Source organism: Sphingomonas sp. TDK1 (assembly GCF_001650735.1).
In the GTDB taxonomy this organism is placed as follows: Bacteria; Pseudomonadota; Alphaproteobacteria; order Sphingomonadales; family Sphingomonadaceae; genus Sphingomonas.
In genome coordinates, this window is record NZ_LXVY01000045.1 from 1 (window position 1) to 54414 (window position 54414).

The 54414-nt window shown below is 67.8% G+C and carries 57 protein-coding genes and 1 tRNA gene (1 of these 58 only partly in view); 31 read left to right on the plus strand and 27 right to left on the minus strand.

What is annotated here, in order from left to right; translation table 11 throughout:
• Nucleotides 1-478: 478 nt before the first annotated feature.
• From A7X12_RS21565 to A7X12_RS21580, 4 genes are all read right to left on the minus strand, one after another.
• Complete coding sequence (locus tag A7X12_RS21565; RefSeq protein WP_157105681.1) at nt 479-1033, minus strand: hypothetical protein; 555 nt, start codon at nt 1031-1033, stop codon at nt 479-481.
• A gap of 4 nt (nt 1034-1037) precedes the next feature.
• Complete coding sequence (locus A7X12_RS21570) at nt 1038-1445, minus strand: hypothetical protein (protein ID WP_064313519.1); 408 nt, start codon at nt 1443-1445, stop codon at nt 1038-1040.
• Nucleotides 1446-1513: 68 nt separating this feature from the next.
• A complete protein-coding gene (locus A7X12_RS21575; RefSeq protein ID WP_232318639.1) occupies nt 1514-2854 on the minus strand; it encodes an MFS transporter in 1341 nt (446 codons plus the stop codon).
• The gene (locus A7X12_RS21580; protein ID WP_064313520.1) at nt 2851-3174 is read right to left on the minus strand and encodes an antibiotic biosynthesis monooxygenase family protein; all 324 of its coding nucleotides are present in this window, start codon (nt 3172-3174) and stop codon (nt 2851-2853) included. Before A7X12_RS21580 ends, A7X12_RS21575 begins: the two co-directional genes overlap by 4 nt.
• 64 nt (nt 3175-3238) lie before the next feature.
• On the opposite strand from A7X12_RS21580, the gene A7X12_RS21585 reads away from it, so the two are divergent.
• Nucleotides 3239-3997 (plus strand): sulfite exporter TauE/SafE family protein, encoded by a 759-nt coding sequence (locus A7X12_RS21585; RefSeq protein ID WP_064313521.1) that lies wholly within the window; start codon nt 3239-3241, stop codon nt 3995-3997.
• Between the two features lie 35 nt (nt 3998-4032).
• On the opposite strand, the gene A7X12_RS21590 is transcribed toward A7X12_RS21585, so the two are convergent.
• Complete coding sequence (locus A7X12_RS21590; protein ID WP_064313522.1) at nt 4033-4968, minus strand: ribose-phosphate pyrophosphokinase; 936 nt, start codon at nt 4966-4968, stop codon at nt 4033-4035.
• Between the two features lie 118 nt (nt 4969-5086).
• On the opposite strand from A7X12_RS21590, the gene gltX reads away from it, so the two are divergent.
• From gltX to A7X12_RS21635, 9 genes are all read left to right on the plus strand, one after another.
• A complete protein-coding gene (gene gltX / locus A7X12_RS21595) occupies nt 5087-6418 on the plus strand; it encodes a glutamate--tRNA ligase (RefSeq protein WP_064313523.1) in 1332 nt (443 codons plus the stop codon).
• 90 nt (nt 6419-6508) lie between these two features.
• Entirely contained in the window at nt 6509-7183 is a 675-nt protein-coding gene (locus A7X12_RS21600; RefSeq protein ID WP_064313524.1) for an energy transducer TonB, read from the plus strand.
• Between the two features lie 70 nt (nt 7184-7253).
• A complete protein-coding gene (locus tag A7X12_RS21605; protein ID WP_064313525.1) occupies nt 7254-7601 on the plus strand; it encodes a hypothetical protein in 348 nt (115 codons plus the stop codon).
• Nucleotides 7602-7615: 14 nt separating this feature from the next.
• Entirely contained in the window at nt 7616-8563 is a 948-nt protein-coding gene (ribD, locus tag A7X12_RS21610) for a bifunctional diaminohydroxyphosphoribosylaminopyrimidine deaminase/5-amino-6-(5-phosphoribosylamino)uracil reductase RibD (protein WP_064313526.1), read from the plus strand.
• Complete coding sequence (locus A7X12_RS21615) at nt 8563-9171, plus strand: riboflavin synthase (protein ID WP_064313527.1); 609 nt, start codon at nt 8563-8565, stop codon at nt 9169-9171. The genes ribD and A7X12_RS21615 overlap by 1 nt, the downstream gene beginning before the upstream one ends.
• Nucleotides 9158-10294 (plus strand): 3,4-dihydroxy-2-butanone-4-phosphate synthase, encoded by a 1137-nt coding sequence (gene ribB / locus A7X12_RS21620; RefSeq protein WP_064313528.1) that lies wholly within the window; start codon nt 9158-9160, stop codon nt 10292-10294. Before A7X12_RS21615 ends, ribB begins: the two co-directional genes overlap by 14 nt.
• Nucleotides 10294-10713, plus strand: coding sequence for a 6,7-dimethyl-8-ribityllumazine synthase (ribH, locus tag A7X12_RS21625; protein ID WP_064313529.1), 420 nt, complete (start codon nt 10294-10296; stop codon nt 10711-10713). The genes ribB and ribH overlap by 1 nt, the downstream gene beginning before the upstream one ends.
• On the plus strand, nt 10713-11258 hold the full coding sequence (locus A7X12_RS21630) for a GNAT family N-acetyltransferase (RefSeq protein WP_064313530.1): 546 nt from the start codon (nt 10713-10715) through the stop codon (nt 11256-11258). The genes ribH and A7X12_RS21630 overlap by 1 nt, the downstream gene beginning before the upstream one ends.
• 4 nt (nt 11259-11262) lie before the next feature.
• Nucleotides 11263-11763 (plus strand): hypothetical protein, encoded by a 501-nt coding sequence (locus A7X12_RS21635; RefSeq protein WP_232318640.1) that lies wholly within the window; start codon nt 11263-11265, stop codon nt 11761-11763.
• Here the strand turns inward: A7X12_RS21635 and A7X12_RS21640 are convergent.
• Nucleotides 11751-12866, minus strand: a complete 1116-nt coding sequence (locus A7X12_RS21640) for an alkene reductase (protein WP_064313531.1) — start codon at nt 12864-12866, stop codon at nt 11751-11753. The genes A7X12_RS21635 and A7X12_RS21640 overlap by 13 nt on opposite strands.
• Nucleotides 12867-12920: 54 nt before the next feature.
• Here A7X12_RS21640 and A7X12_RS21645 point away from each other — a divergent pair, with 54 nt between their 5' ends.
• Together A7X12_RS21645 and A7X12_RS21650 are read left to right on the plus strand one after the other, a co-directional pair.
• The gene (locus tag A7X12_RS21645; protein ID WP_064313532.1) at nt 12921-13826 is read left to right on the plus strand and encodes a DMT family transporter; all 906 of its coding nucleotides are present in this window, start codon (nt 12921-12923) and stop codon (nt 13824-13826) included.
• Nucleotides 13827-13865: 39 nt separating this feature from the next.
• Complete coding sequence (locus A7X12_RS21650) at nt 13866-14522, plus strand: COQ9 family protein (protein ID WP_064313533.1); 657 nt, start codon at nt 13866-13868, stop codon at nt 14520-14522.
• Here A7X12_RS21650 and A7X12_RS21655 read toward each other — a convergent pair.
• The 6 genes from A7X12_RS21655 to hemC are packed head-to-tail and all read right to left on the minus strand — an operon-like array spanning nt 14507 to nt 19819.
• Entirely contained in the window at nt 14507-15625 is a 1119-nt protein-coding gene (locus A7X12_RS21655; protein ID WP_064313534.1) for a CaiB/BaiF CoA transferase family protein, read from the minus strand. The genes A7X12_RS21650 and A7X12_RS21655 overlap by 16 nt on opposite strands.
• Nucleotides 15622-16140, minus strand: a complete 519-nt coding sequence (locus A7X12_RS21660; protein WP_064313535.1) for a GNAT family N-acetyltransferase — start codon at nt 16138-16140, stop codon at nt 15622-15624. The genes A7X12_RS21655 and A7X12_RS21660 overlap by 4 nt, the downstream gene beginning before the upstream one ends.
• Entirely contained in the window at nt 16140-17324 is a 1185-nt protein-coding gene (locus A7X12_RS21665; protein WP_064313536.1) for an acyl-CoA dehydrogenase, read from the minus strand. Before A7X12_RS21665 ends, A7X12_RS21660 begins: the two co-directional genes overlap by 1 nt.
• A gap of 1 nt (nt 17325) precedes the next feature.
• Entirely contained in the window at nt 17326-18222 is an 897-nt protein-coding gene (locus A7X12_RS21670; RefSeq protein WP_064313537.1) for a hypothetical protein, read from the minus strand.
• A 32-nt stretch (nt 18223-18254) separates the two neighbouring features.
• Nucleotides 18255-18917: a uroporphyrinogen-III synthase gene (locus tag A7X12_RS21675; RefSeq protein WP_064313538.1), complete on the minus strand. Its 663-nt coding sequence runs from the start codon at nt 18915-18917 to the stop codon at nt 18255-18257.
• Entirely contained in the window at nt 18914-19819 is a 906-nt protein-coding gene (gene hemC, locus A7X12_RS21680; RefSeq protein WP_064313539.1) for a hydroxymethylbilane synthase, read from the minus strand. The genes A7X12_RS21675 and hemC overlap by 4 nt, the downstream gene beginning before the upstream one ends.
• 115 nt (nt 19820-19934) lie before the next feature.
• Here hemC and tsaD point away from each other — a divergent pair, with 115 nt between their 5' ends.
• Together tsaD and A7X12_RS21690 are read left to right on the plus strand one after the other, a co-directional pair.
• On the plus strand, nt 19935-20960 hold the full coding sequence (tsaD, locus tag A7X12_RS21685) for a tRNA (adenosine(37)-N6)-threonylcarbamoyltransferase complex transferase subunit TsaD (protein ID WP_064313540.1): 1026 nt from the start codon (nt 19935-19937) through the stop codon (nt 20958-20960).
• On the plus strand, nt 20957-21934 hold the full coding sequence (locus A7X12_RS21690) for an NAD(P)H-dependent glycerol-3-phosphate dehydrogenase (RefSeq protein ID WP_064313541.1): 978 nt from the start codon (nt 20957-20959) through the stop codon (nt 21932-21934). The genes tsaD and A7X12_RS21690 overlap by 4 nt, the downstream gene beginning before the upstream one ends.
• Before the next feature lie 2 nt (nt 21935-21936).
• Here A7X12_RS21690 and A7X12_RS21695 read toward each other — a convergent pair whose 3' ends face one another.
• The 3 genes from A7X12_RS21695 to metX are packed head-to-tail and all read right to left on the minus strand — an operon-like array spanning nt 21937 to nt 24511.
• Entirely contained in the window at nt 21937-22800 is an 864-nt protein-coding gene (locus A7X12_RS21695; protein ID WP_064313542.1) for a pirin family protein, read from the minus strand.
• Nucleotides 22797-23390: a methionine biosynthesis protein MetW gene (gene metW / locus A7X12_RS21700; protein ID WP_064313543.1), complete on the minus strand. Its 594-nt coding sequence runs from the start codon at nt 23388-23390 to the stop codon at nt 22797-22799. The genes A7X12_RS21695 and metW overlap by 4 nt, the downstream gene beginning before the upstream one ends.
• Complete coding sequence (gene metX / locus A7X12_RS21705) at nt 23387-24511, minus strand: homoserine O-acetyltransferase MetX (RefSeq protein WP_064313544.1); 1125 nt, start codon at nt 24509-24511, stop codon at nt 23387-23389. Before metX ends, metW begins: the two co-directional genes overlap by 4 nt.
• Nucleotides 24512-24601: 90 nt before the next feature.
• On the opposite strand from metX, the gene hisC reads away from it, so the two are divergent.
• The gene (gene hisC, locus A7X12_RS21710; RefSeq protein WP_064313545.1) at nt 24602-25696 is read left to right on the plus strand and encodes a histidinol-phosphate transaminase; all 1095 of its coding nucleotides are present in this window, start codon (nt 24602-24604) and stop codon (nt 25694-25696) included.
• Nucleotides 25696-26604 carry a prephenate/arogenate dehydrogenase family protein gene (locus A7X12_RS21715; RefSeq protein ID WP_064313546.1) on the plus strand — a complete coding sequence of 303 codons (909 nt, stop codon included), beginning with the start codon at nt 25696-25698 and terminating at the stop codon, nt 26602-26604. Before hisC ends, A7X12_RS21715 begins: the two co-directional genes overlap by 1 nt.
• 3 nt (nt 26605-26607) lie before the next feature.
• Here A7X12_RS21715 and A7X12_RS21720 read toward each other — a convergent pair whose 3' ends face one another.
• Nucleotides 26608-26844 carry a hypothetical protein gene (locus A7X12_RS21720; protein WP_064313547.1) on the minus strand — a complete coding sequence of 79 codons (237 nt, stop codon included), beginning with the start codon at nt 26842-26844 and terminating at the stop codon, nt 26608-26610.
• Nucleotides 26845-26933: 89 nt separating this feature from the next.
• Between A7X12_RS21720 and A7X12_RS21725 the strand changes: the two genes are divergently transcribed.
• Both A7X12_RS21725 and A7X12_RS21730 read left to right on the plus strand, forming a co-directional pair.
• Nucleotides 26934-28754, plus strand: coding sequence for an ABCB family ABC transporter ATP-binding protein/permease (locus A7X12_RS21725; RefSeq protein WP_198162140.1), 1821 nt, complete (start codon nt 26934-26936; stop codon nt 28752-28754).
• A 93-nt stretch (nt 28755-28847) separates the two neighbouring features.
• Nucleotides 28848-29804, plus strand: a complete 957-nt coding sequence (locus A7X12_RS21730) for an alpha/beta fold hydrolase (RefSeq protein ID WP_064313548.1) — start codon at nt 28848-28850, stop codon at nt 29802-29804.
• A gap of 6 nt (nt 29805-29810) precedes the next feature.
• On the opposite strand, the gene A7X12_RS21735 is transcribed toward A7X12_RS21730, so the two are convergent.
• Complete coding sequence (locus tag A7X12_RS21735) at nt 29811-30263, minus strand: TlpA family protein disulfide reductase (protein WP_232318641.1); 453 nt, start codon at nt 30261-30263, stop codon at nt 29811-29813.
• 127 nt (nt 30264-30390) lie between these two features.
• Between A7X12_RS21735 and argH the strand changes: the two genes are divergently transcribed.
• From argH to A7X12_RS21760, 5 genes are read left to right on the plus strand one after another with little or no spacing between them, the layout of a single operon-like run.
• Nucleotides 30391-31767, plus strand: a complete 1377-nt coding sequence (gene argH, locus A7X12_RS21740) for an argininosuccinate lyase (protein ID WP_084445914.1) — start codon at nt 30391-30393, stop codon at nt 31765-31767.
• Nucleotides 31764-32009, plus strand: a complete 246-nt coding sequence (locus A7X12_RS21745; protein WP_064313550.1) for a hypothetical protein — start codon at nt 31764-31766, stop codon at nt 32007-32009. The genes argH and A7X12_RS21745 overlap by 4 nt, the downstream gene beginning before the upstream one ends.
• A gap of 49 nt (nt 32010-32058) precedes the next feature.
• Nucleotides 32059-33318: a diaminopimelate decarboxylase gene (gene lysA, locus A7X12_RS21750; RefSeq protein WP_064313551.1), complete on the plus strand. Its 1260-nt coding sequence runs from the start codon at nt 32059-32061 to the stop codon at nt 33316-33318.
• Nucleotides 33315-34070, plus strand: coding sequence for a precorrin-2 dehydrogenase/sirohydrochlorin ferrochelatase family protein (locus A7X12_RS21755; protein ID WP_064313552.1), 756 nt, complete (start codon nt 33315-33317; stop codon nt 34068-34070). Before lysA ends, A7X12_RS21755 begins: the two co-directional genes overlap by 4 nt.
• On the plus strand, nt 34067-35017 hold the full coding sequence (locus tag A7X12_RS21760; RefSeq protein ID WP_064313553.1) for a zinc transporter ZntB: 951 nt from the start codon (nt 34067-34069) through the stop codon (nt 35015-35017). The genes A7X12_RS21755 and A7X12_RS21760 overlap by 4 nt, the downstream gene beginning before the upstream one ends.
• Before the next feature lie 118 nt (nt 35018-35135).
• Here the strand turns inward: A7X12_RS21760 and A7X12_RS21765 are convergent, their stop codons facing one another.
• From A7X12_RS21765 to A7X12_RS21780, 4 genes are all read right to left on the minus strand, one after another.
• Nucleotides 35136-35672, minus strand: coding sequence for an NADPH-dependent FMN reductase (locus tag A7X12_RS21765; protein ID WP_064313554.1), 537 nt, complete (start codon nt 35670-35672; stop codon nt 35136-35138).
• A gap of 14 nt (nt 35673-35686) precedes the next feature.
• A complete protein-coding gene (locus A7X12_RS21770) occupies nt 35687-37024 on the minus strand; it encodes a M28 family metallopeptidase (RefSeq protein ID WP_064313555.1) in 1338 nt (445 codons plus the stop codon).
• A gap of 79 nt (nt 37025-37103) precedes the next feature.
• Entirely contained in the window at nt 37104-39686 is a 2583-nt protein-coding gene (locus A7X12_RS21775; protein ID WP_064313556.1) for a hypothetical protein, read from the minus strand.
• Nucleotides 39687-39855: 169 nt separating this feature from the next.
• A tRNA-Leu gene (locus tag A7X12_RS21780) sits at nt 39856-39942 on the minus strand.
• A 129-nt stretch (nt 39943-40071) separates the two neighbouring features.
• Here A7X12_RS21780 and A7X12_RS21785 point away from each other — a divergent pair.
• A complete protein-coding gene (locus A7X12_RS21785) occupies nt 40072-41430 on the plus strand; it encodes an MATE family efflux transporter (protein WP_064313557.1) in 1359 nt (452 codons plus the stop codon).
• On the opposite strand, the gene A7X12_RS21790 is transcribed toward A7X12_RS21785, so the two are convergent.
• A complete protein-coding gene (locus A7X12_RS21790) occupies nt 41402-42100 on the minus strand; it encodes a zinc-ribbon domain-containing protein (protein ID WP_064313558.1) in 699 nt (232 codons plus the stop codon). The genes A7X12_RS21785 and A7X12_RS21790 overlap by 29 nt on opposite strands.
• Nucleotides 42101-42280: 180 nt before the next feature.
• Between A7X12_RS21790 and ftsE the strand changes: the two genes are divergently transcribed.
• From ftsE to A7X12_RS21810, 4 genes are read left to right on the plus strand one after another with little or no spacing between them, the layout of a single operon-like run.
• Nucleotides 42281-42982: a cell division ATP-binding protein FtsE gene (gene ftsE, locus A7X12_RS21795; protein ID WP_064313559.1), complete on the plus strand. Its 702-nt coding sequence runs from the start codon at nt 42281-42283 to the stop codon at nt 42980-42982.
• Complete coding sequence (locus A7X12_RS21800) at nt 42979-43863, plus strand: cell division protein FtsX (RefSeq protein WP_064313560.1); 885 nt, start codon at nt 42979-42981, stop codon at nt 43861-43863. Before ftsE ends, A7X12_RS21800 begins: the two co-directional genes overlap by 4 nt.
• Nucleotides 43860-44399, plus strand: coding sequence for a YdcF family protein (locus tag A7X12_RS21805; RefSeq protein ID WP_064313561.1), 540 nt, complete (start codon nt 43860-43862; stop codon nt 44397-44399). Before A7X12_RS21800 ends, A7X12_RS21805 begins: the two co-directional genes overlap by 4 nt.
• Nucleotides 44399-45082, plus strand: a complete 684-nt coding sequence (locus A7X12_RS21810; protein WP_064313562.1) for a lysophospholipid acyltransferase family protein — start codon at nt 44399-44401, stop codon at nt 45080-45082. The genes A7X12_RS21805 and A7X12_RS21810 overlap by 1 nt, the downstream gene beginning before the upstream one ends.
• A 9-nt stretch (nt 45083-45091) precedes the next feature.
• On the opposite strand, the gene A7X12_RS21815 is transcribed toward A7X12_RS21810, so the two are convergent.
• The 5 genes from A7X12_RS21815 to A7X12_RS21835 form a co-directional block, all read right to left on the minus strand.
• Nucleotides 45092-46015 (minus strand): phytoene/squalene synthase family protein, encoded by a 924-nt coding sequence (locus tag A7X12_RS21815; RefSeq protein WP_064313563.1) that lies wholly within the window; start codon nt 46013-46015, stop codon nt 45092-45094.
• Nucleotides 46015-46596, minus strand: a complete 582-nt coding sequence (locus tag A7X12_RS21820; protein WP_064313564.1) for a TIGR00730 family Rossman fold protein — start codon at nt 46594-46596, stop codon at nt 46015-46017. The genes A7X12_RS21815 and A7X12_RS21820 overlap by 1 nt, the downstream gene beginning before the upstream one ends.
• A gap of 191 nt (nt 46597-46787) precedes the next feature.
• Nucleotides 46788-48269 carry a phytoene desaturase gene (locus A7X12_RS21825; RefSeq protein WP_064313565.1) on the minus strand — a complete coding sequence of 494 codons (1482 nt, stop codon included), beginning with the start codon at nt 48267-48269 and terminating at the stop codon, nt 46788-46790.
• Entirely contained in the window at nt 48269-49426 is a 1158-nt protein-coding gene (gene crtY, locus A7X12_RS21830; RefSeq protein WP_064313566.1) for a lycopene beta-cyclase CrtY, read from the minus strand. Before crtY ends, A7X12_RS21825 begins: the two co-directional genes overlap by 1 nt.
• Before the next feature lie 376 nt (nt 49427-49802).
• Entirely contained in the window at nt 49803-52268 is a 2466-nt protein-coding gene (locus A7X12_RS21835) for a TonB-dependent receptor domain-containing protein (RefSeq protein WP_064313567.1), read from the minus strand.
• Between the two features lie 192 nt (nt 52269-52460).
• Here A7X12_RS21835 and A7X12_RS21840 point away from each other — a divergent pair, with 192 nt between their 5' ends.
• The 3 genes from A7X12_RS21840 to A7X12_RS21850 form a co-directional block, all read left to right on the plus strand.
• Nucleotides 52461-53258 carry a sterol desaturase family protein gene (locus tag A7X12_RS21840; protein ID WP_064313568.1) on the plus strand — a complete coding sequence of 266 codons (798 nt, stop codon included), beginning with the start codon at nt 52461-52463 and terminating at the stop codon, nt 53256-53258.
• Entirely contained in the window at nt 53248-53607 is a 360-nt protein-coding gene (locus A7X12_RS21845) for a DUF2141 domain-containing protein (protein WP_232318647.1), read from the plus strand. The genes A7X12_RS21840 and A7X12_RS21845 overlap by 11 nt, the downstream gene beginning before the upstream one ends.
• A gap of 64 nt (nt 53608-53671) precedes the next feature.
• Nucleotides 53672-54414 carry the 5' portion of a MipA/OmpV family protein gene (locus A7X12_RS21850; RefSeq protein ID WP_064313569.1) on the plus strand. Its footprint extends 115 nt past the window's final position, so only the first 743 of its 858 coding nucleotides appear in the window; its start codon is at nt 53672-53674; its stop codon lies off the right edge, out of view.

A 54414-nucleotide genomic window follows, 5' to 3' on the forward strand; every position in this document is an offset into this window, starting at 1 on the left:
GTGTCCATGCCGATCCGTACTGGTATGTTCGTCATCGTCTTCTCCTCTCATCTGGCTCGCAACGCTAACGCGTCTTGAAGCCGTTGGGATGAGAGACCGTCCACACCAGCACTGGGATGACTTAAGACAGTCTGCCACAGAAACAGGTCCTGATCCCCCCGGCATACCGCGGTAGGCCTGGCGAGTCAGGTATGACGCGTGCTGTCGACGAGGTCGGCAAACGATGTGGTCGCGCATCGATCGAAAAAGTCGGACCCGCTTGAAGGTGGAAAGCAGGGCTGGCTGAGCACTTTGTAAGTTGCTGAAATCAAATAATCGGGCAATATGCTGTCAGCAATGGGCCAATTAGGGCCAGGTAGGTGTCAAAGGGCGAATCGAGGAAAATGTCACTCGTCTCTGAGACGGGGGCAAACTCAAGCGTCAAGGGACACAGCTTCCCGCATCGCCGAATAACCGCCGCCAATGAGCGATCCGCCTGCTATTCGCCGGGGCTGGGCGGTGCTGGCTGCGGCCTATCGGGTGCAGGCGCGGGGTCTTCGACATAGCCGGTGACGATGTCGCCCGCCTTCAACACAGCATTGCCCCCTTTGTTGAGCAGGCCCAGCACGCCGAAGCCGATCACCGACAGGACCACGCCGGTGGTGTTGCCCTTGCCCTGCCGGTCCTGGCTGCCTGACAGCATGATTCGCCCGTCCGGTGCCTCGACATAGAGCAGGCGCGCGCTCAGCCGCCCTTTGCCGCCGACCGCGCCGGTGTCCTTCGCCACGACGATTTCGCCCCAGGCGATCGCCCCGATGGGGATCCGCGTGACTCCGTCCAGTATCACCGGCGAATCGACACGCAGCTTGAACCGGTCGCCGGACTTCGCCTCGCGGCTGTTCACTTCCTTCAGCACCATCAGGCGCACCGCCATCCCGTTGGGGAGGCGGTGCGCCGCAGGTGCGGCGGGCGCGACGGGCAAGGTCTGTGCGGCCGCAAACCCCAGGGCGACGACGGCGAGCACCGACGCCGCTGCCGCGCGCACGCCTCGCATGGGGTCAGCGGCTCGCAGGAGCGGCGCCGGCGGACGTCGTCCCGTCGCGCGGCAGGAACTTGATCGCCACGCCCGTGGCATTGGCCTTGCCCCAGCTAAACGCGCTGACATGGGCGTCGCCATAGCTGGCCTTGATCACGGCATCGGCGCCCAGTTTCTGCGCACGCTCCCAAAGCTCGGCATAGATCTTCTTCTGCGACGGCGACTTGCTGAACACCGTCGCCTTGCGGACCCCCGCCTTGACTTCGCCGAGCACCGTATAGGGCCGATCGGTGATGTCGTATGGAAATACCGGTACGCCGACATCTTCATTGACGAGCGGCGTTGCAGCGGCGGGCTTGTCCTGGGCACTTGCCGATTGCGCGATGCCGGCGAGCAAAACCCCGCAAGCGATTGCCGAAAGCTTCTTCATCGTTCCTCCCCCGTTGTCCCCGGCACATTTGCCGGTAGATTGCCGCAACGTAGCGCGGCTTTTCATTTTCATTCAATAGTCGCGTGGGCGCCGGCTGCAGGACCGTTCCGCCCCTTCCCCTCCGATGCGGGGAGGTGCCGCGCAGCCACCCAGCCATAGCCGAGCAACGCCACCAGCGCGCCGGCCGCGACCAGATACGGCAGCGCCCCCCAGACTTCGTACATCGCGACCCCGATCGAAGGCCCCAGCACGAACGCCGCGCCGTTGATCGAGGTAACGCGCCCGGCCACCGATCCTTGCGCGTGCGGTCCCACCGCCAGCGATGCCCCTGCGGTGAAGCCCGGTCGCGCGAAGCCCATGCCCAGGGCGATGGTCGCATAGCCCAGCGCGATGCCGTACAGCGAGCCCGCCATCGCCGTCGCCACGCAGCCGAGCGCTCCCAGCGCCGCCCCCGCCAGGATCAACGCCCGGGGTTTGAGTTCAAGCAGCGGAATCAGTCCCCATTGCACCAGCAGCGAGGCGCCCGCGCCGATCATCAGCACCAGCCCCGTCGGCTCCAGCGCCGCGGCGGGGGCGAGGCGCAGCCGATCGATGACGAGAAAGCCGATCGCCTGCCCTGTCATCGCCTGGGCATGGCCGGTGACCAGCCCTGCGACCATCCAGGGCCGCACCTGCGGATCGAAGGTACGGACATGCTCGACATGCTCGCCCACCGCTGCGGCGACGGTGGCGCCGGTTCCCTGTCCGCCGATCGACGGATAACTGGCCGCCGCACCATGTTCGACCGCGCCCGAATCCGCCGGCAACAACCGCAGCACGGCGACCAGCAGCACCAGTCCCACCGCGCTTGCCGCGAAGGCGGGGCCGGACAGGCCGATCAGCGGCCCGCCGGGCCAGAGGTGCCCCATCACCAGATACGGCGCCACCGCGGGTCCGAGGATGGTTCCCAGCCCGAAAGCGGACGCCAGCAGCGTCAACGCCTTGGTGCGGTCCTCGCGGCTGGTACGGCTGGCCACGATCGCCTGTACTGCCGGCGGGGCAGCCGATCCGAACCCGCCATAGAGCATACGGCCCACCACAAAGGCGGCAAAGGTGGCGAAGGGGCTCAGCACCCCGTTGATGCCGAGGGCGAGGCACAGTCCGCACAGCCCCAGCGATGCGGTGAAGCCAAGGATGCCGAGCAGCACCATCGCCCGCCGCCCGGCCCGCTCGGAGCGGTTCGCCCAGAAGGGCGCGGTGAGCATCCAGAGCAAGGCCGAAACCGAGAAAACTGCGGCTACCGCGCTGTCGGCCGCGTGCAGCGAGCGACCGAGCGCGGGCAGGATCGATTGCAGCGCGGTATTGCCCGCCGCGATCATCAGCATCACGCCGAACAGCAGCGCGAAATCGCGGTCGATCGTGCGGCTCATGGGCGGCGCCACCGATAGCCGCGCTCGACCCTGGTAACGATCACCTCATACCATTCGTACCAGCGCGCACGGCCTTCGGCACGGATGGCGACGTGCTCGGGATGGTCGCGCCAGGCGGCGGCGCTGGCCTCGTCCGCCCAGTAGCTGATCGTGATGCCCACGCCCGCGTCCCCGCGTTGCGACTCGACACCGCGATAGCCGGGCTGCCGCGCCGCCAGCACGTCCATCGCCGTCGCCGCTGCGGCATAACCCGCATCGTCATCGGCGGTGCGCTTCGATATGAAAAGCACGGCAATCTGGCCGCTACGATCCGCTCCCATCCGGGAATCCTAGGATGCGTGCGGCGCTTTGCAATCCGGACAAGCCCTGCGAAAGCGGACGGCGATGATAACCGACTGGCATTTCTATGCGCTCGCCGTACCCGCCGTGCTGCTGCTCGGCCTGTCCAAGGGCGGCTTCGCCGGCATGGGGGCGCTGTCGCTGCCGCTGCTTGCGTTGGCGATCGATCCCGTGCGCGCCGCCGCGATCACCCTGCCGATCCTGATCCTGCAGGACGTGGTAAGCGTCTGGGCGTTTCGCCGTACCGTCGACTGGCGGCTGCTGGGGTGGATGCTGCCCGGATCGATGGCGGGAATCGCGCTCGGCTATGGCTTTGCGGCGAGCGTGTCGCCGGTGCTGGTGCTGGCGGCGGTAGGCGCGATCTCGATCCTGTTCGGGCTCTATCGCCTCTGGGCGAGCAGCCGCACGACGCCGGCGATGGCGGCGCGCTGGCCCGAATGGGTAGGCAGCCTGTTCGGCGTCGCCTCGGGATTCACCAGCCAGATCGCCCATGCCGGCCAACCGCCCTTCCAGCTGTGGGTGCTGCCGCGCAACCTGCCGCGCGACCGTCTGGTGGGCACGACCGCGATCTTCTTCGCCGCGACCAACTGGATCAAGGTGCCCGCCTATTGGGCGCTGGGCCAGTTCACGCACGCGAACCTGCTGACCTCGGCAGTGCTGTTCCCGCTGGCGCTGGCGTCCACGCTCGCCGGCGTGTGGCTGGTGCGCCGGGTGTCGCCCGAGCGCTTCTATACGGCAATCTATGTGCTGATGATCGTGGTAGGCGGCGCGTTGATCTGGGAAGCGGTGGCGAAGGCAGCTTGAGCCCCTCCCCGAGGGGAAGGGGCTTCGGCGGCAGCTCAGTCGAACAGGCTCGACACCGAGCTTTCGTCGGCAATGCGGCGGATCGCCTCGGCGATCAGCGGCGCGATGGTGAGGTGGCGGACCTTCTCGCCGGCCGCGACGACTTCGTGGTTGCCGATCGAATCGGTGATCACCAGTTCGCGCAGCTCCGACTTGGCGACGCGTGACATCGCCGCGCCCGAGAGCACGCCGTGCGTGCAATAGGCGACCACGTCCTCGGCGCCCGCCGCCTTCAGCGCCGCCGCCGCGTTGCAGAGCGTGCCGGCCGAATCAACGATGTCGTCGATCAGGATGCAGAAGCGGCCCTTCACTTCGCCGATGATGTTCATCACCTCGGATTCGCCCGGACGCTCGCGGCGCTTGTCGACGATGGCGAGGGGGGCATTGTCCAGCCGCTTGGCGAGCTGGCGCGCGCGCACCACGCCACCCACGTCGGGCGATACGACCATCCATTCCTTGTCGATGAAGCGCGTCTGGATGTCGGCCGACATCACCGGCGCCGCGAACAGATTGTCGGTCGGAATGTCGAAGAAGCCCTGGATCTGGCCGGCGTGCAGGTCGACCGAGAGGACGCGATTGGCGCCCGCCATGGTGATCAGGTTGGCGACCAGCTTGGCCGAGATCGGCGTGCGGGGTCCGGGCTTCCGATCCTGGCGCGCATAGCCGAAATAGGGGAGCACCGCGGTGATCCGCTTGGCCGACGCGCGGCGGAGCGCGTCGATCATGATCAGCAGCTCCATCAGATTGTCGTTGGCCGGATAGCTGGTCGACTGGAGCACGAACACGTCCTCGCCGCGGACGTTCTCCAGGATCTCGACGAAGATTTCCTCGTCGGCGAAGCGGCGGACGTTCGCCTGGGTGAGCGGAATCTCCAGATAGTCGGCGATGGCGCTCGCCAGCGGCAGGTTCGAATTGCCGGCCATGAGTTTCATAGAATGCTGGCCTCCTGAGCCGCTTCGCGATGTCCCGATGCCCGCGCCCTTTAGTGCGACGTTTCCGTGACGCAAAGAGGGCATTGCTGCTTTGCCTGTGCCAGCCTAGGCCCATGGCATGACCGTCGTTACCCGTTTCGCCCCCAGCCCCACCGGCACGCTGCATGTCGGCAACCTGCGGACTGCGCTGCACAATTGGCTGTTCGCACGCCGCCACGGCGGCACCTTCCTGCTGCGCATCGACGATACCGATCAGGCGCGATCGGAAGAACGATTCGTCGAGGCGATCCGCGCCGATCTCGCCTGGATGGGGCTCGCGCCCGATTCCGAGGAACGCCAGTCGGCGCGATTCGAGCGCTACGAAGCGCGCTTCGCCCAGCTGGTCGCGGATGGCCGGGTCTACCCCGCTTATGAGACCGCGCAGGAGCTGGAGCTCAAGCGCAAAGTGCTGCTCGGCCGCGGCCTCCCGCCGGTCTATGATCGCGCCGCGCTCGCGCTGAGCGACACGGACCGCGCCGGCTTGGAAGCCGAGGGCGTGCGCCCGCACTGGCGCTTCAAGCTCGATCACGGCGCCGCGATCGGATGGGACGATCTTGTTCGCGGGCCGCAGCGCTTCGAGGCGAGCCTGCTGAGCGATCCCGTCGTGCGCCGCGCCGATGGCTCGTGGCTCTATCTGCTCCCGTCCGTGATCGATGACATCGACATGGGCGTCACCCATGTCGTGCGCGGCGAGGACCATGTCTCGAATACCGCGAGCCAGATCCAGATGTTCGACGCGCTGGGCGGCGCGGTGCCCGGTTTTGCCCACGAGGCGCTGCTCACCGGTGCCGAGGGCAAGCTGTCGAAGCGGCTGGGCTCGCTCGGCATCGAGCATTTCCGCGAGGCGGGCATCGAACCCCAGGCGCTGATCGCGCTGCTCGCTCGCCTCGGCACCAGCGATCCGGTCGAGCCGTTCGCCGATCCGGCACCGCTGATTGCCAGCTTCGATTTCGGCCGTTTCGGCCGCGCGCCCGCGCGATTCGACGAAGGCGAACTTGCTCAGCTCAATGCCCGGATCGTGCACCAGCTCGATCACGCGGCCGTCGCCGAGCGGCTGCCTGCCGGAATCGATGCCGCCGGGTGGGAAGCGATTCGTCCGAACCTCGCCAGCGTTGCCGAGGCGGCGGACTGGTGGGCGGTGGTCGAAGGCCCGATCGCCCCGCCGCCGGTAGAAGCGGAGGATCGCCCGTTCCTGGATCAGGCGCATGCCCTCGCCGCCGGTCTGGACTGGGCGGCCGATCCATGGCGGGCGCTTACCGATGCGCTGAAGGCGGCTACCGGGCGCAAGGGCAAGGCACTGTTCCTGCCGCTTCGTCGCGCGCTGACGGGGCGCGACCATGGCCCGGATATGGCCGCATTGCTGCCGCTGATCGGCAAGGATCGTGCGCTGGAACGGCTCGCCACCGGCTGAGCCGTTCCATCTTTACGCCCATTATGTAACGTTGTACCATCACCTTCATCCGGCGTTCATAGACCGGTGTTGGAGAAGGAGTGCAACGTCATGCATGCCGATACCCGTTATCATGCCAGTGCACCGCGTTCGGTCAGCTTCGGGGCTGCGCTCGCCATCAATGGCGCGATCATCGCCGGCCTGATCCTTTCGGCGCCCCACTTCCTGCCCAAGCCTCAGCCCAAGCCGTTCGAGGGCCGGAACATCCCGCTGCCGCCCCCGCCACCGGTGGAGCCGGTCAGGCTGCAACCCAAGCCCGACAAGGTCGTGACACCTACCCAGCCGCTACCCACGATCCCCGATCCCGTGATTTCCCATCCGTCCGACAACCGGATCGAGTCCACCACCGTCATCGGTGATCCGCCGGCACCCTTCGCCAAGCCCGCCGAGGCCGGGCCGCCGGTCGTCGCGGATCCCCCCAAGGCCGTGCCCGTGCTGATCGGCGCCACCACCGATCCTCGCTACGCGCAGGATTTCCAGCCCGAATATCCGTCCCAGGAAATCCGCGCGCAGCGTGACGGTGTCGTCACCCTGCGCGTGTTGATCGGCATCGACGGCCGGGTAAAGGCGGTGGAACCGGTGAGCGCCACCAGCGATGCCTTCTTCGCTGTCACCAAGCGCCAGGCGCTCGGCAAATGGCGCTTCCGCGCCGCCACGCGCGGCGGGGTGGCCGAAGAAAGCTGGAAGACCATGACCGTCCGCTTCCGAATCGAAGACGCGCGCTGATCCCTTCGATGGCGTCGCGTGGACACGGGGGCTGGCCCTGAAGCCCCCGTGTCCCTATCTTAGGCCACCGATGACCTTCCTTAAGTACATCTCGCCCCTCCGCGCGCTTCGCGATCTGCGCGGCTATCTGGCGACGCGCAAGAAGCACGAACTGTGGTTCATGATCCTTGCGCTGGTGGTCACGTTCGGCATCATCGTCGTGTTCGTGAAGGACTCGCACGTGCCGGTGCCGTACAAGAAGAACATCGTCTATGTGGACAGCTGGCCGATCACGCGCACCGAAGCCGAGATCCGCGCGAAGCAGAAGGTCGACGAGGCCAAGCGCCAGGAGGAGGAAGCGGCCTTCCAGGAGCGCCAGAAAAAGCGCCAGGCCGATTTCAAGAAATATGACGACTGGCTGAAGAAGCACGGGATTTGAGCGACGCGCGCTGGATGGCCGGAGCGCTCGGTCTTGCCGAGCGCGGGCGCGGGCGGACGGCGCCCAATCCCAATGTTGGCTGCGTGCTCGTGCGCGATGGCCGCGTCATCGGGCGCGGCTGGACCCAGCCCGGCGGTCGCCCCCATGCCGAGGCGATGGCGCTGGCAGAAGCTGGTGAGTCCGCCCGCGGTGCGACGGCCTATGTAACACTGGAGCCCTGCGCGCACGTTTCGGCGCGGGGCCCTGCCTGTGCGGACCTGCTGGTCGCTGCCGGCGTGGCGCGCGTGGTGGCGGCACTGCGCGATCCAGACCCCCGTACCGACGGCGCCGGTTTCGCTCGGCTGCAGCAGGCCGGCATCGCGGTCGACTCTGGGCTGATGGAAGCCGAGGCGCGGCGCAGCATGGCGGGGTTCCTGACCCGCCTCGCCAAACGACGTCCCCATGTCACGCTGAAGCTCGCCACCTCGCTCGACGGTCGCATCGCGCTGTCGACGGGGGAAAGCAAATGGATCACCGGCCCCCAGGCCCGCGCACACGCCCATCTCGAGCGGGCGCGCCATGATGGTATCCTGGTCGGCCGCGGCACCTTTCTGGCCGATGTCCCGAAACTGGACGTCCGTCTTCCCGGCCTTGCCGATCGCACGCCGCGCCGCATCCTGCTTTCCTCGACCGGCCCCACGCCCCCGAGCTGGGAGCGCATCGCGGACATCGGCGACGTCCGGCACCTTACGGGCATCGACACGCTGATGGTGGAAGGCGGTGCCAAAGCCGCAACGGCCTTCCTCCGTGCCGACATGGTCGACAGGCTGCTTCTCTACCGCGCGCCGATCCTGCTCGGCGGCGGCAAACCCGCGGTCGAAGCATTCGGCCTCGCCGCATTGTCCGAGGCGCATGATCGCTGGCGCCTGCTGGACTCTCGTATGCTTGGCAGCGATCGGTTCGAGGTCTACGAGCGCAACTGATGTTCACCGGAATCGTAAGCGATGTCGGCACGATCGACGCGGTAGAGCGCCAGGGCGACCTGCGCGTGCGCGTGGCGACGGCCTATCCCACCCATGAGATCGATCTCGGCGCCTCGGTCGCCTGTTCGGGCGTGTGCCTGACGGTGGTCGACAAGGGCCCCGGCTGGCTCGACTTCGACGTGTCGGGCGAGACCGTCTCGCGCACCGCCGACGACCAGTGGACCGCCGGCCGCAAGCTCAACCTCGAGCGCGCGCTGCGGCTGGGCGACGAGCTGGGCGGGCACATCGTCACCGGCCATGTCGACGGCATCGGCCGCGTCAAGCTGATCGAGGCGATCGACGGTTCGCACCATGTCGTGATCGCGGCGGGGCCGGAGATCGCGCCCTATGTCGCGCCCAAGGGCTCGATCACCGTCGACGGCGTGTCGCTGACGGTAAACGCGGTGGACGACACGCCCGAAGGCGTCGAATTCCATCTCAACATCATTCCCCACACCGCCACGGTCACCACCTTCGCCACGCTGGCGGAGGGCCAGGCGGTCAATCTGGAGATCGACGTGCTGGCGCGTTATCTCCAGCGCATGGAGGCATTACGTGCCAAAGGCTGAACTCGCCGCGCTCAAGCACGGCTTCCTCTCCTCGCCCGAGGAACTGATCGACGAGGCCCGCAACGGCCGGATGTTCATCCTGGTCGATGACGAGGATCGCGAAAATGAAGGCGATCTGGTCATCCCCGCCCAGATGGCGACGCCCGACGCGATCAACTTCATGGCCAAGTACGGCCGCGGCCTGATCTGCCTGGCGATGACCAAGGCGCGCGTCGACCAGCTCGGGCTCGAGCTGATGAGCCGCGCCAACGGCACGCGGCACGAAACCGCCTTCACCGTCTCGATCGAGGCCAAGGAAGGCGTGACCACCGGCATCTCCGCCGCCGACCGCGCCCGCACCATCTCGGTCGCGATCGACAGCACCAAGGACCGCGCCGACATCGTCACGCCGGGGCATGTGTTCCCGCTGGTCGCGCGCGACGGCGGCGTGCTGGTCCGCGCCGGCCACACCGAAGCCGCCGTCGACGTCGCCCGCCTTGCCGGGTTGAACCCCGCCGGCGTGATCTGCGAGATCATGAAGGACGACGGGACGATGGCGCGGCTCGACGATCTCGTCGGCTTCGCCCAGCTCCACAACCTCAAGATCGGCACGATTCGCGACCTGATCGCCTATCGCCGCCGCCACGACCATCTGGTCGAGCAGCGCGCCGAGGCCAGCTTCACCAGCGAATGGGGCGGCGAGTGGCGCGCACTCACCTTCTGGAACAAGGCGACGGGGAGCGAGCAGGTCGCCCTGGTCAAGGGCCGGATAAATCCCGACAAGCCGACGCTGGTGCGGATGCACGCGCTGTCGCCCTTTGCCGATGTGTTCGGCGAGGGGGGCCCGCGCGGCGGGCTGCTGCGCAAGTCGATGGAGATCATCGGTGCGGAAGGTGCCGGTGTCATCGTGGTAATCAACCGCCCGCGCCCCGACGGCTATACCGTCGCGCTGCAGACCCGCAGCGGCGCGATTCCGCCCAAGGACATGGATGAGTTGCGCGATTACGGCGTCGGCGCGACCATTCTCACCGAACTCGGCGTGCAGGACATGATCCTGCTCTCCAACACCCATCACACGCTGATCGGGCTCGACGGCTACGGCCTGTCGATCGCCGGCACGCGTCCCATCGATCCGGAGCAATAATGGCCAACGTCCTCATCGTCGAAGCGCGCTTCTACGAGCATCTCAACGACCTGCTGATCGCCGGCGCCAAGGCCGCGATCGAGGCGGCGGGCCACAAGGCCGAGGTGATCACCGTGCCCGGCGCGCTGGAAATCCCGGGCGCGGTCGCGCTGGCGGCGGACAGCGGCCGCTATGATGCGTTCGTGGGCATCGGCGTGGTGATCCGCGGCGAGACCTATCATTTCGAGATCGTCGCGGGCGAAAGCGCGCGCGGGCTGATGGCGCTGTCGATGGACGGCGTCGCGATCGGCAACGGCATCCTCACGGTCGAGAACGAGGCGCAGGCGCTGGTCCGCGCCGATCCGAAGCAGAAGGACAAGGGCGGCGAGGCCGCCAAGGCGGCGCTGGCGATGCTCGCGCTCAAGGCCAAGTTCGGCTGATGCAGGTGCCGGTGCTCGAAACCGAGCGCCTGATCCTGCGCCAGCACGAGGCTGGCGATTTCGAGGCATGGGCGGCGTTCCATGCCGACCCGGAGGTGATGCGGTTCCTGGGCGGCGTACAGCCGCGCGGCACCGCCTGGCGCAGCCTGTGCAGCATGGCGGGCGCCTGGGCGATCCGCGGCTTCTCGATGTTCGCGGTGGTCGAGCGGGCGAGCGGGCGCTGGATCGGCCGCATCGGCCCGCATGCGCCGGAAGGCTGGCCCGGGCTGGAAGTCGGCTGGGGCCTGGCCAGCGAAGCGGTAGGCAAGGGCTATGCCCGCGAAGCCGCCATCGCCGCGATCGACTATGCGGTCGAAATGCTCGGCTGGGACGAGGTGATCCACACCATCGATCCCGAGAACACCGCATCGATCCGGCTGGCGCAGGCGCTTGGCGCGGAGAATGGCGGGCCGACCCAGCTACCCGCGCCGCTCGCGCATCTGCGGGTCGATCGCTGGGCGCAGACCGCGGACCAATGGCGCGCCCGCCGCGCGGCGCTGGGCTGACGCCATGGACATGCCCCCCTCTCGCTATCGCGTCGAAGAGCGGGGCCGGCGGCTGGTCGTGATCGATCGCAAGACCGGGCGCGAGGTTTCCCCCACCAAATCTCCCCTGCCGTTTGCGGGAGGGGTCGGGAGAGGGGATGGCAGCCAGAAGCGACGGGGGTTGAGGATAGCCCCTCCCCCTGCCCCTCCCGCAAGCGGGAGGGGTGCGCAGGGCTGGAAGTTCGGCTTCAAGCAACCGCGCGCGACGCCGGACAGCTTCGTCACCCGCAGCTGGTTCGACGCCAAGGCGCCGCGCACGATCAAGCTCAACTACACCGCCCATGCGCGGCTGGCGACGCTGCGCTTCGGCGGCGCGATCCTGATCGCGCTGCTGGTAACGGGCACGTTCCTGTTCTGGCCCTGGTTTCCTTTCACCCTCGCGGCGGTGCTGACCCCGCAGAAGACGCGCGAGCGTCTCCGCGCGGCCAGCACCCGCTGGATCGACGGCTTCGATCAGGCCGGTTGAAGCGCGGCCTCGTCGGCGGTCGGATAGTCGGTATAGCCCTCCGCCCCGCCGATATAGAAGAACTGCTCGCGCTGCGGATTGAGCGGCAGCCCTTCGCGCAGGCGGCGCGGCAGGTCCGGGTTGGCGAGGAAGGTCCGGCCGAACGCAATCGCATCGGCCTCGCCCGCATCGAGCGCCGCCTGGGCGCTTGCCGCATCATAGTCCGAATTGAGCGCGAGCACGCCGCGATAGACCTTGCGCATCAGCGGATGGATCGGCGGCTGGTCGGGCAAGCCCCGGCTGCCGCCCGGACGCGGCTCGCGCATCTCGAGGAACGCGACACCGATATCATCGAGCGCCGCCGCCGCGGCTTCGAACAGCGGCGCCGGGTTGCTATCGTTGACGCCCTGCACCTCGCCATTGGGCGAGAGGCGAACGCCGGTGCGATCGGCACCGATCGTGTCGACCACGCGCTGGCTCACTTCTCGGAGCAGGCGGATACGGTTTTCGATCGAGCCGCCATATTCGTCCTCGCGGAAATTGGCATTGTCGCGCAGGAACTGGTCGATCAGATAGCCATTGGCAGCGTGGATCTGTACCCCGTCGAACCCGGCGCGGATCGCGTTCTCGGCGGCGCGTTCATAGTCGGCGAGGATGCCGGGGATCTCGTCGGTGCGCAGCGGACGGGCCTGACTGTAGGGCCGCTTGGTCTCCCCGGCATCCTCGGCCGGATAGGTACGCACTTCGCCGGGCGCGGTGGTCGCCGAGGCCGAGACCGGCGGTTCGCCGCCGAGGAAGTCCGAATGCACCAGCCGGCCCATGTGCCAGAGCTGCGAGACGATCTTGCCGCCGGCCTCGTGGACGGCCGCGGTGATCGGCTTCCACGCCTCGACCTGCTCGTCGCTCCAGATGCCGGGGGCATAGGCCCAGCCCAGCCCCTGCTGACTGATGCCGGTCGCCTCGGTGATGATCAGGCCGGCGCTGGCGCGCTGGCGGTAATAATCGACCATGACCGGGGTCGGCACATGGCCGCGCGTCGACCGGCCACGGGTGAGCGGCGACATCCACACGCGATTGGCGGCGTGGATCGCGCCGAGCTGAATCGGATCGAACAGGCTGGGCATCGAAATTCCTTTTGCAGCTTGTGACTTCGCACAGATAGGGCGCTACACGGCGCCATGCAGCGCAACGCACCGACAACAAAAACTTCCCCGGCACGAAGCCATGTTGCGACCGCGCTCGTCGCGGCATTGATCGCCAACGCCGCGCTGGCCACGGGGCCGTTGTTCGTGCGGATGGCGGATGTGGGGCCGGTTTCAGCGGCGTTCTGGCGACTGATCATCGCCACGCCGATCCTGTTCGCTGCGGCCAGTGCGATGGGCGAAAAGCCGATCGCCGCCGGGCGCGGGCGCTGGTGGATCCTCGCCATCGCCGGCGTGGTGTTCGCGCTCGACCTCGCCAGTTGGCACATCGGCATCGTCCGCACCACGCTCGCCAACTCCACCCTGTTCGGCAATTCGGCGTCGCTGATCTTCCCGATCTACGGCTTCGTCGTCGCCCGCGCCTGGCCGAGCAAGATGCAGGGCGCGGCGCTGCTGCTGGCGGCGATCGGCGGCGCGCTGCTGCTCGGGCGCTCGGCCGAGCTCTCCTCGCGGCATCTGGCGGGCGACCTGTTCTGCCTGGCGGCGGGCGTGTTCTACGCGGTATACTTTGCGCTGATGGCGCGGGTGCGGGTGTCGCTGGGCCCGGTGCCGGCGCTGGCGCTGTCTTCGCTCGCCACGATCCCGCCGCTGCTCGTGATCGCGCTGGCAATGGGCGAGCAGATCGTGCCGCATCTCTGGTGGCCGCTGCTCGCGCTCGCCATCGTCAGCCAGCTGATCGGACAGGGGTGCATGATCTATGCGCTCGGCCATCTCTCGCCGCTGGTGATCGGCATCGCCTTGCTGGTGCAGCCGGCGGTAGGCGCGGCGCTGGGCTGGGTGATTTTCGGCGAGCGCCTCGGCACCGCCGATCTGTTCGGCGCGGCGCTGGTCGCGGCGGCGCTGGTGCTGGTGCGGCAGGGCGCGGTACGGCCCAAGGGGTAGGCGGTTGCCGGGGCGCGGCTTCGCGCCTAGATCAGTCCCATGGATCTCGCCGACGCCACCCTCGACGAACTGCGCGCGGCGCTTGCGCCGTCGCTTGCCGCCAACGCCGCCTTCGACGGCTGGAACCAGCGCGCGCTCGACGCCACCGCCGACGGCATGGGCGTCGACCGCGACGTGGCGCGGCTCGCCTTCTCGGATGGCCCGCTGGCAATGATCGACGCCTGGTTCGCACATATCGACCGCGCGATGCTGGACGAGCTTTCGCCCGAGACGCTGGCTGGGATGAAGATCCGTGCGCGCATCACCGCGCTGGTCGAGGCGCGGCTGGCGCTGCTGGCCCCCTATCGCGACGCGCTGCGCCGGGCGCTGGCGATCCTCGCCATGCCGCAGAATCTCGCGCGGGCGAGCAAGCTCGGCTGGCGCGCGGCGGATGCGATGTGGCGCGCGGCGGGCGACACCGCCACCGATTACAACCATTATACCAAGCGGATGACGCTCGGCAGCGTCTATGCCGCGACCATCGCGGTATTCGTGCAGGACGAGAGCGAGGCGTGGGCCGATACCCGCGCCTTCCTCGCGCGCCGGATCGAGGGAATCATGCGGTTCGAGAAGGCAAAGGCCGGATTCGTCAACCGCACGACCAACCGGCCCAGCCTTTCCCGCTTCATCGGCCGGCTGCGCTACCCGGCGATCTGAGGTCGCGCCGGGCTCGCGCGTTCGGCGACCATGCGTTCGCCATCGATCGTAATCGGGCTGGCGAGACCCGGTAGCCCCTCGCGGACGATCGCCATCCCGCGTGCGACCACCTGCGGATCGGCGAAGACCTCGTCGAGGCGATTGATCGGCCCGGCGGGCACGCCCTGCGCCTCCAGCGCTTCGTAGAGATCGGCCTTGGCCCAATCGAGGATTGCGCGGGCGAGCTGCGGGATCAGCGCATCGCGATTCGTCACGCGCGCCGGGTTGGTAGCAAACCGCGGATCGTCCGCCAGATCGAGCCCGAGGATCGCGCAGAGCCTGGCGAACTGCGAGTCGTTCCCCACCGCCACGATCAGCTCGCCGTCGCAGCAGGCAAAGGCCTGGTAGGGCACCAGATTCGCATGGCCGTTGCCCATGCGGTGCGGCACCGTGCCGCTCGCCATCCAGTTGAGCGCCTGGTTGGCGAGCACCGCGACCTGGGTGTCGAGCAGGGCCATGTCGATATGCGCCCCCACCCCCTCCTTGTCGCGACGGCGCAGGGCGGCGAGGATCGCCACGGCCGAATAGACGCCGGTGAAGATGTCGGCATAGGCGACCCCCGCCTTTTGCGGCGCGCCGTCGGGCTCGCCGGTGAGGCTCATCGCGCCGCCCATGCCCTGGATGATGAAGTCATAGCCGGCGCGACCCGCATAGGGCCCGGTCTGGCCGAAGCCGGTGATCGAGCAGACGATCAGCCGCGGTTTGGCCGCACGCAGGCTGGCGGCGTCGAGGCCGTATTTCACCAGCCCGCCGACCTTGTAGTTCTCGATCACCACATCGGCATCGGCGATCAGCGCCCTGGCCGCCGCCTGGCCCTCGGGCGTGGCGATGTCGATGCCGACACTGGTCTTGCCGCGGTTGCAGGCGTGGAAATAGGCGGCGTCGCGGTGCATGCCCTCGCCGTCGTGGAGGAAGGGCGGGCCCCAGTGGCGGGTGTCGTCGCCGGCACCGGGCCGCTCGACCTTCACCACCTCGGCCCCTAGATCCGCGAGCAGCTGCCCGCACCAGGGACCCGCAAGGATGCGGGCCAGCTCGACGACCTTGATGCCGGCGAGCGGTTTCACGGGCGCCGGATCGCGTAGACGACGTGATCCGCGAAGACCTGGCCGCCGCCGCGATGGTGGCGCCCGGGGATCAGCTGTCCGCCGATCTTCGCCATCGCGCCTCGCGACCGGAGATTGTGCTCGCCGACCAGAAACACGACGGTACCCACGTATCGGTGGATATGGTCGAGCATCAGCCGCTTCACCTCGCGATTGTAGGTGCCGCCCCAATAGGCGCGGGCAAGGAAGGTCCAGCCGATCTCGATCTCGTCCTCGTCGGGCACATGATAGTCGTACCGGCTGGAGCCGATGATCGCGCCGGTCGCCTTGTCCTCGATCGCAAGGCCGCCGCCACAGGCCAGTGCTTCGGCGAAAAACGTGCGGAACACCGGCTCCTGCCAGCGATCCGGTCGCGGATGCACTTCCCAGATCAGCGGATCGGCGGCGACGGTGTAGAGCGCCTCCCAATCCGCCGCGACCAGCGGCCGGATGCGAACGAGATCGCCCTCCAGCACCGGCTGCCGATCGGGCGCCATCAGAACGCCGCGATGCCGGTGATCGCCCGGCCGAGGATCAGCCCGTGCACGTCGTGCGTGCCCTCATAGGTGTTCACCGTCTCGAGGTTGATCGCGTGACGGATCACGTGGAACTCGGCCGAGATGCCGTTGCCGCCGTGCATGTCGCGCGCCACCCGGGCGATATCGAGCGCCTTGCCGCAATTGTTGCGCTTGATGATGCTGATAGCCTCGGGACTGAGCGTGCCCGCATCGAACATCCGCCCGCAGCGCAGCGCCGCCTGCAGCCCCAGCGCGATCTCGGTCTCCATATTGGCGAGCTTGAGCTGCACCAGCTGGGTCGCCGCCAGCGGCCGGCCGAACTGGTGGCGATCGAGCGTGTACTGCCGCGCGGCATGGAAGCACGCCTCGGCCGCGCCCATCGTGCCCCAGGCAATGCCGTAGCGCGCACGGTTGAGACAGCCGAACGGGCCCTTCAGCCCCTGGACGTTGGGCAGCAGCGCGTCTTCGCCCACCTCCACCCCGTCCATCACGATCTCGCCGGTCACCGAGGCGCGTAAGGAAAGCTTGCCCTCGATCTTCGGGCTGGTGAGCCCCTTCATGCCGCGCTCGAGCACGAAGCCGCGGATCGCGCCGTCATGCGCGTCGCTCTTCGCCCAGACGACGAACACATCCGCGATAGGGGAGTTCGTGATCCACATCTTGGCGCCGGTGATCCGGTAGCCGCCATCGATCTTCTCGGCCCGAGTGCGCATGCCGGCGGGGTCGGAGCCCGCATCCGGCTCTGTCAGCCCGAAGCAGCCGACCCATTCGCCGCTCGCCAGCTTGGGCAGATATTTCCGCCGCTGCTCCTCGCTGCCATAGGCGTGGATCGGGTGCATCACCAGCGAGCTCTGCACGCTCATCGCCGAGCGATAGCCCGAATCGACCCGCTCCACTTCGCGCGCGACCAGGCCATAGGCGACATAGCCAAGCCCGGCGCCGCCATAGGTTTCGGGAATCGTCGGCCCGAGCAGGCCCAGCGTGCCCATCTCGGTCATGATCTCGCGGTCGAAGCGTTCCTCAAGGTACGCGGAGGTGACGCGCGGGAGCAGCTCGCCCTGCGCATAATCGCGTGCGGCATCGCGCACCATCCGCTCTTCGTCGGTCAGCTCGCCGTCGAGCCCGAACGGATCCTGCCAGTCGAACCGGCCCATCTCTGCCATTTCAGTCGTTCCTCGGTGTCTCCGGTGCCGGGGCGGGGGCGGCTGCCTGCGCCACGACCGGGGGTTTGGGCGGCGTTGCAGCTGCCGCCTTCTCTATTTCGTCCAGTGCCTTGCGGGCATTCACATAGCGCGAGGCGGCGCTGGTCCAGCCCTCCGCCACGGAGGCGCCGGGCATATGCGCAACTTCGGCGATCGCCGTTTCGACATTGCCGGCGGCCAGCGCGCTGCGGGCGCGGCGCAGGCGTTCGGCCGGGCGCGGGCTCGGCATGCCGGCCTGGTGAAGCACGAACAGGTCGCCGACAAAGCTGCGGATGCGTACCCACAGGCTGTCATCTGGCCCGGTACCGAGCCGTGGCGCGATCGTGTCCAGCGCAATCCGAAGGTCTTCCAGTGTCAACGGGTCCGACGCCGCAGCAACGATGGCCCCGACAGCCTGCGGATGACGTTCGCCGAAGCGCGCGCGAAGCTGTTGCTCCAGGCTACCCAATGGCTGGCCGCGTTCGATGGCGCGACGCACGGCGGCGGCGACCATCAGCCGTTCCGCCTGGGTGGAATATTGTGCCGCGTTGCGCGCGCTTTCGTCGGCCTGGCGCAATTGCAGCTCCAGTGCGTCGAGCCGGGCCGCAAGCACGCTTTCGCGCGCGTCGAGCGTAGCCACATCGGTGGCCGGCGGAAGCACCGGCGGCGGCATCTTCAGGAGCTGGCCGGAGGTGGAAGGCGCCGCGGCAGGCTTGGTCGTCGTCGCCGGCGTGGTGGGCGTCAGATGTGGCCCGGCGAGCTGGATCGCACCGGCCGTCAGCGCAACGCCGGCAAGAAAGCCCAGCCCCACGGGGATCATTCGGTTTCGGCGCGGACTCAGGGTTCGGACCGGCTCGGGCGCCAGGGGCTCGTCGCTCATGGGCGCCCTTTTCGCCGCGTGCGCCCTGCGGGTCAATCGGCGAGCGCGATGGCGGTGTCGATCAGCGCTTCGGTTTCCGGCCGCGGAGCTATCGCCACGGCCCGCCAGCCGCTTCCGGCCCCGACCGCGGCCGCCTCGCTGACGGCGGCAAGGATGACCTCGCGGCGGTCCGGCACGACCTCGGCCAGTCGCATCCCTGCGCGGGCAGACTGGACCAGCGCGATGCAGCCCTGCAACGCCGCGGCATCCTTCTGCGTGACCGGCAGCACCTCGCTGGCATAGACCGGCACCACTTCGGCCACGATGCCTCCCACCTCCAGCGTTCGCTCCCGGCCGACCAGATGCAGCGCGCGACGGACGCCCCGGGCCTCAGCCGCCTCGACCAGGGCTGCCGCACCCGATCGGCCGATGGCCGCGACCTCGAAATGTGCACGCTGCGCCGCCGAGGCAGTGGCCTCGCCCACGGCGTATACCGGCAGGCTGCGCAACGCGTTCAGCCCCTCGCCCCCCCAGCGCAGGGCGTTCGCGCTCGTCAGGATCAGCGCATCGAAGCCAGCGGGGTCGGGTACGGCCCAGGCGAGCGGTCGCGTTTCGAACAACGGCAGGCGAATCGCCGTGCGACCCCGCCCCTCGATTGCGGCGGCGGTGATGCGATTGCCCGGCTCGGGTCGCAGCACCGCGAGCGGCCGGCTCATCCGGCGAACAGCGCGCGCACCGCATCCGGCGCGCGGTCGAGCAAGTCGCGGGCTAGCACCGCGGGCAGCATCGCGTCCTCGGGCGCGCCTTCGATCATGCCATGGACATGCGCGCTGCCATCGGCGGCGTAAAGCTCGGCCTCGATGGTGAGGATCGCGCCCTCGATCGTCGCCAGCGCCGCGACCGGCGAATGGCAATCCGCCATCAGTGCGGCAAGCAGCGCGCGCTCTGCCAGCACGCAGGCACGCGTGACGGGATGGTCGATCGCCGCCAGCAACGCGAGCACGGGCGAATCACCAGCGCGCGCCTCGATTCCGACCGCGCCCTGCGCCGGCGCCGGGAGCATCATATTGGTGGGAAGGACATGGCCGACATCATATCGGCCGAGACGGTCGAGCCCGGCCGAGGCAAGCAGGGTCGCGTCCGCCTCACCAGCCGCCAGCTTGGCGAGGCGCGTATCGACATTGCCGCGGAACAGCACGGTCGAAACATCCGGCCGATGCCGCTTCACTTGCGCGGCGCGGCGCGGCGACGCGGTGCCGATCACCGCGCCCGGCTTCAGCGCGGCGAGCGATTCGGCGCCGACCAGCCGGTCGCGCACATCGGCGCGCGGCAGCATCGCCGCAATCGCGATCGTTTCGGGACGGACCGTTTCGACGTCTTTCATCGAATGCACCGCGCAGTCGATTTCGCCTTCGAGCAGTGCGCGGTCCAGCTCCTTGGTCCACAGTGCCTTGCCGCCGATCTCGGCCAGCGGACGATCCTGCACCTTGTCGCCGGTCGTACGGACGACGACGATGTCGCCTTCTACGCCGTGCGCGGCCTTCAGCGCATCACGGACCATCTGGGCCTGGGTAAGGGCGAGCGGCGAGCCGCGCGTGCCGATGCGGAATGCAGTCATGGCCGTGGTGCTACGGTCGCCGCGTGCCAAGGGCAATGGGGGTAATCGCGGAGCGGCAAGCGGCAAAACCGGCCGCGCCTCTGGACCCTGCCGCCAAGCGGCTTAGATGAGTGGCATGGCACTGATCCTCGGACTGGAATCGAGCTGCGACGAAACCGCGGCGGCATTGGTCGAAAGCGACGGCACGATCCGCGCGCACAAGCTGGCGCGGCAAGAAGAGGCGCACCGCCCCTATGGCGGCGTGGTGCCCGAAATCGCAGCGCGCGCGCATGTCGAAATGCTGGCGCCGCTGATCGAGGCCGCGCTGGAAGAAGCGGGCGTGACGCTCGAGCAGGTCGACGCGATCGCCGCCACTGCCGGTCCCGGGCTGATCGGCGGGGTGATGGTGGGCCTCGTCACCGGCAAGGCGCTGGCACTGGCGGCTGGCAAACCGCTGGTGGCGGTGAACCATCTGGAGGGTCACGCCCTCTCCCCACGTCTGGGGGATCGGAACCTTGAATTCCCCTATCTGCTGCTGCTCGTCTCGGGCGGCCATTGCCAGCTGCTTCTGGTCGAAGGCGTCAGCCGCTATCGCCGGCTCGCCACCACGATCGACGACGCGGCGGGCGAAGCGTTCGACAAGACCGCCAAACTGCTCGGCCTCGGCTTTCCCGGCGGCCCCGCAGTGGAGAAGGCCGCGGCGCGCGGTAACCCCAAGGCCGTGCCGCTGCCCCGCCCGCTGGTCGGATCGGGTGAGCCGCATTTCTCCTTCGCAGGCCTGAAGAGCGCCGTAGCTCGGGCGGTAAACGACTATAGCCCCGAAGATCTTGCGGCATCCTTCCAGCAGGCGGTGGTGGACTGCCTGGTTGATCGCACGCGCCTGGCGCTGGCGGTTACGCGCCCGACCGCGCTGGTCGTCGCAGGCGGCGTCGCGGCGAACACGGCGGTTCGCGCAGCACTGGAGACGCTGGCGGAGGCGCATGATCTGCCCTTCGTCGCGCCTCCGCTATGGCTGTGCACAGACAATGCCGCGATGATCGCCTGGGCGGGCGCAGAGCGCTTCGCCCAGGGCCTTACCGATCCCCTCGACGTGCCGGCGCGACCGCGCTGGCCACTCGATCCGGACGCGGAGAAGGTGCGCGGCGCGGGAGTAAAGGCATGAAGATCGGCGTGATCGGCGGCGGCGCCTGGGGCACCGCGCTCGCCCAGGTGGCGGCGCGTGGCGATGCGCCGGTGCTGCTCTGGGCGCGTGAGCCCGAGGTGGTCGAGAGTATCAACGCCGCCCATGAGAATCGCCAGTTTCTCGCCGGCGTGCCGCTGTCCCCCAGCATCCGCGCGACTGGCAGGCTGGTCGATCTCGCCGGCTGCGACGCGCTGTTGGTGGTCGCGCCAGCGCAGCATGTGCGCTCGGTGCTTGCCGAGACGAACGTCGGCGCCACGCCGCTTGTGCTCTGCGCCAAGGGAATCGAGGCGGGCACGCGCCTGCTGGTGAGCGAGGTTGCGCAAAGCGTCGCTCCCGAGGCGCCGATCGCGGTGCTGTCTGGCCCCACCTTCGCGCATGAAGTGGCGGCGGGGAAGCCAACTGCGGTGACGCTAGCCTGCGACAATGCGGACCTGCGCACCCGGCTGGTCGACCGGCTCGGCGCCCCGGCCTTCCGGCCCTATGCCTCGGCCGACGTCATCGGCGCGGAGATCGGCGGTGCGGTGAAGAACGTTCTCGCCATCGCCTGCGGCGTGGTCGAGGGGGCGGGGCTTGGCCTCAACGCCCGCGCGGCGACGATCGCGCGCGGCTTCGCCGAGATGACGCGGTTCGGTCTGGCGCGCGGTGGGCAGGCGGAGACGCTGACCGGACTATCGGGGCTGGGCGATCTCGTCCTGACCTGCTCGTCGACGAGCTCGCGCAATTTCTCGCTCGGCGTGGGGCTGGGCCAGGGGCGCAGTGCCGCCGAACTCCTGTCCGACAGGAAGACGGTGGCCGAAGGGGCGTTCACCGCCCCGGTGCTGCGCGAGGCCGCTGCCAAAGCGGGCGTCGAGATGCCCGTGACCGCAGCCGTCAACGCGTTGCTGGAAGGCGCGCCGGTTGCCGACGTGATCGACGCGCTGCTCAGTCGCCCTTTGCGCCCCGAAGCCGTATAGCCTCAGCCCGCCACGATCTCCGCCACGCCGAACTTGCCCATCTGGTAATCGGCATAGGCCTGGCGGATCTCCTCGATGGACGACATCACGAACGGCCCATGCGCGATAACCGGTTCCGGGATCGGGGCAGCGTGACCGAACAGGATGCGTGCGGGTGCGTCCGCGGTAACCGTCAGCGTGTCGCCGGCGGACAGACCGGCAAGGTGCCACTGCGGCAGCGCGCGGTCGCCCACCCTGACGGCACCTTCGACAGCATAGAGAAACAGGTCGCGGTTCGCGAGGCGGTCGAAGGCGAGCGATGCTCCGCCTGCGAGCTCCGCCCAGCACAGGAACACACCGGTCAGCGATTCGATAGGCCCGGTGCGGCCGGCGAAATCGCCCGAAACGAGGTGTACCGTCGCACCCTCGCCCGCCGCCACGCCGGGAAAGGCGTCCGACTGCAGGCCAACATAGCGCGGCGCCGTCATCTTCAGCTTGTTCGGCAGGTTCACCCAGAGCTGGAGGATTTCCAGCGGGCCACCCGTGCGCTTGAACTCTGCAGGAGAAATCTCGGCATGGATCAGGCCGCTTCCCGCCGTCATCCACTGGACGCCGCCGGCGCGGATGATGCTCTCATGCCCCGCCGAATCGGTATGCGCCAGTGAACCTTCGAGAATGAAGGTGACAGTCTCGAAGCCGCGATGCGGGTGGGGCCCGAAAGGGAGCCCGCGATTGTTTGGGCCGTAGGTTTGCGGGCCGTGATGGTTGAGGAACAGGAAGGCGCCGATCTGCTCCAACCCAGGACCCGGCACCGGGCGGCGGGTGACGAGGTCGCCGATATCGTCGCGATAGGCGGGGTGGGTGGAACGCAGGATTACGTCGGTCATCGATCGTGCCTCAATAGGAAGACGGCGTGTTCCGCCAGGAGATTGGCCATGCCGGACCCGGTCTGCTGGTCGCCGGAAAGGAACCAGGCGCCCTCGATGGCGATGCCGCGTTCCTTCACCAGCGCGCGGAAATCGTCGACGGTGACGTGGTGGATGTTGGGCGTCGCATACCAGGCGATCGGCAGCAGCCGCGTGACCGGCATCCGGCCCCCGAACAGCAGCGAGGCGCGCACCCGCCAATGGGCGAAATTGGGGAAGGAGACGAAGGCGTGGCGGCCGATCCGCAGCAGCTGCTCCAGCACCCAGTCCGGCCGCCGCGTGGTCTGCAGCGTCTGGCTGAGGATCGCATAGTCGAAGCTGTCGTCGGGATAGTCGGCAAGGTCGGTATCGGCGTCGCCCTGGATCACCGAGAGGCCACGCCCCACCGCCGCGGCGACGTTGGCCGGCTCCAGCTCCAGCCCGCGCGCGTCGCAGCCGCGGTCGTCGCGCAGCGCCGCCATCAGCGCGCCGTCGCCGCAGCCGACGTCGAGGATGCGCGCTCCGCGATCCACATGGCTCGCGATGATCGCCAGGTCGGGCCGGAGCGTCATGGCCGTTCTCCCGCAGCAAGGAAGCCGCCGATCACGCGGTCGAGCTCCGGGCTCTCCAGCAGGAAGGCATCATGGCCGAAGGGCGAGCTCAATTCGACGAAACTGGCAGGCGCGCCTGCGGCATTCAGCGCATGGGCGATGCTGCGCGATTCCGCTGTCGGATAGAGCCAGTCGGTATCGAAGCTCACCACGCAAAATCGCGCTTGGGACGCGCGGAAGGCGTTGGCGAGCAGCCCGCCATGCTCCTCGGCGAGGTCGAAATAATCCAAGGCTCGCGTAATGTAGAGATAGGAGTTGGCGTCGAACCGGTCGACGAACGCGAGCCCCTGGTGGCGCAGATAGCTCTCCACCTGGAAATCGGCGTCGAAGCCGAAGGTCTTGGCCTCGCGGCCCTGGAGCTTGCGGCCGAACTTGGCGGTCAGGCCCGCTTCCGACAGATAGGTGATGTGCGCCGCCATCCGCGCGACGGCGAGGCCGGCGGCGGGCGGATCCTGCGCCTCGTAATAGGCGCCGCCGCGCCACTTGGGGTCGGCCATGATCGCCTGGCGCCCGACTTCGTGGAACGCGATGTTCTGTGCCGAGTGGCGCGCGGCGGACGCGATCACCACCGCGGCTCGCACCCGCTCGGGGAAGGTCGCCGCCCAGCTCAGTGCCTGCATGCCCCCCATCGACCCGCCAACCACCGCGAACAGCCGGTCGACCCCCAGATGATCGAGCAGCATCGCCTGCGCGCGCACCATGTCGCGGATAGTGATGACGGGGAAGTGCATGCCCCAGGGCTGGCCGGTCGCCGGGTTGATCGTCGCGGGGCCCGAGGAGCCGAGACAACTGCCCAGTACGTTCGAGCAGATCACGAACCAGCGATTGGTATCGATCGGCTTGCCGGGCCCCACCATCCGCGCCCACCAGCCTGGCTTGCCGGTAACGGGATGTTCGGAGGCCAGATGCTGGTCGCCGGTCAGCGCGTGGCAGACGAGGATGGCGTTGCTCGCGTTTTCGTTCAGCGCGCCATAGGTTTCGTAGGCGATGTCGACCGGCGAGAACAGCACGCCGCCGTCGAGGCGCAGCGGCCCCGGCAGCGTTACCGAGCGGCGAAGGCCGAAACGCGGATCATCGGACATGCCGGCGGGTTAGGCGCAGGAAGGCGCGCGTTCAAGCATCCCCGCCGTACGGCTTGCCAATCGGGCGCCATTCCTCCAATCCCCCGGCCCATGAACGCACCCGTCCCCAAGCCCTGGGTGATGGCCATCGCCCCCTATATCCCGGGCCGCGCCACCACCGATTCGGGCAAGCCCGCCGCCAAGCTCTCGTCGAACGAGAATCCCTTCGGCACGCCGCAGGCCGCGCGCGACGCCTATGCCGCCGCCGCGACCGAGCTGGAGCGCTATCCCGATGCCGGCGCGGTTGCGCTGCGCGAGACGCTCGGCGCGCATTACGGAGTCGAGCCCGAGCGGATTGTCTACGGTACCGGCTCGGACGAGGTGCTGCACCTCGCCGCCGGCGCCTTCGCCGGCGCGGGCGACGAGATCATCTATGTGCGCTATGGCTTCGCGGTGTATGACATCGCCGCCCGCCGCGTCGGCGCGACGCCGGTGGTTGCGCCCGACCGCGACTATGCGACCGATGTCGACGCGATTCTCGCCTGCGTGACCGAGAAGACCAAGATCGTCTTCCTGGCAAACCCCAACAACCCGACCGGCACCTACACGGCGCGCGAGGAAATCGCCCGCCTCCATGCCGCGCTGCCCAAGAGCGTGCTGCTGGTGCTCGACCAGGCCTATACCGAATATCTCGAGCCCGAGGACGATGATGGCGGCCTCGAACTCGCCCGCACCCAGTCCAACGTGTTGGTGACCCGCACCTTCTCCAAGATCTTCGGCCTGGCCTCCGAGCGGGTGGGCTGGGGCTATGCGCACCCCGACATCATCGCCGCGATGCACCGTATCCGCGCGCCGTTTGCGTTCAGCATCGGCGCGGGCCGCGCGGCGATCGCGGCGCTGGGCGACAAGGCGTTCGTGGAGCACAGCCGCGCGCACAATGCGCGGTGGCGCCGGTGGTTCGCCGACGAGATCGCCAGCATGGGCAACAAGGGCGTTCGCGCGGTGCCGTCCAAGGCGAACTTCCAGCTCGTCCTGTTCGAGGGCGCGGTGACCGGCGAGCAGGCCTATAAGCACCTGATGGAGGACGGCTATATCGTCCGCTGGCTGCCCGGTCAGGGCCTGCCGCACGGGCTGCGCATCACCATCGGCACCGAGGAAGAAATCAAGGGCGTGGCCGCGTCGCTGCGTCGCTTGCTCGGCGCCTGATGCTGCCCTTCGCACGCGTTACCATCATGGGTCTGGGGCTGATCGGGTCTTCGATCGCCCGCGGCATCCGCCAGCACATGCCCAGCGTGCGGGTGACCGGCTACGACGCCGATCCCGCCGTGCGGCAGACAGCGGTGGCGATCGACCTGTGCGATGATGTGGCGGACAGCGCCGGCACCGCGGTGATCGACGCCGACCTGGTGATCCTGTGCGTGCCGGTGGGCGCCATGGGCATCGTGGCAGCGGAGTTTGCCACCGACCTGCCGGCCGAGGCGATCGTCAGCGACGTAGGTTCGTCGAAGGAAAGCGTGATCGAGGCGGTGCGCACGGCGCTGCCGAAAGCCACCTTCATTCCGGCGCACCCGGTAGCGGGCACCGAGAATAGCGGCCCGACCGCCGGCTTCGCCTCGCTGTTCCATCACCGCTGGTGTATCATCACCCCGCCCGAGGGCAGCGATCCGCTCGCGGTGGAGCGGGTGCGAGAGTTCTGGCGGCGGCTTGGCGCGATGGTCGAGACGATGGAGCCGGGGCACCATGACCGGGTGCTCGCGGTGACCAGCCATTTGCCGCACCTGATCGCCTATACGATCGTCGGCACCGCCTCGGATCTGGAGGAAGTCACCCAGTCCGAGGTGATCAAATATTCGGCCGGCGGCTTCCGCGACTTTACCCGCATCGCTGCGTCCGACCCGACGATGTGGCGCGACGTATTCCTGAGCAACCGCGAGGCGGTGCTCGACATGCTCCAGCGCTTCACCGAGGACCTGACCGCGCTCCAACGCGCGATCCGCTGGGGCAAGGGCGACGAGCTGTTCGAGCTGTTCAGCCGCACCCGTGCGATCCGCCGCTCGATCATCGACCAGGGCCAGGACGATGCGCGGCCGGACTTCGGCCGGTCGCACGAATAAGCGTCAGCTCCCCGTCATCGGGTGCTGCTGCTCGCGCGATACCATCTGCTGGCTCTGGCGCTGGCAGGAGGCCTGCACGACGGGATAATCGACATCTGTGGCGCGACGAAGTGCGCCCTCCATGGCTTCCTGGCAGGCGACCTGCGACGTATAGCGGGCGGATTCCAGGCGGACCTGGCGGCAGGCCTGCGCGTCGTCGCTGCAACCCATGATCGCCAGCACGTATAGCAGTTGGTCCATGATCGTGACCTCCTGCCCGATTCAACGGACAGACCTCCGGGCTGTTCCCGTGGTTGCGTCATGCGCGCCCGCGTCCCAGATTAGGGCGGATGCCTCCCGAAACCTCGTCCGCCACGCTCGACCGGCCCATGCTCGGCACGATGAAGCGCTTCCTGCCCTATCTGTGGCCGCGCCATGCGCCGGGGCTGCGGATTCGGATCGTGCTCGCGCTGCTGCTCGTGCTCTGCTCGAAGCTGGTGCAGGTCTATGGCGCGCCGTTCGCGCTGCAGGGCGCGATCGACCGGATGGCCTCGGGCCCGCGCGACGCGGTATGGCTGATCGTCGCGCTCGTCACCGGCTATGCCGCCGCGCGGCTGGGCACGGTGCTGTTCGACAACCTCCGCAACGCCGTGTTCGAGCGGGTGGGGCAGGACGCGACCCGCCGGCTCGCCTCGGACGTGTTCCGCCATCTCCACCAGCTGTCCTTGCGCTTCCACCTCAACCGCCGCACCGGCGCGGTGACCAAGGTGGTCGAGCGCGGCACCAAGAGCATCGACACGATGCTCTATTTCCTGCTGTTCAACATCGCCCCTACGATCCTCGAGCTCGGCATGGTGCTCGGCATCTTCGGCACCCGCTTCGGCTGGTGGCTGGTCGCGGGCACGCTGGCGATGGTGGTGGTCTATATCGCCTTCACCCGCTGGGTGACCGACTGGCGCTCCAAGCTGCGCGAGCAGATGAATGACCTCGATACCGGGGCCGTGGCGCACGCAGTCGATTCGCTGCTCAACTTCGAAACGGTGAAGTATTTCAACGCCGAAGCCCGCGAGAGCGCGCGCTACGACAAGGCGATGACGGCATACATGAACGCCGCCGTCACCAGCGAGAACTCGCTCGCCTGGCTCAATATCGGCCAGGCGGTGATCACCAACCTGATGCTCGCCGCGGGCATGGCGCTGGTGGTGTTCGGCTGGGCGAGCGGGCGATTCACGCCGGGCGACGTGGTGCTGGTGTCGACGCTGCTGAGCCAGCTGTTCCGTCCGCTCGACATGCTCGGCTGGGTGTATCGCACGATCCGCCAGGGCGTGATCGACATGGGCGCGATGTTCGACCTGCTCGATACCGGCGCCGAGGTGAAGGATTCGGCGCACGCGCAGCCGCTTGCCATCCAGCAGGGGCATGTACGGTTCGAGGGCGTGCAGTTCGGCTATGACGCCGATCGCCAGATCCTGAAGGGCATCGATCTCGACATCCCGGCAGGCGCCACCGTCGCCGTGGTCGGCCCCTCGGGGGCGGGCAAGTCGACGCTCGCTCGGCTGATGTACCGCTTCTACGACGTGACCGGCGGCCGCATCACCATCGACGGGCAGGACATCCGCGAGGTGACCCAGACGAGCCTCCGCGCCGCGATCGGGATCGTGCCCCAGGACACGGTGCTGTTCAACGAGACGATCGGCTACAACATCGCCTATGGCCGCGAGGGCGCGAGCGAGGCGGAGATCGCCGATGCGGTGCGCGGCGCGTCGATCGCCAACTTCATCCAGGCGCTGCCCGACGGGCTCGACACGCGGGTGGGCGAGCGCGGGCTCAAGCTCTCCGGCGGCGAAAAGCAGCGCGTGGCGATCGCCCGCACGCTGGTCAAGAATCCGCCCATCCTGATCCTCGACGAGGCGACCAGCGCGCTCGACAGCCGTACCGAGGCGGACATCCAGGCGACGCTCGAATCGATCGAGCAGGGCCGAACCACGATCGTGATCGCCCATCGACTGTCGACCGTGGTGCATGCCGACCGGATCGTCGTGCTGGAGGCAGGCCGGGTGGTAGAGCAGGGCACGCACACCGAGTTGCTGCGCCAGGACGGTATCTACGCCGAAATGTGGGCGCGCCAGGCGCAGGAACGCGAGGAAGGCGACGCGCCCGTCGCGGAATGACGTTGCAGCCGCCGGTCCTTAAGCATCCCTGCGGAACCTCCTGCCACCTCGCTTCGCTGTCTGCTACGATTGCACGATCGCAAGGGGGGGGACATGGGGAAAAATCGATCGACGCTGATACCGTTCGGATTGGCCGGCATCGGTGTATTGGGGCTGGCCGGATGGTCCGCCTGGGCGGGCCGCAAGGCCGAAGAGAGGGTGCCCGCAGACGGCCGGTTCGTGGACGTCGACGGCGCGCGGCTCCACATCGTCGAACTGGGTCCGAAGGATGCAACTGGGCCGGCGATCGTGATGATCCACGGTCTGATGGCGCAGCTACGCAACTTCTCCCATTCGCTCGCCGGACGACTCGCGAAGGACCACCGCGTGATCCTCGTCGATCGCCCGGGATGGGGACATTCGCACCTCACCGGGCCGCGCCCCGATCTTGCGCGGCAGGGACAGATGATCGGGCAGCTGATCGAAACGCTAGGGCTGCGGAAGCCGCTGGTCGTCGGCCATTCGATGGGCGGTGCAGTGTCGCTGGCGCTGGCTACGGAACGTCCCGAGCTGCCCGGCGCCCTCGCGCTGATCGCGCCGCTGACCCAGGCGGTGGAGCGACCGCCGGCGGTGTTCCGCGGCCTGATGGCGCCACCGGGCGTCCGCGAGGCACTCGCCTGGACGATCGCGGTGCCGATGGCGGTAGCGTTCGGCAAACGCGGCGCAGAAGCCGTGTTCGCGCCCGATCCGGTGCCCGCGGACTTCGCCACGGCCGGGGGCGGGGCGCTGTCGGCGCGCGCGTCCGCCTATCGGATGGGCAGTTTCGAGATTCGCATGGCGGAGCGCGCGATGCCGCCGCTGGTCGCACGCTACGGCGAAATCCGGATACCGGTCTCGATCCTGTACGGTCGGCAGGATGCGCTGCTCGATCCGACGCTGCACGGCGAACGCACGGTCGCGGAGATCGCCGGGGGCAAGCTGACGCTGGTCGACGGCGGCCACATGCTGCCGCTGACGCATCCCGACGAAACCGAAGCCTGGCTCCGCGAGACGCTGGCGGACATGGCCTGAACGCCGTTACTTCACTTCGGCGATCAGCTTGGCGGCTTCAGGGCTGGCCCAGTCGAACTCGCCGGAGACGCGCCAAACTTCCTTGCCGGTGGAATCGTACAGGATCGTCGTCGGCAAGTTGACGCCCAGCTGCACGCTGAACGCCGTGTCCGTATCCAGATACGGCTTCAGGTGCTGGTAGCCGTTCTTCTGGAAGAAGGGGCCGACGACCTCCATCCCCTTGAGGTCCTGGCTGAGCGGCAGCACAACAAGCGTGTCGCCCGTTTTGCCCGCCAGCGTATCGAGCGTCGGCATTTCCTTGATGCACGGCACGCACCAGGTCGCCCACAGGTTGAGCAGCACCGGCTTGCCCTTGAAGGCCGCCAGCGTGGCCTTCTTGCCCGCCGCATCGGTGAACGGAATCGTTGGCGCCGCCTCGCCCTTGTGGCTGCGGTCGACCGTGCCGCCCGGCGCGGGCACGCTTGCATTGGCAGGCGCCGCTACGTTCGCTTGCTGAGAAGGCTGCGATTGCTTATCGCACGCGCCCAGTGCGAGGGCGCCCAGAAGGAGAAGACCGATCACCGAGCGCAAGGACAGCTCCAATTCCATGTGGGGAGGGCGCTTCGCCGAAGGCCCGTCCGCGGTGATGCGCGAGATAAACGCCTCTATTCCCTTCGACAAGCGAATGTGGCGACAGGATCTGCGCGGCTCCAAGGCGCATGTCGAGATGCTGGGCCAGCAGGGGATCGTCGGGGCCGAAGACGCAGCGACGATCGGCGCGGGGCTCGACCAGGTCGCCGAAGAGTTCGCCGCGAACGGCGTGCCCGAGGATCTGGCGCTCGAAGACATCCACATGCTCTCCGAAAGCCGGCTGGCGTCGAAGATCGGGCCCGTGGCGGGCCGCCTCCACACCGCGCGCTCGCGCAACGACCAGGTCGCGACCGACTTCCGCCTCTGGGTGCGCGACGCGGTCGACCAGGCCGATGCGGCGCTGGGTGCGCTGCAGGACGCGCTGCTGGCGCGGGCCGAGCAGCATGCCGACAGCGTGATGCCGGGCTTCACGCACCTTCAGGTCGCGCAGCCGGTGACGCTGGGCCACCATCTGATGGCCTATTTCGAGATGTTCGCGCGGGATCGCTCGCGGTTGCACGACGCCCGCGCGCGCATGAACCTGTGCCCGCTGGGCTCGGCGGCGCTGGCCGGTACCGGCTTCAACCTCGATCGCGAAGCCACCGCCGAGGCGCTGGGCTTCGACGGGCCGACCCGCAACTCGCTCGATTCGGTTTCGGACCGCGACTTCGCGCTCGATTATCTGACGGCGGCGGCGCAGTGCAGCCTCCACCTCAGTCGGCTGGCCGAGGAATTCGTGATCTGGGCCAGCCAACCCTTCGGTTTCGTCGCGCTGTCCGACCAATGGTCGACCGGCAGCTCGATCATGCCGCAGAAGCGCAACCCCGACGCCGCCGAGCTGGTCCGCGGACATGCGGGGCGGATCAGCGGCGCGCTGTTCAGCCTGATGATGACGATGAAGGGGCTGCCGCTCGCCTATTCGAAGGACATGCAGGACGACAAGCCGCCGGTGTTCGAAGCCCACGACCTGCTCGGCCTAAGCATCGCGGCGATGACCGGCATGGTCGAGAGCGCGACGTTCCGGCTGGAACGGATGCGCGCGGCTGCGGAGGCCGGTTTCTCGACCGCCACCGACCTCGCCGACTGGCTGGTGCGCGAAGGCGGCATCCCGTTCCGCGAGGCGCATCACATCACCGGCCGCGCGGTAGCGAAGGCGGAAGCCGAGGGCATCCGGCTCGATCAGCTGCCGATCGCAGCGCTTCAGGAAATCGATGCACGGATCGACGAACGCGTGTACGGCGTTCTCAGCGTCGACGCATCGGTGAACAGCCGGACCAGCTTCGGCGGCACGGCACCGTCGCGCGTTCGCGCGGCGATAGCGGCGGCTCGCAAGGGCCGTGAGGAGGAAGCATGAGGAAGCGACTGCTGCTCGTCGTACCGGCCCTGGGCCTGGCACTGAGCGGCTGCGGCGTGCGCGAGGCCCTGGCCCCGCCGCCGGGGGCATCGCTGCCGGTGGCGCCATACGGCGCCGCGGCGACGCCCACGCCTCCTGACCTTCTCAAAGCGCCCGCCCAGACTCGCCCCTCGCGCAGCGACGACCTGATCCAGGCGTCCGAGGCGCGGCGGAGCGACGAGTTCGACCTGCCACCCAACTGATTTTGGCGGCCCTGAGAGCATCTTGCTCTAACGCCGCACCCAGAGGCCCATGACCGATTTTTCGATGATCGACGGCGAACTGCACGTCGAATCGCTGCCCCTCGCGCGCATCGCCGCCGAGGTGGGTACGCCCGTCTATGTCTATTCCACCGAACGCTTCCAGGCCAATGCCCGCGCCTTTCGCGACGCGCTGAAGCCGCTGGGGCGCATCCACCTCGCCTTCGCGATCAAGGCCAATCCCAACCTCGCGGTGCTCAAGCTGCTGGCAAACGAGGGCTTCGGCGCCGACGTCGTCTCGGGTGGCGAGATGGCACGCGCGCTGGCGGCGGGCGTGGCGCCCAAGGACATCGTCTTCTCGGGGGTCGGCAAGACCCGGCGCGAGCTGGTCAAGGGGCTGGAGGCCGGGATCGGCCAGTTCAACCTCGAGCTGGTCGAGGAAGGCGAAGTGCTGGCGGCACTCGCGGCCGAGCGCGGGCTGACCGCGCGGGCAGCGCTGCGCGTCAATCCGGACGTCGATGCTGGCACGCACGAGAAGATCTCGACCGGCAAGGCGGAGAACAAGTTCGGCCTGCCGATCGGCGAAGCGCCGGCGATCTTCGATCGGCTCGGCAACCTCCCCGGCCTCGATCTGCACGGCATCGCGGTGCATATCGGCAGCCAGCTGCTCGGCCTCGCCCCGCTGGAAGCCGCGTTCGAGCGCGTCGGCCGGCTGCTCGCCGAGCTTCGCGCGAACGGCCACACCATCACCCATGTCGATCTCGGCGGCGGACTGGGCGTCGCCTATCGCCCCGGCGAGGTACCGCCGACGCCGGAAGCCTATGCCGAGATGGTCGCGCGGGTGACCAAGGACTGGGATGTCGAACTGATGTTCGAGCCGGGCCGCACCATCGCCGGCAGCGCAGGCCTGCTCGTCACCGAAGTGCTGTGGGTGAAGCCGGGGCAGGTCCATCCCTGGGTGGTGGTCGACGCGGCGATGAACGACCTCGCCCGCGTGGCCCTGTACGACGCCTATCACGGTTTCGCGGCGGTGCAGCCCAACGGCGAGCGCTTTGTGGCGAATGTCGCGGGGCCGGTGTGCGAAAGCACCGACGTGTTCGTTAAGGCGCGCGAGATCGACGCAGTCAAGGCCGGCGACCTCGCCGTGCTGGAGACCGCGGGCGCGTACGGCGCGACCATGGCCAGCACGTACAATAGCCGCCCGCTGGTGCCCGAAGTACTGGTCTCGGGTGACCGCTACGCCGTGGTCGCCGGCCGCATCTCCGCCGAGGAGATCATGGCCGCCGAGCAGGTGCCGGACTGGCTGAAGTGACGCTCGCCGCGCTGCCCCTGTTCGTGAAGCTGGCGGGGCGGCCGGTAATCCTGATCGGCGAGGGCGAGCCGGCGGACGCCAAGCGCCGTCTGCTCGATCGTGCCGGCGCGCAGGTGGTGAGCGAGGGCGAGATCGCCGCGCTCGCCATCGTCGCGCTGGATGAGCCTGAAGAGGTCGTCGGCCGGCTCAAGGCACGCGGCGTGCTGGTTAACTGCGTCGACCGGCCGGAGCTGTGCGACTTTACGCTGCCGGCGATCGTCGACCGCGATCCGGTGCTGATCGCGATCGGCACGGGCGGCGTTTCGGCGGGTCTGGCAGCGGCACTCCGCCAGCGGCTGGAGGCGTTGCTGCCGGCGAGCCTCGGCACGCTCGCGCGGGGGCTGGGTCGCAGCCGCGCGGCGATGAAGATGCGCTGGCCCGATGCCGGTGCGCGCCGCCGAGCCTTGGCGGATGCGCTGGGCGAGGGCGGCATGCTCGATCTGCTCGCGGGTGACGGCGACGTCGATCGCTGGCTGGCCGATGGCGCCGCGCCCAAAGCGCAACTTGTCACGCTGCGGCTTAGCTCGCCCGATCCCGAAGACCTCACGCTGCGCAACGCCCGGCTGCTTGCGCAGGCGGACCGGCTTTTCCATCTAGGCGACGTGCCCGATGCCATTCTCAACCGCGCGCGTGCCGATGCCGCGCGCATTCTCGCCCGTCCCCCTGCCGATCCCGGCGATGGCCTGTCGCTCTGGCTGGAGATGGCGGGTTGAGCGGCTTCGCCTATGTCGTGAAGGACGGCACAGTCGAACAGCCGACGATGCGCGCGGCGCTGGCGGCGACCGGCGGCCTCACCTGGATCCACCTCACCACCAATGACGAGCGCGCCCAGCTCTGGCTTGGCGGCGAGGCCAAGCTCTCCCCTTATGTCATCGATTCGCTGACCGCGACCGAGACGCGGCCGCGCTGCGATGCGGTCGGCGACGGCGCGGTGATCAACCTGCGCGGTCTCTCGACCGAGGCGACCACGGCATCCGATCCGCTCGCGTCGATCCGCATCTTTGCCATGGGCGGCTGCGTCTTTTCGGTCACCCGCAAGCATCTCAATGCTCTGCCGGCGGTGCGCGCGCAGGTGGAAGCGGGCAAGATCCTCGACCCAGGCGACCTGATCGCCGCCTTTGCGCAAGAGATCACCGAGCAGCTTGATCCCGTCGTCGCCGAGCTCGGCGATTCCCTTGATGATTGCGAGGAGCAGCTCTCCGCCCACCGCGCCTTCGAGCTGCGGCGGATGGTTAACAAGGTGCGGGTGCAGGCGATCGGCTATCGCCGGTTCCTCAACCCCCAGCGCGCGGCGATCGAGAAGCTGGCGGGCTTGCCGGGTGACTGGCTGCGGGACGACGATCGGCTGCATCTCTCGGCTGCCGCCGACCGCGCCGCACGCATGGCCGAAGAGGTCGAGAGCATCCGCGAGCGCGCAGCGCTGACGCACGAAACGCTCACCGACCTGCGCGGCGAGCTGCTCGACCAGCGCTCGCTGGTGATTGCCATCGTCGCGATGGTATTCCTGCCGCTGACGTTTCTCACCGGACTTCTGGGCATGAACGTCGACGGGATCCCCTTCGCACACGAACCCTGGGCTTTCTGGGGGGTGGTGGGCATGTGCGTGGTCATGTCGGCGGGGATCGCGGGATATTTCGTCCACCGCCACTGGTTCGAATAGACTCGCTGATTCCTGGCATCCCTGCGGACGCGGGAATCCATTCGCCGCGCTGTTGCAGCAGGCGCCATGACGGCGACCCCGATGAATTCCGGCTTTCGCCGGCACGACGGAGGGCGGATTACCGCTTCAGGAACTCGAAGATCTGCCCCACCATCACGTCGAGCGAACCCTGGCAGTACGTCTCGACATCGGGCGTCTCGACCGTGTTCACCGCAATCCCCATGGGCGTCGGCCAGCCGCGCAGCGCATGCGTGATGGTGCGCAGCGCCTGCAGCGTCGAGACCGAGGCCTGCCAGCCCGCGGCCGTGGCGATCAGGCCGACCGGCATGCCGTCGAAATAGACGCGATCGTCGCGGCTGAGCAGCTCGACATAGTCAAGCGCCGTCTTCACCAGGCCCGAGAGCGTGCCGTGATAGCCCGGCGAGCCGATGATCACCGCATCGGCGCTGCGCAGCGTCTCGACGAAGCGAATCACCTTGGTGTCGCTCTCGCCATGCTCGGGCTCGAAATGCGGGAAGACGATGTCGGGCCCGGTCAGCAGGGTGGTACGCGCGCCGCGCGCCTCGGCGCGGGCCAAGGCGGCGCCGAGCAGGCGGGCGGTGCTGGATTGCGGGCGAAGCGTGCCGCCGAGCGCGACGATATGGGGGGTGGTCATGCTACCTCGTTCAATCATTCGGGTTTGCCGCCGGGCTTCCATTCCGGCTTGGCGTCGCTGTTGGCCAGCGCGTGGAGCGGCTCGACCAGCGACTGGATCGCGCGGGTCATGAAGGCGATATCGATATTGGCGACGGTGTCGTCCTTGCTGTGATAGGTCGGCACTACCGCCCAGCCCGAGATGGTGTGGGCGACGACGCCCTTCTTCGCGAGCGAATAATTGTCCGAGCGCTGGAAGAAGTTCTGCTCCGGATACGGGTCGGCGGTGACCAGCGCGCCGTGGTTCTTGAGCGTCTCGCCCAGAGTCGAGCGCTCGAAGCCGGTCATCATCATCGTCCCGACGGGAAGCTTCGGATCCTGCGCGCCGATCATCTCGACCTCGACATTGGCGACGATCTGGTCGAGCGGCACCGGCGGGTGGGCGCCGAAATAGGTCGATCCATAGCCGCCGATCTCTTCCGACCCGTAAGCGACGAACAGGATGCCGCGCTTGGTCTTGCCCTTGGCAGCAAGCGTGCGGGCGAGTTCGAGCACCGCGGTGGTGCCCGAAGCGTCGTCATTGGCGCCGTGCATAATCGTGCCGTCGGCCTGGACGCCGAGATGGTCGAGATGCGCGCTCAGGAGCAGCACGCCCGCCTTGGGGTCGGTGCCCGGCAGCCAGCCGATCGCGTTGGTGGTGGCCGTGACCTTCTCTTCCACCGGTACGGTGAGCGATACCTTGGGGTCCTTCTGCGCTGCCAGCGCATCGAAGGCGGCGGCCGGCAGCACGACGATCGAGGGCGCGGGATCTCGGGTCTCGCCGCGCAGCCCGCCGGGCAGGCGCGGTTCGCCGTGCAAAGCCTTGAGCATCGCCTGGGTATCGGCGCTCTCGCGGACCAGTAGCAGGTGCGGCGTCTTGAACGCGCGTGCCAGCCGGTAGAGCTGCATGACGGGCATGTCGCCGGTGATCAGCATCACCGGGGCAGGTGCCATGCGCGACATCGCCTTGGCGGGGGTGAGGCGGGCGACGCCCTCGCTGCCCGTGCCGTCGCCGACCAGCAGCACCGCGCCCGGCACCGGTGCGCCATTGGCGGTGAGGGTGATCGGCGCCTTTAGCTTCAGGCGGACGATATCGGCCTTCTGGAGGTAGCCGTCCATCCCCGGCGCGGGCTGGAGGCCGAAGCCGCGGAACTGCGCCGCCACATAGGCGGCGGCGATCGCTTCGTCGGGCGTCGCGCTGCCGCGCCCGCGCAGTTCGTCGCCGGCGAGGAATATCTCGTGCGCGCGCACCCAATCTGCGCTGACCTGTGCACTCGCCGGTACCGACAGCCCGCTCGCGGCGGCCCATGCCGCCAGCAGCAACCCACGCTTCATTCGCCCATCCCCCTTGGTTTCGTGCCGGGTGATGGGCCAAGCCGGCGCTGCGCGCAACCGGCGCCGCACCGCGTGACCGTCAGAAGAACAGCTTGCGGAAGCTCAGCTGCACCGCCCGACCGGTCGGATCGAGCAGGTCCGGCTGATAGTTGAGCGGAACCACGCCGGTCTGGTCGGTTACCCGCTGGCGCGTGTTGAAGAGATTGGTGACGGACAGGCTCACCCGGGTGCCGCGCAACCAGTGATGCGCGCGCACCAGCTTGAACTGGCGACCAAGGTCCGCGAAAACGCGCAGGTTGAACGTACCGAGCTCGCCGAAATGGAGCTGATTGGTGTTGTTCAGCCCCGTGTAGACGGTCGTGCTGCTTTGCCATTTGAAGCCGAGCCGCGCACCGACGCCGTCCTTGGTGAACCCGGCCTGCGCGTCGATCTGGTGTGCGGGCTGGCCGCCGTTGTTGCCGGCCGCATCGCCGTGCAGCAGGTCGAGAATCGGAACGCCGTCGCGGATCTTGATCTGATCCTTGAGGTACCAGGTATGGTAGAGGCTGAACTGCAGCCGGCCGGCCAGCGCGCCACTGGGCCCGCCAAAGCCGCCGCGTCCCCGGAAGCCGCCGGCCCCCTGCCCTCCGCCGCCCGCCGCTGCGGCCGCAGGCGGTGCCGGCGGCGGGCCGAACAGGCTGCCGCCGAAGGGCGAGCGGGGCGGCTGGCCGTTCTGGCCCTGCTGCTGGCCGAACATCCGCGCCTGGCCTTCCGGCGGCAGCGGCTTGCCAGCGGCGATAGCGGCGGCCCGCTCGGCCTGACGCTGGGCGCGCATCGCAGCGATCTTCTTTTCCAGCGACGATTTGATCGGAACCGAGAGATTGAAGCCCCAGCGCAATTGCCTGGTGTTGTTCTCGGCGAAGTTCACCGCACGATTGTCGATGCTGACAAGATCTCCATCGGGATCGCGGACGAAGCGGGTCGGGAATGCGGCCTCGATCGCCGCGGTGGCGGCCGGGAAGGTCGCGATGTCGTTGCGGATGCGGCTTGTTACATAATCCGCGCGGATCGACAGATCGGTCTTTTCCAGCGGACGCAGCTCCAGGCCGAGCTTCATCACATGCCGCTCCTCGGCCTGCAGCGAGGGGTTGCCGCCCGTAATGGTCGTGATCGTCACCGTCTGGCCGGTGCGATAGTCGAACACGCGGGTATTGGGGCTGGTGATGAGCGGTCCGCCCAGCTGCGCGGTGGTCGGCGCATCCTCGGCATTGGTCCATGAGGCAAGCAGGCGCACCGGCTTGAACGGCGACCAGTTCACGCCGTATCCGGTCGTGGTCAGCGTTCCGAAGTCCGACAGCTGCTGCACCGCGACGTTGCCGTTGATCGTCAGGTCGCCCAGCGGCTGCAGCACGTCCCGGCGGCGGCTGGCGATCGGCAGGTCGATATTGAGCTGGCCGCTGCCGATGTTGCGGGTGAGCGGTTTGGTCGGTTGAAGGACGCCGCCGCGGAAGCTGGTGCTGTCGAAGTCGCTGATGCTGCCGCCGATCCGAAGCGACGTCGAGACATCGCCCGCCGGCAGCTTGAACAACGGCCCGCGCAGCAATGCGTCGACGGTGCCGACGTTCGAGGTCGAATCGCCGCGATCCGCCGGACGGACGGCGCCGCTCGGCTCGAAACCCCGATCGGTGATCGTCTTGCTGGTCGTGCGATCGTAATTGCCGGTGATCGACCAGCTCCAGCTGTTGCTCCAGGGCAGCCCGTCGCCGTTGAGGGTGGTACCAAGGTGCGCGGTAATGGTGCGGCTGCTCGCAGTAAGCGGGCTCGGATCCGCCGACAGCGCGAGCGGCGCGGCGACCTGCGCGAGGGCAAGACCGCGTAGCGCTTCGCTCTGCTGCACTTCGAGGGTGCCGTTGACCGTGGCGCCAACCTTCGCGCTGAGGTTACGCGCGTAGCTGCCGTTGATGTTGAGATCCTGGCTGGGCGCGACCAAGGTACGATAAGGGGCCTGGTTGACGCCGCTGCCGTCGCTGATCGTAGGCAGTAGGTTGCGCTCGCTTTCGAGCAGCGCGGAGTTCCCCTGATATTTCACGTCGAGATTGACGCGGCGATCACGGTTGATCTTCAGGATGTCGGCCTGCACTTGCTGCGTGCTGTTACCGCCTTCCGTGGGAGCGCCGCCTTCCAGGTCGGTGGTAAGCGCGCGGAATCGCTCACGCAGTACGAAGTTCACCACCCGTTGGTCGGCCGAATAGCCAAACTTCAGCGCCACTTCCTCGGGCAGGATATCAACGCGCTCGATCGCTTCGGTCGGGAGATCGCGGATCTCGGCGAAGCTTGAGATCCGGCGGCCGTTGAGCAACACCACCGGCCGGCCGCTGCCACGCCCGCTGCCGGTTTGCGGCGCGAGCTCGTTCAGCAGGTCCGCGACCGAAGACACGGCATAGGCACGGATGTCCGCCTGGTTGAGCTGGATTTCCGGCGGGATATCGCCCTGCACTGCGCCGCGCTGCTGACTGGAGGTTACGACGATCTCGTCCGTATAGGGATCGTCCTGCACCGGTGCGGTGGGGACCGAAGTGGGGCGGCCGCTCGGCGGCAGTGCCGGGGTCGTGGTCTGTGCCTGCGCCACCAGCGGCGATACGCCCGCCAACAAACCTGCCAGGGTGGTCCCCAGTCGCTTCATCGTTGCTCCGTCCCTTGTTCCGAATCAGAAGCGGGCCCGCAGGCCCGCTCGTCCTTGTTCGGCGGGTACGACGCACATGTCGCAAAACTGTGCCCGATTATCGGATAAATTACGGCGCATGCTACGCGAATGCGAAAATGGGGGCCGGAGCCCCCATTGTCTTAATTCATGGTGCGGTCGAGAAGACTCGAACTTCCACGGCCTTTCGGCCACAACGACCTCAACGTTGCGCGTCTACCAGTTCCGCCACGACCGCACGTGAATTTCCGCCGGAATTTTCAAACCAGCGGCTGGTAAGGCAGCGGCCCCTAGCAAAGCGAAATAGGGCTGGCAACCCATCTTGTGCGGGTTTCTTGCACGATCGCTTCCGCCTATGCCCCCTGCCATGCCTGCCGCCTCCCCCCTCGCTGCGGAAACCCGCCGACTCCTCGCGCTGGCCTGGCCGGTGATGCTGACCGGTCTCAACTGGACGATTCTCCATGTGACCGATGTGGTGGTGGTGGGCCTTGCAGGGACGCACCAAGTTGCCGCGCTGGGCGCGAGCAGGACGATCACCTTTCCGGGCATCGTGATGGGGCTGGGCGCGCTGACTGGCATCCTCGTTCATGTGTCGCGCGCAGATGGCTCGGGCGAGCTGCGCCAGACCGGTCGCGTGCTGCACGAAGGCTTGCTGCTCGCCTTGCTGCTCGGCCTCGCCAGCATGGGCATCCTGTTCGGGTTCGCCGCGCCGCTGCTCACAGGCGTGGGTGTGTCCCCGGATCTGGTCGCGGCGAGTACACCGGTGGTGCAGATCATGGCGCTTGCCTATCCCTTCCAGCTGCTCACCATCGCAACGAGTTTTTTTCTCGAAGGCGTCAGCCGCCCGGCGCGGGTCACGGTCGTCAATCTCGGGGTGCTGCCGGTGAACGCCTTGCTCGCCTGGCTGCTGGCCACGGGCGCATGGGGGCTACCGGCGCTGGGCGCGGTGGGCGCCGCGACGGCGACCGCCATCGCCTCCGCGCTCGGCGCGATCGGCATGCTTGCGGCCGCCTGGACCCTGCCGCGTGCCGAGGCGCGCGGCGTGCGGTCGCTCGGCGACTGGGGACGGACGGAAACGTGGAGGGGAGCCTGGGCGCTCGCTCGGTTCGGTCTCGTGCCCGCCGTCGCCTCCGGATTGGAGCTGGTGGGCTTTTCGATTCTGATCGCGCTGTCGACCCAGCTCGGGGAGACTACCGCACATGCCTTCCAGATCGTCTTCTCGATCCACAATGTCACGTTCGCGGTGGCACTGGGCCTGGGATCGGCTGCGGGAGTCCGCGTCGGCAATGCGGTAGGCGAGGGCGTGCCCGAGGCGGCCGCCGGCCGTGCGGGCATCGCCGCCGTCCTTGCGGCCCTTGCCACCGGCCTGCTGGCGCTGGGTCTGGTCTTCGTGCCGATGCTGGTTGTGGAGCGCTTCCCCGCGCCGGGCGAGGTTCACACGCTCGCGGCATCCATGCTGCTGCTCTGGGCGCCTTTCATCCTGTTCGACGGCGTGCAGGTGGTATTCGTCTATGCGCTGCGATCGCTCGGCGACCAGGTCGCGGCCGGGGTGAACGGCATTCTCGCCTTTTTCCTGGTGACCGGTGGCCTCGGCTTGTGGCTGGTGCAAGCAGGGCTGGGCCCGCAGGCACTGGTGCTGGCGTCCGGGTTCGGCATGGTCGCGGCGGCGCTGCTCGACGGAGGCCGCCTGCTGGTCGTCACCCGTCGAGTTCGCTCACGAAGCTGAGCTGCACATTCTTCGCGCCGCTCGGCACATCGACCTTGGCGCCGTTGAAATCGAAGCTCGCCTGCGAATCGAGCGTTCGGGTCGCCGGGGTGATCCGCCAGCTATAGACCTCGCCGCCCTGCGCATCGATCAGGCGAATGCGGATATCGGGCACGTGCTGCACGCTGCCGGTCGGATTGAGCACCTTGCCCGAAACGATGAACAGCTTGCTGCCGTCCGGCCGGGCCTGCAGCGCAACATTCTTGTCGCTGAACACGAGCGGCGTGCTCGCGCCACCGATCGGGAGGCCCAGCTGGGTGAGCACCTGCGGCGCCTTCCAGTAGAGCAGGGCGGCGCCGCCCAGTACCACCGAAACCAACGCCACCAGCGCCGCGATCGTCCACCGTAGGCCGCTGCGCTTCACCGGCGGAGCGGGCGCGTCGAACGGGTCATAGTCCGGCACCTCCGCTTGCGCGGCGAAGCTGCGCGGCAGCGGCGCGGGCGCCGTCTCCGGTTCCGCCTCGGCAACGCTCGCGAGCGGCGCAGGCTCAGACCCAGGGCGCTCTAACGGCGCGCCCGACTGGAACCAGCTATGCTTGCAGTTCGCACAGCGCACCGTGCGGCCGTCCGGACCGATCGCCGAATCCGGCACCTCGTAGCGCGATCCGCACTGGCTGCACTCCAAGATCATGCCCAAACCCCCTGGTACCCGCCCGAAACGCGACGGCCCGAACTGCGCCGGGACCTCGGAGTCTAGCGGGGCCGATTCGGGCCAGCAAGCGGCTTGGGACGGACGGCGGCTTGAGCGGCATCCGGGGCTGTGCGATGGCGATCGACGACCACGCGAAAAGGAGGCCAGGCCGCACGGCGCATGGCGAACATCGTGCACTTCGAAAATGTCGGCCTGCGCTATGGGACCGGACCGGAAACGCTGTCGGACGTGAGCTTCACGCTGGCGGCGGGCGGCTTCTATTTTCTCACCGGCGCATCAGGCGCGGGCAAGACCTCGCTGCTGAAGCTACTCTACCTCGCCCAGCGGCCGACGCGCGGTGCCGTGCGCCTGTTCGGCGAGGATGCCGGCGCCCTGCCCCGCGCCCGGCTCCCGGGCTTTCGCCGCCGCATCGGCGTGGTGTTCCAGGATTTTCGGCTGCTGCCCCAGCTCTCGGCCTATGACAATGTAGCGCTGCCGCTTCGTGTCGCCGGCGTTCGCGAGAGCGAGATCGAGACGCCGGTCATGGAAATGCTCGCCTGGGTCGGCCTCAGCGCGCGCGTTACCGCCAAGCCGCCGACGCTGTCGGGCGGCGAACAGCAGCGCATCGCCATTGCCCGCGCGGTGATCGCCCGCCCCGAAATCCTTGTTGCCGACGAACCAACGGGCAACGTCGATCCGGAAATGGCGGATCGACTCCTCCATCTGTTCGAGGCGCTCAACCGACTGGGAACCACAATCGTCGTGGCGACGCACGATCTGCATCTGATCCGCCGCATTCCGCGCGCGCAGCTTATGCGCGTCGAGAAGGGACGGCTGGTCGACCCCTCCGGGCTGCTTCGCCACCCCCCGGGGGGCGCATGAACGGATTCCGGCAGCGCGCCGCAATCGACCTGCGCCTGCTGGGCGAGGGCCAGCGCAGCTGGGTGATGGCGGGGATCATGGCAATCATGCTGTTCCTCACCGTACTGGCCGGCGCGCTGGGCCTGGGCGTGGCGCGGTCGGCCAGCGGGCTCGACCGGCAGCTGGCGGGGCAGCTGACGGTACAGCTGATCGAATCCGATGTTCGCCTGCGCGACATCCGTGCCAAGGCACTGGTCGCAGGAATCGCGACGGTGCCTGGCGTGACCCTGGTGCGTCAGGCGAACCGCGCCGAACTGGCGGAGCTGCTCAAACCCTGGCTCGGCGATGCCGGGCTCGATCCGGATCTGCCGATGCCGGTATTGATCGACGTCACCGCCGCGCCGGGATCGGCCGCGCAGGTGGCAGCCGCCGCCCGACATATCGCGCCGCAGGCGCGGGTGGACAGCAGCGCGCGGTGGCTTTCCCCCGTGCGAGGCCTGCTGGCGGCGCTGGGCCTCGTCGCCATCGGGCTGGTGCTGGTGATCGCGGCAGCCACCGCCGGCGTGGCGCTGCTTGTCGCCCGCGCGGGGCTGGACACGCACCGCGATACCATCGACGTGCTGCACATGCTCGGTTCGACCGACCTTCAGGTGGCCCGCCTCCTCCAGCGACGTATCGCGCGCGACACACTGCTCGGCGGCGCCCTCGGCACGCTGGCGGCGCTTGCGCTAGTCGCCCTGTTCCAGACCAAGCTCGCGCTGACCGGATCGGACGTGCTGGGCGGCGCGACCCTGCTGCCGATCGACTGGACGCTGCTGCTCCTTCTACCGCTGGGTTTCGCGCTGCTGGCAACAGTCGCGACGCGCATGACCGTGCTGCATACGCTCGGGCGAAAGCTGTGATCCGGCGATTCTTCTTCATGCTCGTGCTGCTCGCCCTGGCATGGGCTGCCGGCTTCGCGGTCTTCCTGTTCAACCTGGGCAAGCCGCTCGGCGCGCATCCCACCGACGCCGTGGTCGTGCTGACCGGCGGCCCGGGCCGGATTCAACGCGGGCTGGACGCACTGCGCCGCGAGGATGCGAAGCGGATGCTGGTGAGCGGCGTGAATCCGGACGTGCGCCCACGCGAGTTGGCGGCGCAGTTTCCCGCAGAGCGCGCCTTGTTCCGCTGCTGCGTGGACCTGGGGCACGAGGCGGTCGATACCCGCTCGAACGCGGACGAGACCGGGCGATGGGTGCACGAGCACGCCTATCGCAGCATCCGGCTCGTCACCTCGGACTGGCACATGGCGCGCGCCCGGCTGGAGCTGCGCCATGTGCTGCGCGGCGTGACCATCCTTGGCGACGGTGTCCCGAGCCGACCGGGCTGGCGCATGCTGCTGCGCGAATATCATAAATATCTGGTGCGCCGGGGGGCGCTCCTGCTGGGGGTCGATTGATGGACGTGCTGCGTACGTTGGTGTTTCGCGTTTTCTTTTACGGCATGTCGATCGTGATGGTGCTGCTGGTGCCGGTCGCGGCGCTGTTCGGCACACGCTTCCTGCGCGCGCATGCCAATTTCTGGGCGTGGCAGTTGCAATGGCTCGTGCGCACCATCGTCGGCGCGCGGCTGCGGATCGAAGGCACCGTGCCGACCGGGCAAATCCTGTTCGCCGGCAAGCACGAAAGCTATATCGAGGCGCTGGAGCTTACCCGCATGCTCGGCAGCCCGGCCACGGTGATGAAGCGCGAGCTCAGCAAGATCCCGCTCTGGGGCTGGGCGGCGAAGCGCTACGGCACGATCGTGGTCGACCGCGAGGCCAATGCAGCGGCGCTACGTTCGATGATGCGCGAGGCGCAGAAGGCCCGCGCCACCGGCCGCTCGGTACTGATCTTCCCCGAAGGTACGCGCGTGCCGCCGGGTGAGGCGCCGCCGCTACGCTCGGGATTTGCAGGGCTTTATCGCGCGCTCGACCTGCCGGTGGTGCCGGTTGCGGTGAAAAGCGGCCATATCTGGCCGCGCAAGGGGCTAATGCACAAGGGCGAGATCGTCTTCCGCTTCGGCGAGCCGATTCAGGCTGGACTGCCCCGTCGCGAGATCGAGGCGCGCGTGCATGCGGCGATCAACGCCTTGAACGGATAAGGCTGAGACTCAGCGCGGTCGGGTCCACAATCCCCCCGGACGCGGCGTAGGTGCCCGGCGGCGTGCCTCGCTCCAGGCCTTGAGGATAGCGGCCAGCTTCTCGCCGCCCGAAGTGGACGTACGGCTGTCCCAGGCGTGCGGGCCTCGCGCACGGACCTTCCGGGCGATGCCGCCATAGATGTCCGCCGCCGCCAGCACCGCCCAGGCCGAGCGGAACGAAAGCGCCGCGGCCGCCCCCCGTGCGCTGATCTCATAGCCTTCGGCCCGATCTGCCAGACGGGTACCGAGAATGGCGAGCGCGTTCCGATCGGCGAGCGGGTCCGCCGGGGTCAGCCCCACTTCGGCGAGCCAGACAGCCGGCAGGTAGCAACGACCGGCTTCGGCATCCTCGCCGACGTCCCGCGCGATATTGGCGAGCTGGAAGGCGAGGCCGAGATCGCAGGCACGGTCAAGCACCGCCTCGTCGTCGGGGCGTACGCCCATCACCACCGCCATCATGCAGCCGACCACGCCCGCCACATGGTAGCAATAGCGCAGCAAATCGTCCTCGATCTGCGGGCGCCAGTCCGCGGCATCGAGCGCGAATCCGTCTATGAGGTCCCATGCGAAGCGATGCGGCATGCCGGTCTCGGCCGCCACAATGCGCAGCGCGTCGAACGCAGCGTCCCCGACCCATTCCCCCGCCAGCGCCGCGGCGGTGCGCTCGCGGACTTCCGCCAGCCGTGCAGCCGGATCGGCGACGCGGGTCATGCCATGGCCATGGTCCTGGCCGTCGACGATATCGTCGCAGCGGCGGCACCAGGCATAGAGGAGCCAGGCGCGTTCGCGGGTCTCTGGGTCGAACAGCTTGCTCGCCGCGGCGAAGCTGCGCGAGCCGCGGGCGATCGATTCGCCCGCAGTCGCGACGATCGCGTCGCGGCCGGGAAAGCGCATTACAGCTGTTCGCGGCGCAGCTGGGCGATTGGTACCACGGGCTGCGCCTCGGCCATCTTCGCCAGCAGCCCGTCGATGGTGGAATCGACCAGCAGCAGCCCCTGGTGCTGCGGGCGAACGAAGCCCACAGCGCCCATATGCTCCCAGAACTCGACCAGCTTGTCGTAATAGCCGGCGATGTTGAGCAGCCCGATCGGGTCGGCGTGGTAGCCGAGCTGCGCCCAGCTCATCGCTTCCCACAATTCGTCCATCGTACCCGTGCCGCCAGGCAGGTTGACGAAGCCGTCGGCCAGTTCGGTAAAGCGCGCCTTGCGCTCATGCATCGTCTCGCAGACTTCCAGACTGGTTAGCCCGCGATGGGCGACCTCGGCATTGACCAGCAAGGTGGGAATCACGCCGATCACCTCGCCGCCTGCCTCCAGTGCAGCATCGGCGACCGCGCCCATCAGACCGAGGCGGCCACCGCCATAGACGACACCGATGCCACGCTCGGCGAGCGTGCGGCCCAGGGTGCGGGCGGCTTCGATATAGACCGGATCGGCCGGGCTGGCCGAGCCACAATAGACGGCGATACGCTTCATGAGATGCTCCTGTGGCGGGGCTGATAGCGTGTTTTGGCCGGGAGGGAGAGCCCCTTCCTTAGCCCTTCCCCCTGGGAGGCGGGGTTGGGGTGGCGGGGCTCCAGATCATCGATTGGTCTCGCTGGAGACACGGCCCCACCCATCCCCTGAAGGAAGGAAATTGAGTTGGGAGGATCCCTCTTAACCCTCTGCTACGCCCCGATCTCGCCCAGCATCAGCTCCGCCGTGGCCTTGGCGCTGCCCACCACACCCGGAATGCCTGCGCCAGGATGCGTACCAGCGCCAACGAAATACATGTTCGAAATCGCGTCATCGCGATTGTGCACGCGGAACCAGGCGCTCTGCGTGAGGATCGGCTCCAGGCTGAAGCCCGATCCATGATGCGCCGCGAGATCGTCGCGGAAGTCGGTCGGCGCATAATGGAACTTGGTGACGATCCGCTCGGCAAGATCGGGGATCAACCGGCGCTGGACCTCGGCAAGGATGCGCGCTTCAAGGATAGGGCCTACCTGGCTCCAGTCGGCCGGGAACTTGCCCAGGTGCGGAACCGGGGCCAGCGCGTAGAAGGTGGAATGCCCCTCGGGGGCCATGCTGGCATCGGATGCGCTGGGATGGTGCAGGTAGAGCGAGAAATCCTCACTGACCACGCCATTGGTGTAGATATCGTCGAGCAGCCCCTTATAGCGCGGGCCGAACAGGATCATGTGGTGCGGGATGTCCGGGAAGGTCCCCCGAAGCCCGAAGTGCACGACGAACAGCGAGGGCGAATAGCGCTTGTTGATCAGGCGGCCGGCGGTGCGCCGCGCGCTGCGCGAATTGCGCAGCAGATCGCGATAGCTGTGGACGATATCGGCGTTGCTCGCCACCGCATCGACTTCGACCTCAAAGCCGCTGCGCGTGCGCACGCCGACGACACGATCGCCCAGCGTGAGGATCTCGTCGACGGGATCGCCGATCCGCACTGCGCCGCCCAACCGTTCGAAGTGACGGATCATGCCCGCGATGAGGCGGTTGGTACCGCCCTCGGCCCACCAGACGCCGCCGTCGCGCTCCAGCTTGTGGATCAGCGCATAGATGCTGCTGGTCGCCATCGGATTGCCGCCGACAAGCAACGTGTGGAACGACAGCGCCTCGCGCAGCTTCTCGTTCTTCACATAGCTCGACACGATTGAATAGACAGAGCGCCAGGCCTGGTTTTGCATCAGCGCGGGCGCTGCCTTCAGCATCGACTTGAAGTCGAGGAACGCCTTGGCGCCGAGCTTCACATAGCCTTCCTGATAGACCCGCTCGGAATATTCCAGGAACTTGCGATAGCCGGCGATGTCGCTTGCATCGAGTTTGGCGATCTCGCCCGCCAGCACGGCATCGTCATTGGTATAGTCGAACGTCGTGCCGTCGGGCCAGGACAGGCGATAGAAGGGCGTGACCGGCTTGAGCGTCACATCCTCCGAAAGATCGTGTCCGGAAAGGCGCCACAGCTCCTTCAGCGCGTCCGGGTCGGTGATCACCGTCGGGCCGCCGTCGAAGGTGAAGCCGTCACGCTCCCAATAATAGGCACGCCCGCCCGGCTTGTCGCGGGCTTCGATGACGGTGGTGTCGACGCCCGCGGACTGGAGGCGGATGGCAAGGGCGAGGCCGCCGAACCCGGCGCCGATAACGACTGCGCGGCGCATCAGCGGTTCCAGATCGCAGCAAGAGCGCGGCTGATCGGCACCGGCGGCTTGCCCGACAACACGCGGACGCGGTCTCCCCAGGTCGATTGCGCGGCGTAGAAGCGCTGGATCAGTCCTGCATCCAGACGGTAGAATCGTTCCAGCACGCGATAGCGCTCCTCGGGTTCGGCCGCCTTGAACAGCATCGCGGCGAGCATGCGATAGAAGCCGCGCTTGCGCCAGAGCGCCCGCGAATAGCCATACAGCATTTGGTGCAGCGCCTCGCCCGAATAGTCATTTGCATCGGCGATCATGGCGGCGGTGCGGACGGCGTCGGGGAAGGAATAGCCGGTCATCGGGTGGAACAGGCCCGCCTTCATCCCCGCCTTGGCAATGCCGCGGCCGCCCGCTGCCCAATAGGCGCTGTGATCGCCGCCCATCGCCACCGGCAGGCTGCCCACTTCCTCGCGCAGCACGCGATCGACCTGCCACCCCGCCGCATCGGCATAGGCCTCGATCCGGTCGCCGGTGGCGAGAATGTCGAGCGATGGCGTGTCGCTGTAATAGGTGTCCTCGACGAACATCCGCGTCGGACTGAACGGCAGGCAGTAGACGAAGCGGTAGCCGTCGATCTGCGGCACCGTCGCGTCCATGATCAGCGGGCGCGGTACCGTGTTGAGCGCGGCGAGCGCGAGTTCAGCGCCGTGGAATTTCTGCCAGCCTAGCTGGAGCGCGCTGGTATCGCCGACGCCGCGGCAATCGATCACGCCCTCGGCCTCGACCAGGTCGCCATCCGCAAGTGCTACGGCATTGGGGGTGATGTCCGCCGCCTCGCGACCGAGCAGCAGGCCCTTGGGCCCCAGCGCCTCTCGCACCACGCGATCGAAATGCTCCGACTCGACCGAATAATAGCGGCCGGGCAAAGTGCGGCTGTGCGCCGGGAACGCGACGTCATAGCCGTTCCAGCCATGGCTGATCAGCGGCGCGGCGAGCCAGCGATGTTCGGGTGGGATATCGTCCGCGAAGAACGACCAGAGATGATTGCCGCCGATCCGCGCCGAGCCTTCGATCAGCCGGACGGTGCAATCGGGTTTCTTCTTCCGGATTGCCAGCGCGATAAGCCCGCCGGCAAGGCCGCCGCCGACAATGGCGACGTCACAACTGATGGTTGAAGGCATGGCTGTCGCCTAGCCCAAGGGCGGAGGTGTGGGAACCCCGCCATTGGGGACGCGGCACGAAACGGTCGCTGGCCGGGGGCGCCCCGGCGCACGCCAAGTGGTTCATTTTCTTTTACCATCGGCCCATGGCTTGCACACTTGGCATCAAGCGCGCGCCAGGCGCATCAGCGATTTGTGAAGTAGGGGAACCAGAGCGACGCGAAGCAAGCTTTTTTGGCGCGACGCTTGTCGCCGCTACCCTCCTCGCCGCGGCCGTCGCGCAGGCCCAGATCGCGCGGATCACCAGAATCTACAGCCAGATTTCAATACGCAGTCGACGCGCGGCACCGGGATTGCGCTGCCGGGCGAAGAAAGCAGGACGTGCCTCCTCTACGACTCAGAAGTCGAGCTTGGCCGACAGCGATACGGTGCGGCCGTTGATCGCACGGCCCCAGCCGATGCCGTTGGCCGGCACTTCGCTCTGGTTGAATTCGAAGAATCCGACCTGATCGAACAGGTTGCTGGCGTTGAGCATCAGCCGCACCCGATCGACCGGCTTCATGATCAGGAAGGCGTTGACCACGGTAAAGCCGGGCATCTTGAGCAAGTTGCTGTCCTGCGCATAGCTGCCGGTGATCGTCACCACATTCGCACCGAGCGTTGCGCGGCGGAGTTCGATCTGCGGCGTCGCTTCCAGTGTCCAGGCGGGTTGGTGACGAGGTTCCTTTCCGGTCAATGTCGGATCGAGGAAGTCCTTGGTGATCTTCGCCTTGGTATAGGTGGCGCCCGCCGCAATGCTGAAGATGCCGCGACGATAGCTGCCCTCCATCTCCACGCCGGTGGCGCGGTAGCTGCGGATGGTCTGGTTGGCCGATCCGTTGAGAACATTATGGTCGTCCGCGGTCGCGCGGAAGGCGGTGACGTTAAGCGTCGCACCCGCCTTGCGGAACTTGAAGCCGCCTTCGAGCTGGCGGACCTCATCATATTTGTCGGCCGCGTTGGGCACGCGGCCGTCGGTGGCGCTCACCGCGGGGGTGAACAGAATTTTGTCGGCGTTGGCCCGGGCGCCGCGGCTGTAGCGGGCGAAGACCGAGAAGGGCTCCGCGACGCGGTAGTTGATGCCGCTCGAATAGCTCCAATAGCCGTAGTTGTAGTTGACCGGTGCGGGCGCATCGAGCGGCAGGAAAGCGACGCGCTTCTCCGGCGCGGAAATCACGCCGTTGCCGTTGATGTCGTAGCTGATCAGGCCCACCCGGCCGCCGCCCAGATCGGCGCCGATCAGCGAACCGCGCACCCGGCCGCGATCATAGCGGACGCTGCCGCCGATCGAGAGCTTGCCGATATGATAGTTGACCGAGCCATAGGGTGCGAGAATATCGTACGACACGTCGAAAATTCGGCGGAATTTGCTGCCGTTTCGGCTGAAGGTGTAATAGCCGTTCTGGGTTTGCGCGACGCCGCTTGCGCTGGTGACGTTCACCATCGCTGTCTGCGCGTTTCCGGCCACATCGGTGTCGATGCCGGAATGCAGCCATGTCGCGTACAATTTCTGATTCGCCTTGTAGAGACCGCCGGTGACGGTCAGGTCACCCTGGCCGAGCTTCCACACCTTCGTCGCCCGGACGTCGTTGGTGAAATTGTCGAGCGCGCCGATGCGGGTCTGCGCCATATAGTTGAACGAAAGCAGGCCATTGCCATTGGCATTGACCGGCACTGCCTTGCCGATGTTCGGCCCGCTGGCATAGGTCGCGATTGCGCCGACGCCCGCCTGAGAATTGGCGATCGTCGAGATAGGGCCGACCGCCGACGGGAATATGCGCAGGAAGTCTCCCGAATTCATCGAGTAGCGGGCGCGCTCGCTGATCGTCACACCGGCAATGTCGAACTGCGCCTCCAATCCGATGGCCTTGCTCTTGGCGTGCATGCCATTGGCGACAGCAAAGCGGGCCAGCTTGTTGTCGCCGTCCAGCGTCGTGACAGGTCCGATAAAGGGAGAGAGCAGCGAATCCTTGCGAATGTCGAATCCGTGCACGCTGCCGACGACCGGCTTGTCGTTCGTGCCGGAGATCCGGATCGGATAGGGCGCGAAGGTAGGTGAGCGGTCGTCGAGCCATTTGCCGCTGACACGGACATAGCCGGTCGCAAACTGCTTGGTCATGTTAAAGCGGAATTGGCCGCCTTTGTAGGTGGTGAAGCCGGTGTCGCGCGGACCCTCACCCGAGCGGTAGTAGCCGCCGACATGGAAGCGCCAGCCGTCGCCCAGCGGCTGGCCATAGTCCATGTCCACCCGGCGCTCGCCATAGCCGAGGCCGACGGTCGCCTGCACCGCGCCGCCGCGCGTCTCGCCCGTCTTCGAGATCAGGTTGATGAGGCCGCCCGGCGCGTTGGACGAGAAGGTGGAGCCGGAGCCGCCGCGGATCGATTCGATCGCGGCCACGTTGAAATCGGCGCGCATGAACACGTCGACCGCGACGTTGAAGATGTCCCCGAATTCGAGGACCGGCAGCCCGTCTTCCTGGAACTGCATGTATTTCGACCCGCCCGCCGCCAGCGGCAGGCCCCGAACCGTGTAATTGGCGTTGCCCTCGCCGATCCCGCTTTCGACGCGCAGGCCCGGCATGGTGCGGAGCACGTCGCCCAGGGGGCGGGGCCCCAGCTTCTCGAACTCGGCCGCGCGATAGGCGCTGGTCGACGTCGCGCTGTCGAGCCGGTCGCGGCCCTTGGCGACACCGGTGGAGAAGACTTCCTTCTCCGGCACGCGCGCTGCCGTCGACGGCTTGGTCGCGCTATCGTTCGACTGGGCGAGCGCAGGATGCGCGATCACGCCGGAACAAAATGCGAGCAGCCACTGGCGATACTTCATGACAATCTTTCCCGACCCAGGCTCGTTCTTCTTTGATTTCCGAACGGTAGACCCGTTGGTGTTTAGAAAGACGGTCGTCGGATCTGCGTAGAACTACGCAGGGGCGGCGACGCCGGTGCGAGCGCGCGGGATGACGCAACCGGGTTTGCGCCGCATTGCGGGCCGGTCTGCGAAGGCGTAGCAGCGGAAGCCATGGACATCGCCCTCGCCATCCTCGCCTCCGCCATCGCGATGACGGTGATCGTCGGCGCCCGCTATATCGCCGCGTCGGCGGGGTTCGCGCTGGCGACGCGCATGCGCCATCCGGGGCTCTATGCCGGCCAGGCCAGGCAGATCCGCATGGAGATCGGCTGGAGCCTCGCTTCCGCCGCGATCTACGGCATCCCGGCCGGCATCGTCGCCTGGGGCTGGAAGGCACGGGGCTGGACGCTGATCTATGCGGACATCCACGCCATGCCGCTCTGGTATCTGCCGGTGTCGGTGTTCCTGTACCTCTTCCTGCACGACACCTGGTTCTACTGGACCCACCGGGCGATGCACGTCCCGGCACTGTTCCGCCGCTATCACGCCGTCCACCATGCCAGCCGCCCCCCCACGGCCTGGGCGGCGATGAGCTTCCATTGGGGGGAGGCCCTGTCCGGTGCGATCGTGATTCCGCTGCTGGTCTTCGCAATTCCCATTCATGTCGGCGCGCTTGGCTTGGTGCTGACGATCATGACGGTTATGGGGGTGACCAATCACATGGGTTGGGAAATCTTCCCGGCCTTCCTGTGGCGGGGGCCTTTGGGTGCGTGGCTGATCACGGCGAGCCATCATCAGCGCCATCACGAGCGGTATGGGTGCAATTATGGATTATATTTCCGGTTCTGGGACCGGCTCTGCGGGACCGATCAGGGGCTGGGCCGGTTCGATCCTGCGGCGCGGTACCTGGGCAATCGTCGCGCTACCGCTGCTGACCAGCGCCGCGCCGCTGGCGACGCTGGAGCTTGATTTCACCAGCCTGCGCTCGACGCGCGGCCTGCTGCAGATCTGCATCGCCCCCGCCGCGAACCAGTTCCCCGATTGCCGCGACGGCCGCGGCGCGATCAAGCGGACGATCCCGGCCGCCGACGGCAAGCTGCGCCTGAGCGGCCTGGCCCCGGGCGACTATGCCGTGGCGGTGATCCACGACGCGAACGGCAACGGCAAGCTGGATACCTTCATGGGAATTCCGCGCGAGGGGTTCGGCTTTTCGCGCAACCCGGTGATCGGCTTCGGGCCGCCCCGTTTTTCCGCCGCGCGCTTCCCGCTCCAGGGCGGCGACGACCGGCAGGAAGTCAAGCTGCGCTACCTGCTCTAGGAACTGGGCGACATCGCGGGCGTTTCCCGGGTCCGATCGTCTGATCCTGTTCCCGGAGTATCCCATGCCCTTCCTGCGCCCCGTCGCGAGCGCCGCTCTCGCCATGCTCCCGCTGTTCGCCGCGGCCCCCGCCTTCGCCCAGCAACAAGGGGCCGACACCCCCCCGGACCTGAACCGCGATACGGTGATGGTGGGCGTGGGCGCCGCCGTGGTGCCGAGCTATGACGGATCGGACAAGAGCGTGATCACCGCCGCACCGGCCGTGCGCGGCCGTGTCTCCGGCATCAATTTCGCGCTGCTGGGCAGCCGTGCCTGGGCGGACCTGATCGCCGACAATAACGGCAAGGGCTGGGACTTCCAGGCCGGCCCGGTCGTCAACGTCAATCTCAACCGCACCTCGCGCATCGACGACCGGCAGGTCGCGGCGCTGGGCAAGGTCGACACCGCGATCGAAGCCGGCGGCTTTGTCGGGCTCGGCAAGCAGGGGCTTATCACCAGCGACTATGACAAGCTGACCGTGGGCGTGTCGTACATCCATGACGTCGGCACGGTGCACAAGAGCTACATCGTCTCGCCCTCGGTAAGCTATGGGACGCCGCTGAGCCGCAAGGCCTATGTGCTGCTGAACCTCTCGGCCAACTACATGGGCAACGGCTATGCCCAGACCTATTTCGGCGTGACGCCGGGCGGCAGCGCGCGGAGCGGCCTGCCGGTCTACAACGCGCGCAAGGGCTGGAAGGACTGGACGCTGGGCGCGATGGGCAACGTGTCCCTGACCGGCGATCTTACCCATGGTCTTTCGGTGGT

Excerpts from the sequence above, each read along its gene's own strand:
- A7X12_RS21675 (WP_064313538.1), bottom strand. The coding sequence starts at position 18,917 with ATGAGCCGGCCGCTCGCGGTGCTGCGACCCGAGCCGGGCAATCGCATC.
- A7X12_RS21660 (WP_064313535.1), bottom strand. The coding sequence starts at position 16,140 with ATGGCGCCCGATCGGCAGCCGGTGCTGGAGGGCGATCTCGTTCGCATC.
- A7X12_RS21765 (WP_064313554.1), bottom strand. The coding sequence starts at position 35,672 with ATGACCACCCCCCATATCGTCGCGCTCGGCGGCACGCTTCGCCCGCAA.
- A7X12_RS21730 (WP_064313548.1), top strand. The coding sequence starts at position 28,848 with ATGGGGAAAAATCGATCGACGCTGATACCGTTCGGATTGGCCGGCATC.
- A7X12_RS21720 (WP_064313547.1), bottom strand. The coding sequence starts at position 26,844 with ATGGACCAACTGCTATACGTGCTGGCGATCATGGGTTGCAGCGACGAC.
- A7X12_RS21810 (WP_064313562.1), top strand. The coding sequence starts at position 44,399 with ATGGACGTGCTGCGTACGTTGGTGTTTCGCGTTTTCTTTTACGGCATG.
- A7X12_RS21580 (WP_064313520.1), bottom strand. The coding sequence starts at position 3,174 with ATGGGAGCGGATCGTAGCGGCCAGATTGCCGTGCTTTTCATATCGAAG.
- hemC (WP_064313539.1), bottom strand. The coding sequence starts at position 19,819 with ATGACTGCATTCCGCATCGGCACGCGCGGCTCGCCGCTCGCCCTTACC.
- A7X12_RS21790 (WP_064313558.1), bottom strand. The coding sequence starts at position 42,100 with ATGATCTTGGAGTGCAGCCAGTGCGGATCGCGCTACGAGGTGCCGGAT.
- A7X12_RS21670 (WP_064313537.1), bottom strand. The coding sequence starts at position 18,222 with ATGAGCGACGAGCCCCTGGCGCCCGAGCCGGTCCGAACCCTGAGTCCG.
- A7X12_RS21645 (WP_064313532.1), top strand. The coding sequence starts at position 12,921 with ATGCAGCGCAACGCACCGACAACAAAAACTTCCCCGGCACGAAGCCAT.
- A7X12_RS21775 (WP_064313556.1), bottom strand. The coding sequence starts at position 39,686 with ATGAAGCGACTGGGGACCACCCTGGCAGGTTTGTTGGCGGGCGTATCG.
- A7X12_RS21585 (WP_064313521.1), top strand. The coding sequence starts at position 3,239 with ATGATAACCGACTGGCATTTCTATGCGCTCGCCGTACCCGCCGTGCTG.
- A7X12_RS21575 (WP_232318639.1), bottom strand. The coding sequence starts at position 2,854 with ATGAGCCGCACGATCGACCGCGATTTCGCGCTGCTGTTCGGCGTGATG.
- A7X12_RS21690 (WP_064313541.1), top strand. The coding sequence starts at position 20,957 with ATGAAGATCGGCGTGATCGGCGGCGGCGCCTGGGGCACCGCGCTCGCC.
- A7X12_RS21815 (WP_064313563.1), bottom strand. The coding sequence starts at position 46,015 with ATGCGCTTTCCCGGCCGCGACGCGATCGTCGCGACTGCGGGCGAATCG.
- argH (WP_084445914.1), top strand. The coding sequence starts at position 30,391 with ATGTGGGGAGGGCGCTTCGCCGAAGGCCCGTCCGCGGTGATGCGCGAG.
- A7X12_RS21770 (WP_064313555.1), bottom strand. The coding sequence starts at position 37,024 with ATGAAGCGTGGGTTGCTGCTGGCGGCATGGGCCGCCGCGAGCGGGCTG.
- metX (WP_064313544.1), bottom strand. The coding sequence starts at position 24,511 with ATGTCCGATGATCCGCGTTTCGGCCTTCGCCGCTCGGTAACGCTGCCG.
- tsaD (WP_064313540.1), top strand. The coding sequence starts at position 19,935 with ATGGCACTGATCCTCGGACTGGAATCGAGCTGCGACGAAACCGCGGCG.
- A7X12_RS21590 (WP_064313522.1), bottom strand. The coding sequence starts at position 4,968 with ATGAAACTCATGGCCGGCAATTCGAACCTGCCGCTGGCGAGCGCCATC.
- A7X12_RS21630 (WP_064313530.1), top strand. The coding sequence starts at position 10,713 with ATGCAGGTGCCGGTGCTCGAAACCGAGCGCCTGATCCTGCGCCAGCAC.
- ftsE (WP_064313559.1), top strand. The coding sequence starts at position 42,281 with ATGGCGAACATCGTGCACTTCGAAAATGTCGGCCTGCGCTATGGGACC.
- A7X12_RS21825 (WP_064313565.1), bottom strand. The coding sequence starts at position 48,269 with ATGCGCCGCGCAGTCGTTATCGGCGCCGGGTTCGGCGGCCTCGCCCTT.
- A7X12_RS21600 (WP_064313524.1), top strand. The coding sequence starts at position 6,509 with ATGCATGCCGATACCCGTTATCATGCCAGTGCACCGCGTTCGGTCAGC.
- A7X12_RS21665 (WP_064313536.1), bottom strand. The coding sequence starts at position 17,324 with ATGGCAGAGATGGGCCGGTTCGACTGGCAGGATCCGTTCGGGCTCGAC.
- metW (WP_064313543.1), bottom strand. The coding sequence starts at position 23,390 with ATGACGCTCCGGCCCGACCTGGCGATCATCGCGAGCCATGTGGATCGC.
- A7X12_RS21715 (WP_064313546.1), top strand. The coding sequence starts at position 25,696 with ATGCTGCCCTTCGCACGCGTTACCATCATGGGTCTGGGGCTGATCGGG.
- A7X12_RS21800 (WP_064313560.1), top strand. The coding sequence starts at position 42,979 with ATGAACGGATTCCGGCAGCGCGCCGCAATCGACCTGCGCCTGCTGGGC.
- A7X12_RS21820 (WP_064313564.1), bottom strand. The coding sequence starts at position 46,596 with ATGAAGCGTATCGCCGTCTATTGTGGCTCGGCCAGCCCGGCCGATCCG.
- A7X12_RS21605 (WP_064313525.1), top strand. The coding sequence starts at position 7,254 with ATGACCTTCCTTAAGTACATCTCGCCCCTCCGCGCGCTTCGCGATCTG.
- A7X12_RS21840 (WP_064313568.1), top strand. The coding sequence starts at position 52,461 with ATGGACATCGCCCTCGCCATCCTCGCCTCCGCCATCGCGATGACGGTG.
- gltX (WP_064313523.1), top strand. The coding sequence starts at position 5,087 with ATGACCGTCGTTACCCGTTTCGCCCCCAGCCCCACCGGCACGCTGCAT.
- A7X12_RS21835 (WP_064313567.1), bottom strand. The coding sequence starts at position 52,268 with ATGAAGTATCGCCAGTGGCTGCTCGCATTTTGTTCCGGCGTGATCGCG.
- lysA (WP_064313551.1), top strand. The coding sequence starts at position 32,059 with ATGACCGATTTTTCGATGATCGACGGCGAACTGCACGTCGAATCGCTG.
- A7X12_RS21745 (WP_064313550.1), top strand. The coding sequence starts at position 31,764 with ATGAGGAAGCGACTGCTGCTCGTCGTACCGGCCCTGGGCCTGGCACTG.
- hisC (WP_064313545.1), top strand. The coding sequence starts at position 24,602 with ATGAACGCACCCGTCCCCAAGCCCTGGGTGATGGCCATCGCCCCCTAT.
- A7X12_RS21570 (WP_064313519.1), bottom strand. The coding sequence starts at position 1,445 with ATGAAGAAGCTTTCGGCAATCGCTTGCGGGGTTTTGCTCGCCGGCATC.
- crtY (WP_064313566.1), bottom strand. The coding sequence starts at position 49,426 with ATGCCTTCAACCATCAGTTGTGACGTCGCCATTGTCGGCGGCGGCCTT.
- A7X12_RS21725 (WP_198162140.1), top strand. The coding sequence starts at position 26,934 with ATGCCTCCCGAAACCTCGTCCGCCACGCTCGACCGGCCCATGCTCGGC.
- A7X12_RS21615 (WP_064313527.1), top strand. The coding sequence starts at position 8,563 with ATGTTCACCGGAATCGTAAGCGATGTCGGCACGATCGACGCGGTAGAG.
- A7X12_RS21695 (WP_064313542.1), bottom strand. The coding sequence starts at position 22,800 with ATGACCGACGTAATCCTGCGTTCCACCCACCCCGCCTATCGCGACGAT.
- A7X12_RS21640 (WP_064313531.1), bottom strand. The coding sequence starts at position 12,866 with ATGCCCAGCCTGTTCGATCCGATTCAGCTCGGCGCGATCCACGCCGCC.
- ribH (WP_064313529.1), top strand. The coding sequence starts at position 10,294 with ATGGCCAACGTCCTCATCGTCGAAGCGCGCTTCTACGAGCATCTCAAC.
- A7X12_RS21785 (WP_064313557.1), top strand. The coding sequence starts at position 40,072 with ATGCCTGCCGCCTCCCCCCTCGCTGCGGAAACCCGCCGACTCCTCGCG.
- A7X12_RS21635 (WP_232318640.1), top strand. The coding sequence starts at position 11,263 with ATGGACATGCCCCCCTCTCGCTATCGCGTCGAAGAGCGGGGCCGGCGG.
- ribD (WP_064313526.1), top strand. The coding sequence starts at position 7,616 with ATGGCCGGAGCGCTCGGTCTTGCCGAGCGCGGGCGCGGGCGGACGGCG.
- A7X12_RS21650 (WP_064313533.1), top strand. The coding sequence starts at position 13,866 with ATGGATCTCGCCGACGCCACCCTCGACGAACTGCGCGCGGCGCTTGCG.
- A7X12_RS21565 (WP_157105681.1), bottom strand. The coding sequence starts at position 1,033 with ATGCGAGGCGTGCGCGCGGCAGCGGCGTCGGTGCTCGCCGTCGTCGCC.